The organism is Embleya sp. NPDC020630 (genome assembly GCF_044334985.1).
GTDB lineage: Bacteria > Actinomycetota > Actinomycetes > Streptomycetales > Streptomycetaceae > Embleya.
Window position 1 is genome coordinate 683,708 of the sequence record NZ_JBIRUB010000002.1, and the last position, 41,982, is coordinate 725,689.

Sequence of the window (41,982 nt, forward strand, 5' to 3'; positions counted from 1 at the left end):
TCGGCCCGCTCCACCGCCACGTAGGCCATCGCGATCGGCATGCCGAGCGTCGGCGACGGCGCGCCGGAGGTGACCTCGCCGACCCGCTCGCCGCTGTCCGCGTCCACCACCGGGTAGCCCGCGCGCGGGACCCGCTTGCCCGGCGAGGTCAGCCCGACCAGCGTGCGGCGCACGTCCGCCTCCGCCGCGGCCAGCGCCTCGCGGCCGACGAAGTCCTCGGGCTTGTCCAGCCGGACCACCCGGCCCAGGTTGGCCTCGTACGGCGTGGTGTCCCGGGTCAGCTCGTGGCCGTACAGCGGCATGCCCGCCTCCAGGCGCAGCGTGTCCCGGCAGGACAGGCCCGCCGGGACCAGGCCGTGCGGCTTGCCCGCGGCCAGCAGCGCGTCCCACAGCGCGACCGCGTCGCCGGGCGCGGCGAACAGCTCGAAGCCGTCCTCGCCGGTGTAGCCGGTGCGGGCGAGCAGCACGGGCACGCCCGCGACCTCGGTGCGCAGGATCGCGTAGTACTTGAGCGCGGGCAGATCGGCGTCGGTCAGCGAACCGACGATCTCCGTCGACGCGGGCCCCTGCACGGCCAGCAGCGTGTACTCCTCGGAGGCGTCGCGCACCGTCGCGTCGAAGTCGCTCGCGCGGTACTTCAGGCTCCCCGCCACCACGTCGGCGTTGGACGCGTTGGCCACCACCACGAAGTGCTCTTCGCCGAGGCGGTACACGATCAGGTCGTCGACGATGCCGCCCTCCTCGGTGCAGATCATCGTGTACCGGGCGCGGTCGATCCCGATCTTCGAGACGAAACCGACCAGGGCGTGGTCGAGCGCGCGGGCGGCCTCCGGGCCGGTGACCTCGATCTCGCCCATGTGGGTGAGGTCGAACAGGCCGGCCGTGGTGCGCACCGCGGTGTGCTCGTCCCGCTCGCTCCCGTACCGCAGCGGCATCCGCCACCCGGCGAAGTCGGTCATCGTGGCCCCGAGCGCGTCGTGCACGGCGTCGAGCGGGGTCCGGCGGTCGGTGGTCATGCGAAGACTCCTTCGAAGGGACGCCGGCGGAAGCCCCCGGCGGGCGCGGACCGGTCCGGGGCATGCCGGACGGCGCGGACCCGGGCGCGGGCCCGAGGTGCGACGAAAGGTGACGGGTGCTGCGGCCCGTACGAGAACGAATTCGAGGACAAAGGGGGCTCCCTGCCATGGCGTTCAGCCCTTTTCGGCCAAAATCGGTCGAAAAGTGGGGTGCCCTCCCCTTCTGTCATCGGAACCTGAGAGCTTCATCCCGTCCGCCGCTGCCGCGTCGGGCCGGGATTTGCACCGTGGGTGAGCCGCACCGACGGTGCGCCTGCTTTCCAGAAGTGCCTGACCCATGCGGTATCGGTGCCTGAGAGATTCCGGGGAGGAGTTGCTCCTTCGGCGCCCCGCTCGATGGCGAGGACTCTTCCGCGTGGGGTCGACGGCCGTTATGAGGTTGTGCCCGGCATGCTAGCGCGTGTCGTCAATCCCCCGCCGGTGCCGGGGGAGCGCCGGCGCCCGCTCGCGCCCTCGGTGCGACACCATGCGCAGGGCACGAGGGTTCGGGACATCAGGGGAGGATTCGTGGAGACGGATTCGGCGGGGGCGCATACCGGCGCCGCGGTGGGCGGCATGTTGATCCCCCGGTCCGTGCACGACCTGCGGGAGGAGCGGCATCGGGAGGGGGAGCGGGACGGGGTCCGGCGGGTGGACGTGCTGTCCTATCCGGCCTCGTGCGTGCTCGTGGTGACCGGCCTGCCGGGCGCGGGCAAGAGCACGCTCCTGGCCCGGGTGGTCGCCGCCGGGCCCTCGGTCGCGGTCCTGGACGCCGATCTGGTCCGGGCCCGCTGGGCGCTGCGGGTGGGGCGGCTGCCGTACCGGGCCTATCGGCCGCTGGTGCGGCTGTCGCACTACGGCGAGGTGGCCCGGGCGCTGCGCGGCCCAGGGGCGGTGGTGGTGCACGACAGCGGCCGCAATCCGATCCTGCGCCGGGTACTGGTGCGCGCGGCCCGGCGGCGCGGCATCCCGGCACACGCGCTGCTCCTGGACGTCACGGCCCATCAGGCGCTTTCCGGCCAACGTGCGCGCGGTCGCGGAGTGTCCACCGCGGTGTTCGCCCGACACCACCGGGAATGGCGCGCGCTGCTCGCCCGGCTCGCCCCGTGGCTGGACGCCGGACCCGCCCTCGCCTCCGCCCCGGGCGGCTTCACCTCGTGTGTACTGCTCGACCGCCCGGCCGCGCGGCGGCTGCGCCGGATCGTTTTCGCAGACCCCCTACCCGGACAGTCCCGACGGCGGGATGCGGACAAGTCGTAAACTGCGCCGGACACCAAGAGGAGCACCACCATGCCGTTCCCGGCCAATCCCGTGGAGAGCGCGCTCGTCGCGGCGATGCGCGACCCGTCCCGGGCCGAGGCCCTGTTCGAGGCCCTCGCCGAGGCGGACGTGTGGGTGCCGCTGCCCGAGGGGGGCAGCGCCGCCGACACCGAACTGACCCTGCCCACCGCCGAGATCGACGGTCGGCCGTATGTGCCGGTGTTCTCCTCGGAGGAGCAGTTCCACCGGCTCGCGGGGCCGATGGCGGGCACCGTGGCACCGATGCGCGAGTTCGCCCGAGGGCTGCCGCCGCACATCGGCATCGTGGTCAACCCGGGCGGCGAGGCGGGCATCCCGATCCCGCCGCCGGGTGTGCTGGAGCTGGCCCGGCTGCCCGGCGCGGGCCGCCGCGGCGCACGGGTGCGCTTGTACGAGCCCGACCAGGAGCCGATGGACTTCCTGATCGCCGCCGCCGCCGAGTTCATCCACGTCCCCGTGGTGCTCAGCGCCCGGCGCGGCCTGGGCGAGGTCGAGTCCGATCCGCCGGTCCTGTTCGTCGGCGTCGAACTGGACCGGTGGCAGGAGGAGGACCGGCTGGCCGCGATCGGCGCCCTGGAGCGTGCGCTCGGCCGCGCCGCGTGCCCGTGGCCGGTCAACGTGGTGCTTCTGGACGTGGCGCAGGATCCTGTGGGGGACTGGATGCTGGAGCGGACGCAGCCGTTCTATCTGCGGGCCGACCAGCGCTGAGCCCGTCCGGCCGCGGCCGGCATCGGTGTCGAAAAACATGGGGTTCGGGGAGGACGTCGTGAACCAGGTCGAGCAGGCGTTGAGCCAGGTGGCCCCCGGGCGCTACGACGCCTACGAGCGGCTGCTGCAAGCGCTCGTCGGCGCGCCCGTGTGGATGTTGCTGTGGCAGGGGCAACCCGGCAGCCCGGACGCGCAGTACGGGAACATGGACGTGGCCGGATGGCGCTACGCCCCGGCGTTCACGTCCGAGGAACAGCTGCGTCTCAGTGGCTGGGACCGCTCGTTCGAGATCTGTCCGGTGCCCGAGATCGCGTCCTCGCTGTACACCGACCGCTGGGGTCTGTGGCTGAATCCGCACGCCCAGGGCGGCGGCGTCGGCGTGCCCTACCTCGACCTGCGCCGCATCGTCGGCGGCCTGGACCGACTGATGGCCGGGCCCCTGGAGGTCGGCGAACCCACGCTGTGGGACCCGGCGTTCTACTCCCTGCTCGGCGGTCAGCTGTTCCAGACCCAGGTGGTGCGCGCCGCCCACCGGGCCTGGGTGCGCCCCACCGTCGGCCCCGAACGCCTCGTGATCGGGCTGCGCCTGACGGACAATCAGCCCGCCACGATGCAGCGCATGCGCGACGCGATGGCCCGCGCGTCGGCCGCCGCGCCGCCCGGTCTGACGCTCTCCTCGGTCGCGCTCGACGACCCCTTCGACCCGATCGCCGCGTGGATGCGCGAGCACACCCGGCCGTTCATCGGCATCGACATGCTCGACGAGGCCGCCCGCCACGGCCGGTGATCGACATGCTCGACGAAGGCGCCCGTCCCGCACGGTGATTCACATGGCCGCCGCGGGCACACACCACGCGCAGTGAGCGAAGATCGGCGGAACGTGGCGAGCCGGGGCAACAGGCAGTGATGCCCCCAAAAAACTGACGTCACGTCATCAACCGCTGCCTTGTTGTGATTTCGTGACCGATCTACGCGGATCAACCAGTGAATCGTGTCTGCGTAATCACGGTTCAGTAAAGGTATTCCTCCACCTCTGTTCGTGACCCGCGTCACGGAGGAGTCTCACCCGGACGACAGATCCCGAAGATCATCGGGATCGCAATGCCGGGTATGGCGACGGGACGCGGCGATCCCGAGCCGCCGTCGCATCCGTGAGCGGGGAGGGTCGATCCATGACGGCACCGATCGAGACCACCGGTGTGGCCCGAGAGGCGCACCCCGAGGCGATCGCCGAGGCAGCCGGCGCACGCATCGAGGGTCGGTCGCTCGGTCAGATCGCGTGGGCCCGATTCCGCCGCGACAGGGTCGCGATGGCCGGTGGCGTGGTGATCATCCTCATGGTGCTCATCGCGATCTTCGCGCCGCTGATCACCGACGCGATCGGCGGTGGACCCACCGAGTACCACGACGATCTGCTCGACCCGGTGCTGAACATCCCCAACGGCAGCTTCGGCGGCGCGAGTTGGGATCACCCGCTGGGTCTGGAGCCGGTCAACGGCCGGGACATCTTCTCCCGCATCTGCTACGGCGCCCGCGTCTCCATGCTGGTCGCCTTCCTCGCCACCCTGCTCTCCGTGGTGCTCGGCGTCGTCCTGGGCACCGTGGCGGGCTACTTCGGCGGCTGGATCGACGGGCTGATCAGCCGCGCCATGGACGTCTTCCTGGCCTTCCCGCTGCTGCTGTTCGCGATCGCCATCGGCAGCAGCCTCCAGGGCGAGGCCTTCGGCCTCCACGGCGACACGCTCCGCATCACCGTGCTGATCTTCGTGATCGGGTTCTTCAGCTGGCCGTACATCGCTCGCATCGTCCGCGGCCAGACGCTCTCGCTGCGCGAACGCGAGTTCGTCGAGGCGGCGCGCAGCCTCGGGGCCACCGACCGGCACATCATCTTCAAGGAGTTGCTGCCGAACCTGGTGGGTCCGATCCTGGTCTACTCCACGCTGCTGATCCCGACGAACATCCTGTTCGAGGCCGCCCTTTCCTACCTGGGGGTCGGCGTACAGGAACCCACCGCCTCGTGGGGTGGCATGCTCTCGGCGGCCACCCCCCGGTACCAGGACGCGCCGATGTTCATGGTCGTCCCCGGAGTCACCATCTTCATCACCGTGCTCGCGTTCAACCTGCTCGGCGACGGCCTTCGAGACGCCCTCGACCCGCGCAGCCGCTGAATATCCCGCAAGTCCCCACGAGGAGGCACGACCAGCGATGAAACACCCGGTAACTCGCAGGCGCAGGACCCAAGCGCTGATCGGCATGGTGGCTGTCACCGCGATGGCCGCCACCGCGTGTGGCGGTGGTGGCGGCGGCTCGAAGAAGTACAGCCCGAGCAACAAGGCGATCACCGAAGTGGTCAACCAGTCCACCAAGAAGGGTGGCACGCTCAAGCTGGTCAGCTCGGACAAGTTCGACTCGCTGGACCCGGGCGACATGTACTACGCCTCGGCGTGGAACTTCTCCCGCCTGATGGCGCGTCCGCTGCTCACCTTCAAGCCCGCCCCGGGCAACGCGAGCTACGAGTTCGCGCCGGACCTGGCCACCGACGTGGGCAAGACCGACGACGGCGGCAAGACCTGGACGTACCACCTGCGCAAGGGCGTCAAGTACGAGGACGGCGTCGAGGTCAAGGCGTCGGACGTCAAGTACGCCGTGGAGCGGACCTTCGACAAGGAGGTCCTGCCCAACGGCCCGGGCTACTTCGCCCAGTACCTGGACCCCGACGGTACCTACAAGGGCCCGTACAAGGACTCCGCGCCGGACAAGCTGGGTCTGAGCGCGATCGAGACGCCGGACGACTACACCATCATCTTCAAGATGAAGGAGCCGTTCGCGGACTTCAACTACCTCGCCGCGCTCCCGCAGACCGCGCCGGTCCCGCCCGCCAAGGACACCGGCAAGGAATACGTCAAGCACCCCCTCGCCTCCGGCGCGTACATGGTCGACGGCCAGTACGAGCCCGGCAAGGCGGTCAACCTGGTCCGCAACCCGAACTGGGACCCGGCGACCGACCCGCTGCGCAAGGCGCTGCCGGACCGGATCGAACTGCTGGAGAAGCAGGACGCGAACGACGTCGACAACCGACTCTTCGCCGGCACGGCGCAGTTGGACGTGGTCGGCACCGGCGTCCAGGCCGCCGCGCAGAACAAGATCCTCACGGACAAGAAGCTCGCGGACAACGCGGACGACGCGATCTCCGGCGCGCTGGCCTACCTGGCGATCAGCTCCAAGACCCCGCCGTTCGACAACGTGCACTGCCGGCGCGCCGTGCAGTACGCGGTCAACAAGTCGCAGCTGCAGCGCGCGCAGGGTGGCGAGGTCGGCTCCGACATCGCGACCAACCTGATGCCGCCGACGCTGGCCGGTTCCAAGGTCACCGACATGTACCCCAACGGTGCCAAGCACACCGGTGACGTGGCCAAGGCCAAGGACGAGCTCAAGCAGTGCGGCAAGGCCGACGGCTTCAGCACCGTGCTGACCGCGCGCGCCAACCGGCCCAAGGAGGTCGCGGGCGCCACGTCGGTGCAGAACGCGCTCGCCAAGATCGGCGTCAAGGTCGAGATCCGGCAGTACCCCTCGGGTGACTACTTCTCGCAGTTCGCCGGTGTCCCGAAGTGGGTCGCGGAGAACAAGGTCGGCATCATGTTCATGCAGTGGGGCCCCGACTTCCCCACCCAGTTCGGCTTCTTCCAGCAGATCGTGGACGGCCGGGCGATCAAGCCCGCCGGTGGCACGAACCTGTCCGAGCTGAACGACCCGGCGGTCAACGGTCTGATCGACCAGGCCACCCGGACCATCGACCCGGCGCAGAGCGCGGCCATCTGGCAGCAGCTGGACCAGAAGGTGATGGAGTCGGCGGTGATCGTCCCGTTCGGCTGGACCAAGTCGCTGCTGTACCGCCCGTCGAACGTGACCAACCTGGTCGTCACGCCCGCGTACTCCGGGATGTACGACTACCTCAACATCGGTATCCAGTAAGCCTGCGACGAGGTCAGTAGCCCGAAGGAGAGGTGAAGGCCCGTCAGTTCCGGTGCGGGGAGCGGTGATCCCGCTCCCCGCACCGGACCGGGTCGCCGGCTCATGATTTTCTATCTGCTCAGGCGGCTGGCGGGAGCGGTGGTGCTCCTGTTGATCGTCACCATGGCGGTCTTCGCCATCTTCTTCCTGATTCCGCGTCTGGGAGGCGCCACAAGCGACCAACTCGCCGCGCGCTACGTCGGCAAGTCGCCCACCCCGGCCGCGATCGAACAGGTCAAGCACAGCCTCGGCCTGGACAAGTCGGTACCCGTCCAGTACGGAAGGTTCGTCAAGGGCATCGTCGCCGGCAAGGACTACGACACCGGTGTACGCAAGGTGCACTGCGCGCCGCCGTGCCTGGGCTTCTCCTTCCGCAACAACCTGGAAGTGTGGCCACGACTACAGGACCGCATCCCGGTCACCCTCTCGCTGGCCGCGGGAGCCGCGGTGATCTGGCTGATCGCCGGCGTGTCGATCGGGGTGGTCTCGGCGCTCAAACGCGGCAGCCTGTGGGACCGGTTCTCGATGGGCTTCGCGCTGGCGGGCGTCTCGCTGCCACCGTTCTTCACCGGCCTGGTGGCCCTGGCGTTGTTCAGTTATCAATGGCCGATCTTCAAGGGCGTGCACTATGTGCCGTTCCTGGACAATCCGGCGAGTTGGGCCTGGAACCTGGTGTTGCCCTGGTTGACCCTGGCGTTCCTGTACGCGGCGTTGTACGCCCGACTCACCCGGGCGGGCATGCTCGAGACGATGAGCGAGGACTACATCCGCACCGCGCGGGCCAAGGGCCTGCGCGAACGCGACGTCATCGTCAAACACGGGCTGCGCGCCGCGCTCACCCCGATCCTGACCATCTTCGGCATGGACGTCGGACTGCTGCTCGGCGGCGCGATCCTGACCGAACAGGTCTATTCCCTCAACGGCGTCGGCAAGTTCGCCGTCGAGGCGATCGGGCAGCAGGATCTGCCCGAAGTGCTCGGCGTGACGATGATCGCCGCCATCTTCGTGATCCTGGCCAACCTCGTCGTGGACCTGCTCTACGCGGTCGTCGATCCCCGGGTGAGGACCTGATGCCCCGACTGCTACCGCGCCGCAAGCGGGACACCGCGGCCGAACTGCCCAAGCTCGCCCCGGCCGGGCCCCCGCCAGAGCCGGAGAACTTCCTCGAAGTACGCGAACTCACCGTGCACTTCCCCACCGACGACGGCCTGGTGCGCAGCGTCGACGGGGTGAACTTCGCGCTCCAGCGCGGCCGAACGCTCGGCATCGTCGGCGAGTCCGGCTCCGGGAAGAGCGTGACCTCGCTGGCCGTGATGGGCCTGCACGGCGGCACCAGTGCCCGGATCGGCGGCGAAATCTGGCTGGACGGGAAGGAGTTGGTGCGCTCCACCGCCGAAGAGGTCCGGTTGATGCGTGGTCGCCGGATGGCGATGATCTTCCAGGACCCGATGTCCTCGATGCACCCGTTCTACACGGTGGGCCACCAGATCATCGAGGCCTACCAGGTGCACAACGAGGTGAGCGCCAAGCAGGCCCGCGCGCACGCGATCGACCTGCTCGGACGGGTCGGCATCCCGCGCCCGGACCGGCGGGTGGACGACTACCCGCACCAGTTCTCCGGCGGCATGCGCCAGCGCGCGATGATCGCGATGGCGCTCAGCTGCGACCCGGAACTGTTGATCGCGGACGAGCCGACCACCGCCCTGGACGTCACCGTCCAGGCCCAGATCCTGGACCTGATCCGGGACCTGCAGGCGGAGTTCAACTCCGCCGTCGTGATGATCACGCACGACTTGGGCGTGGTCGCCGAACTCGCCGACGACGTCCTGGTGATGTACGCCGGTCGAGCGGTCGAGCACGGCCCCGCACGCACCCTGTTCGAGCAGCCCCGACACCCGTACACCTGGGGCCTGTTGGGCTCGCTGACCCGGCTCGACCGGGCGCGCCAGGAACGGCTGATGCCGATCAAGGGCAGCCCGCCGAGCCTGATCTCGCTGCCCTCGGGTTGTGCGTTCCGTACCCGCTGCCCGTACGCGGACCGCAACGACGGGCGGGAGAAGACCGAGGTCCCGCGACTGGTCGAGATCGAACCGGGCCACCGCACCGCGTGCCACCTCGATCCGGGGGAGCGCGAGCGGATCTGGACCGAGGACATCAGGCCGCGGCTGTGAGCGCGACGGCGAACGGGAAAGCGGATGGGCACGTGACTGGTCACCAGGATGGAAACGGGAACGGGAACGCGGAAGTGACCGAGGGCGCCCGAGCGGGAGACGACGTGAACGTTGCGCAGGCCGGCGAGCCGGAGGCCGCGTCCCGACGCGAGCCGGGAGATGTGCTGGTACGCGTGCGCGGGCTGCGCAAACACTTTCCGATCCGCTCCGGGATGACCCGGCGCCGGGCCGGCACGGTCAAGGCGGTGGACGGGCTCGACTTCGACATCCGCGAGGGCGAGACGCTGGGCCTGGTCGGCGAGTCGGGTTGTGGCAAGTCCACCACCGGACGCATGGTGATGCGCCTGTTGGAGCCCAGCGAGGGCACCATCGAGTTCGGCGGGCGTGACCTCACCAAGCTCTCCCGAGGGCAACTGCGGCCGCTGCGGCGCGACTTCCAGATGATCTTCCAGGACCCGCAGTCCTCGCTGAACCCGAGGCACACCGTCGGCACCATCGTCGGGTTGCCGTTCCGGTTGCAGAAGGTCACCCCCGAGGGCGGGATCAAGAAGGCCGTCCAGGAGTTGTTGGAACTGGTCGGGCTCAGCCCCGAGCACTACAACCGCTACCCGCACGAGTTCTCCGGCGGCCAGCGGCAGCGCATCGGCATAGCCCGCGCGCTGGCGCTGCGGCCCAAGCTGGTGGTCGCCGACGAGCCGGTCTCCGCGCTCGACGTGTCGATCCAGGCACAGGTGGTCAACCTGCTCGACGACCTGCAGAGCGAGTTCGGGCTGACCTACCTGATCATCGCGCACGACCTGTCGGTGGTGCGGCACACCAGCGACCGGGTGGCGGTGATGTACCTCGGCAAGATCGTCGAGATCGCCGACCGCGAGGATCTGTACACGTCGCCGAAGCACCCGTACACGGTGGCGCTGATGTCGGCGGTGCCCGTGCCGGACCCGGCCCGGCGCGAGAGCCGCGACCGGATCCTGCTCAAGGGCGACGTACCGAGCCCGATGGACCCGCCGCCGGCGTGCCGCTTCCATACCCGGTGCTGGAAGGCGCAGGACATCTGCAAGACCCAGGAGCCGCCGCTGGCCGAGCTGACCACGCGGCACCAGGTGGCCTGCCACTTCCCGGAGAACACGCCGACGCAGGACGGCGCGGGCGAGGCGGTGCTGCTGGTGAAGCCGGCACCGGCCGAGGCGGCCCCCGCGGATCCCGCGGCCGTTGCCGGGGAGGACGCAGAGGCCGCTGCGGAGAGCCCTGCCGAGACGGCCGCCGAGACCTCGCCGAAGGCTCCCGACGGGGCGACCGGGAAGGACACACCGCCCACACCCGCCCCCTGAGTATCGGGCCGGGGCCGGCGGTGTAGAACATCCGTTATGTCACCCGAGGTGCCGCCCGAGATCTACCATCACCAACTCCAGCAGGTCCTGGACCTGCTCGGCATCTTCGTCTTCGCGGCGGCCGGCGCGCTGATGGCCGTGCGCAAGAACTTCGACGTCATCGGTATCACCCTGCTCGCCGAGGTCACCGCCCTCGGCGGCGGGGTGATCCGGGACGTGATCATCGGCGCGGTCCCGCCGGCGGCGTTCACCGACCTCGGCTACTTCGGCACCCCGCTGCTCGCCGCCGGGCTGGTGTTCTTCCTGCACCCCCAGGTCGAGCGGATCATGTCGGCGATCGATGTGCTGGACGCGGCCGGTCTCGGCCTGTTCTGCGTGATCGGGACCGCGAAGGCGTACGCGTACGGCCTCAATCCGATCCCGGCCGCCGCCCTCGGGGTGACCACCGCCGTCGGCGGCGGTGCGCTGCGCGACGTACTGGCCCGGGAAGTGCCCATGGTGTTGCGCTGGGACAAGGAGATCTACACCTTCCCCGCGCTGCTCGGCGCCGGCATCACGGCCGCGCTGATCGAGTTCGACCTGTTCGGCCCGGTCACCGCGACCGCGGCGGTCACCTTCGCCTTCTCGTTGCGGGTGCTCGCGCTGCGGCGCGGGTGGCGTGCGCCACGCGCGTGGCGCCGCAACTCCGGCACCACCGCCGAGGAGCAATGACTCGGCGCCCGGCCGGCGCGGGCTGCGCCGCCGGGTCCAACCCGGCCACTCGTAAGAGTGGACCGTGCCCAACACGCCCCGGTACGCGTTGCACCAGGATGTGTGGGAGATCCAGCAGCCGTTGACCTACGACCACCGGTCGACCGAACCCGATCCGAAGGGCAGGGGCCCGCTTCGGCGACTCGTGGCGTACGCGACCGCGTCGGTGCTTTCCACGCGCCTGTGGCTCGACCGATTCCTGCCCGGAGGGCCGCGCTACGGACGGGTGTACGGCCGCCCCCGCCGGCGCCCGCGGGTACCCGACTAAGCTTCGCAGTGCGATGGCCTACTTCGATCACGCGGCGACCACCCCGATGCGCCTTTCGGCAATCCGGGCGATGACCGTACAGCTTGCCCAACTCGGGAACCCGTCCTCGTTGCACGCGTCCGGGCGACGCGCGCGCCGCACGGTGGAGGAGTCCCGCGAGTCGCTGGCCCATGCGCTGGGCGCGCGGCCGAGCGAGATCGTCTTCACGGCGGGCGGAACCGAGGCCGACAACCTCGCGATCAAGGGGATCTATTGGTCGCGGGTCGCGGACGACCCGGCCCGGCGGCGGATACTGGTCAGCCCGGTCGAGCACCACGCCGTGCTCGATCCCGTGCTGTGGCTGGAGTCGGCCGAGGGCGCGGTGGTCGAGTGGCTGGACGTGGACGCCGACGGGCGGGTGCAGCCCGACACGCTGCGCGCGGCGATCGAGCGCGACCCGGCGTCGGTGGCGCTGGTGTCGGTGATGTGGGCCAACAACGAGGTCGGCACGGTCGAGCCGATCGCCGAGCTGGTCGAGATCGCGCACGAATTCGGCATCCCCTTCCACTCCGACGCGGTCCAGGCGGTCGGTCAGATCCCGGTCGACTTCTCCGCGACCGGCCTGGACGCCATGACGGTGACCGGGCACAAGCTCGGCGGCCCGGGCAACTGCGGCGCGCTCGTGCTCGGGCGCGGCATCACCCCGATCCCGGTGCTGCACGGCGGCGGCCAGGAGCGCGACGTGCGCTCGGGCACGCTGGACACCGCCTCGATCGCGGCACTCGCCGTCGCGGCCGAGGAGTCGGTGCGCGAACAGGCCGAATACGCACGGCGGGTGGGCGCGCTACGGGACGAACTGGTGCGCCGGATCCTGGCCGCGGTGCCCGACGCGCAGCTCAACGGGGACCGCCGGCTCGACCCGGCCCACCGGCTGCCGGGCAACGCGCACTTCTCCTTCCCCGGGTGCGAGGGCGACTCGCTGCTGCTGCTCCTGGACGCGCGCGGGATCGAGTGCTCGACCGGCTCGGCCTGCTCGGCCGGCGTCGCGCAGCCCAGCCACGTGCTGCTGGCGATGGGCGCGGACAGCGCCCGTGCGCGCGGCTCGCTGCGGTTCAGCCTGGGGCACACCACGACGGAGGCGGAGGTCGCCGAACTGGGCGAGGCGATCCTGCCGGTGGTGACCCGGGCCCGGTCGGCGGGGTCGGTGTCGGCGCGCCGGTAGCGGCGCCGGGGCTGTGGGGTAATCCGCTCGGGGCTCGTCCGGGTGACCACGTACTCTTGAGGCGCTATGTCTGATCACATGCTTCCTCCCGCCAACGGCCGCCGCCTCCGGGTGCTCGCCGCCATGTCCGGCGGGGTCGACTCCGCCGTTGCCGCCGCGCGAGCGGTCGAGGCCGGACACGACGTGGTCGGTGTCCACCTCGCGCTGTCGGCGAAACCCGCGACGCTGCGCGAGGGTGCCCGGGGCTGCTGCACGATCGAGGACTCCCGGGACGCGCGGCGGGCCGCCGACGTGATCGGCATCCCCTTCTACGTGTGGGACATGGCCGAGCGCTTCCGCGAGGACGTCATGGACGACTTCGTGGCCGAGTACAAGGCCGGGCGCACCCCGAACCCGTGTCTGCGCTGCAACGAGAAGATCAAGTTCGCCGCGCTGTTGGACAAGGCGCTCGGGCTGGGCTTCGACGCGGTGTGCACCGGGCACTACGCGCGCATCGTGGAGCACCCCGACGGCTCGCGCGAGCTGCACCGCTCGGTCGACATGGGCAAGGACCAGTCGTACGTGCTCGGCGTGCTCGACTCCGACCAGCTCGCGCACGCGATGTTCCCGCTCGGCGGCGACACCAAGGGCGATGTGCGGCTGGAGGCGGAGCGGCGCGACCTGGCGGTGGCGAAGAAGCCGGACAGCCACGACATCTGCTTCATCGCCGACGGGGACACCCAGGGCTTCCTCGCGAAGCATCTGGGCACCGAGCGCGGCGACATCGTGGACGCGAGCGGCACCAAGCTCGGCGAGCACGACGGCGCCTACGCGTACACGATCGGCCAGCGCAAGGGCCTGCGCATCGGGCACCCGGCGGCCGACGGCAAGCCGCGCTATGTGCTGGACATCTCGCCGGTGAACAACACGGTCACGGTCGGCCCGGTCGAGGCGCTGGACGTGGACCGGCTGGTCGGCATCCGGCCGCGGTGGTGCGGTCCGGCCCCCGCGGGCGAGGTGGACTGCACCGCCCAGGTCCGGGCGCACGGCGAGGAGACGGCGGCGGTCGCCGAGGTGGTCGACGGGGAGGTCCGGGTGCGGCTGGCGGAGCCGATCCGCGGCATCGCCCGGGGGCAGGCCGTGGTGCTGTACGCCGGGACGCGCGTGATCGGCTCGGCGACGATCGACGCCACCGCGTAGCCGCAGCCTCGGCAGGACGGCAGGAATCCCCGGGCCGGGGGATGAGGCCCGGGGATCGTGCCGGCGCCCGCTCGGTGTTGCCGCCACCCCAGCGGTGAAGGCCGAGCCGACCGCTACCGGTGAACCCCCTCCGGGCACGGCACTGGGCACCGGGCGCGGACGTAATGCATCACGGGGTACATCCGCGCCGGAGCAACCACGATGCCGGCGTGCGCCGAGGCCGCACGACCGGCGAAAGTTGCTGATCTGCGCCAGAAAGTTGTCGCTCCTGCGCCGGAAGTGGACAATGACTGGCCCTGTAGCACCGCCGCAGCACCTCGGGAGACACCGCGTGGGTTCCACCGTCCGACACATCACCATCGACTGCGCGGCGCCGCACGAGCCGTACGACCTGGCCCTGTTCTGGAGCAGGGTGCTCGAACTCCCGCTCGGCCCCGACGACTTCCCCGGCGACCCGGAGGCGGCCGTGATCGCCGGCGACGGCCGGCCGATGTTGTTGTTCGTGCGGGTGCCGGACGCCAAGGCCGGCAAGAACCGGGTCCACCTCGACCTGGAGCCGGACACCACCCGCGAGGAGGAACTGGAGCGCGTACTCGCCCTGGGCGCGACGGTCGTCGCCGACATGCGCAAGCCCAACGGCCGAGGGTGGGTCGTCTGCGCCGACCCGGCCGGCAACGAATTCTGCGTCGAGGCGAGCGCGTCCGACCGCGCCGCCGTCGAACTCCGCGAGCGCGAGGCGGCGGAGAGCGACTGAGGGCGGGCGTCGTCAGCTCACGTCCGCGCGGCGGTGGTGGTGGATCTCCGTCGGGGCGGCCGGCGTTGCGTGGGCGCCCGCGCCGTGTCGGAGCAGCCAGGCGGTGGCCTCGTCGCGGGGCAGCGCCTTGGACATCAGCCAGCCCTGGGCCGCGTCGCAGCCCAGTTCGCGCAGGCGCTGGTAGGTCGCCTCGTCCTCGACGCCCTCGGCGACCACGCGCAGTCCCAACGAGTGGGCCAGCCGCACGATCGAGCAGACGATCGCCGCGTCCTCCTCGTTCATCGTCAGCCGGGCCACGAACGAGCGGTCGATCTTGATCTCGCTGACCGGGATGTGCCGGAGGTGCACGAGCGAGGAGTAGCCGGTCCCGAAGTCGTCGAGCGACAACCGCACACCCAACCGGCGCAGCGCGTCCAGCGACTCGGCCGCGCGCTGCGGCTCCTCCAGCAGTACCCGCTCGGTGATCTCCAGTTGCAACGCCCCCGCCGCGACGTCGTGTTCGCGTAATCCGGCGGCCACCGAGTCGGCGAACGAGGGCACGTGGATGTCGCGCGCGGAGATGTTCACCGCGACCGTGACGTCGATGCCCTCCACATGCCAGCGCGCGACCTGGTCGAGCGCGACGTCCACCACGTAGCGGGTGAGCCGGGGCATCAGGCCGGTCTGCTCGGCGAGCAGCACGAACTCCTCGGGGGAGACCTGCCCCCTGGTCGGATGCCGCCACCGCACCAGCGCCTCGCAGCCGTCCACCCGGCCGTCCGCGAGCCGAATCTTCGGCTGATAATGCAGCTCGACCTCGTGGTTGTCCAAGGCCCGCCGCAGGTCGCCGAGCAACAGCAGCTTGTCCCGCGTGTTCACGTCGCGCGTGTCGTCGTACAGTTCCACCCCGCTACGCGAGCGTTTGGCCAAGTACATGGCCACATCGGCGAATTGCAACAATCCGAGCACGTCGGAGGCGTGGTCGGGGAAGATCGCCACGCCGACGCTGGCCTCCACGTCCAGGGTCAACTCGTCCAGATCGAACGGCTCACCGAGCCGGTCGACGATGCGATGGGCCAGCCCCAGGACCACCTCCTGCGCGGTGAGCCGGTCGGCGCCCATGTCCAACCCCGGTAACAACAGCGCGAATTCGTCCCCGCCGAGCCGGGCCACGGTGTCCCCGGGGCGGACCAGGGTGGCCAGTCGCGCGCCGACCTGCTGGAGCAGCCGATCGCCCGCGACGTGCCCCAGCGTGTCGTTGACCTCGTGGAACCGGTGCAGGTCGAGCAACAGCAGCGCGACCCGGCCACCACGCCCGCCGACCCGGCCCAGCGCCTCCTCGCCGCGCTCCAGGAGCAGACGCCGATTCGGCAGCCCGGTGAGCGCGTCGTGCCGCGACTCCTGCTCGCGGTCGAAGCGGACCATCGTGCTGCGGTAGAGGGTGTGCAGCGGGACCACGAACAGCGGGAGCAGCCACGGCTGTTCGGCGCAGATGACGGCGATCAGCGGAGACAGTCCGATCAGCGCGCCGTGCGAGACGGCGCGGGCCCGGATCTCCGCGCGGGCCAGCGTGAGCACACTGACCCCGCGCCAATTCGCCCTGGTCAACCAGCCCGACGTCTGCGAGACGGTCGCCATCGCCAGGCCGGCCAGCGCGACCACGGGGAAGTCGGCCACGTGCAGCGCCCGGGCGGAGTCCGGCCCCGGATCCATCCCGAACACCCCGAGCACCGCGTCGGCGGCCAGGAAGCCCAGCACGTAATGGCCCATGGTGTAGCCGATCCGCCACCACGAATCACCCCGGAGCAGCCCGGACACCAGGACCGGAACGGCCTGCCACAACGCGGCGACCTGCCACCCGTGCACGAGCAGCAGACCGAACGTGATGGCGATCGACGGCATCGCGCCGGGGATGTACAACCCCCGGCGCGTCACCGCCGTGTAGACCCCGTCGATCGACACCAGGGCGAGCATGATCCACACGGCCGGGGTCGACGGGACCGGACTGCGACCGTCGATCAGCTGCGTCGTGGGCGGGACGACCAGCGCGAGCAGACCGACCAGCGCGACGATCCCGGTATGGATGAAGAACGCGCGCGGTCGTGCCAGTCGCGACAGGTCCGTCCTGCCGATCCGACCCATGCGCCTGCTCCCTGCGGCCTCGTCGGGCGGCATCCCGGGCGCCGGGACGGGTACGCCTGTGGGGCACCGAGCCCCCCGGGTGGGGCAAGCTCGTGCCCAGGGTAGGTCGTTCCGGCACGGCTGGGGAGGGTTATCAGCCGGCGCGCTCGGCCACCCACGCGCGGGCCGCTTCGGCGCCGTCGGCGAGCAGAACCGCGAAGCCCTCGTCGTCCAGGATCGGCAGCCCCAGTTGCACGGCCTTGTCGTATTTGGAGCCCGGATTGTCGCCCACGACGACGAAGTCGGTCTTCTTCGAGACCGATCCCGTCACCTTGGCACCGCGCTGCTCCAGGGCCTCCTTGGAGCTGTCCCGGGTGTAGCCGGCGAGCGTCCCGGTGACGACCGTCACAATCCCGTCAAGCGGGCCGGGGGGCTTCTCCTCGTCGGCGCCCTCTTCGGCGAGGCGGACACCGGCGGCGCGCCACTTGTCCACGATCTCCCGGTGCCAGTCCTCGGCGAACCATTCGACCACGGCACCGGCGATGATCGGGCCGACGCCGTCGACCGCCGCGATCTCCTCCTCGGACGCGGCGCCGAGCCGGTCGAGGTCGTGGAAGCCGCCGGTGATCGCGCGGGCGGTGGTGTCGCTGACGTGGCGGATGCACAGCGCGGTGAGGACACGCCACAGCGGTTGGGTCTTGGCCTTCTCCAGCTGTTCGATCAGCTTGAGCGTGTTGGCTTTCGGCTCGGAGGGCTTCTTGACGTTGCCCTCCTTGTCGTAGGTGGCCTTCGACCAGAAGTAGGGGACGAGTTCCTTTTCGTCCTCTGCCGCGCCCTTGCGGTTGACCTTGCGCCACATCTGGACGTCGCGTAGCTGCTCGGCGGTCAGGTCGAACAGGTCGGCCTCGGTGGCCAACACCGACGGCCCCGCAGCGGGCCGGGTCAGCGCCGCCGCCGTCTCGTAGCCGAGCGCCTCGATGTCGAACGCCTTGCGGCCGGCGAGGTAGAAGATTCGCTCACGCAACTGGGCCGGACACGACCGCGCGTTCGGGCAGCGCAGATCGATGTCGCCCTCCTTCATCGCGCGCAGCTCGGTCCCGCACTCGGGGCACGTGGCGGGCATCACGAACTCGCGCTCGCTGCCGTCGCGCAGATCGGCCACGGGGCCCAGGATCTCCGGGATCACGTCACCGGCCTTGCGCAGCACGATCGTGTCGCCGATCAGTACGCCCTTGGCCTTGACCACCTGCTGGTTGTGCAGTGTCGCCCGGGCCACCACGGAGCCCGCCACGGTGACCGGCTCCATCACCGCGTACGGCGTCACCCGTCCGGTGCGCCCGACGCCCACCTCGATGTCGAGCAGCTTGGTGTTGACCTCCTGCGGCGGGTACTTGAACGCGATCGCCCAGCGCGGCGCTTTCGACGTGGCGCCCAGCCGACCCTGGATCGGGATCTCGTCGACCTTGATCACGATGCCGTCGATCTCGTGCTCGACCGAGTTGCGGTGATCGCCGAAGTAGCGGACGAACTCCTTCACTTCCTCGATCGTGTCGACCACCTTGTTGTGCCGCGCGGTCGGCAGCCCCCACGCGTGCAGGCGCTCGTACGCGTGCGACTGGCAATCGATCTCGAAGCCCCGCCGGGCACCGATGCCGTGCACGATCATGTGCAGCGGACGCGACGCGGTCACGCGCGGATCCTTCTGCCGCAACGATCCGGCGGCGGCGTTGCGGGGGTTGGCGAACGGCTTTTCGCCGGCCGCCACCAGGCGCTCGTTGAGTTCGTCGAACTTCTCGATCGGGAAGAACACCTCGCCCCGGATCTCCACCAGCTCGGGTACGTCGTGTCCGCCGTCGTCACGCAGCCGGGACGGGATCTCGGCGATGGTGCGGATGTTCGGCGTGACGTCCTCGCCGGTGCGCCCGTCTCCGCGCGTCAACGCCCGAACCAGGTGACCATTCTCGTACAGGAGATTGATCGCGAGCCCGTCGATCTTCAGCTCGCACAGGTAGTGGAACGTCCCCGTGCCCAGCTCGCGGACCAGGCGGTCGTCCCACTCGTCCAGCTCTTCCTCGTTCATCGCGTTGTCGAGGCTGAGCAGGCGCTCCAAGTGGTCGACCGAGGCGAAGTCGGTCGAGTAGGTCCCGCCGACCTTCTGGGTCGGCGAGTCCGGCGTGCGCAGCGCCGGATACTCCTCCTCGATCGCCTCCAGCTCCCGCATCAGCGCGTCGAACTCGCCGTCGCTGACGACCGGCGCGTCCTTCACGTAGTAGCGGAAGCGGTGCTCCTCCAGCTCACGGGCGAGCGTCGCGGCACGCTCGCGCACCTCGGCCGGGATCTCGTCCACTCCGGTCGTCGCACCAGCCACGTCGTCGCCCTCCAGCGCCACCAGTTCGAATGAGGTTCGCGAAGTCGCGTTGCGCTATCTCCGCATGGCGCTCTCGGGGTCGTCCCGAAGCACCCGGCCGGCAGCCACGCTGTGTGACAGGGCCGCTCGGGCGTAGGCCGGAGAGGCACCGGCGAGGCCACACGTGGGGGTCACCACGACGGCTTCGACCAGGGACTCCGGCGGAAAACCGAGCCTGTTCCACAACGTTCCGACAGACCTGACGGTACCGGGCGGGTCGGACAGTGGGCGCGCTCCCACACCGGGCGTGGCCTCGGCGGACGCCGGCTCGGCGGGCAGGCTCGGCACCACGCCGGCGAACAGCCGCAGGCCCGCCTCGATCGCCTCGCCGATCGACTCGTCCTGGGCCTCGCCAAGGAGCGACATGTCCAGCGATACGCCCACCACGCCGGCCTGGCGCAGCAGGGTGATCGGGGTGCCCGGCGCGCAGGAGTGCACGATGGTCGGTGCGCCGGCCGCCGCGATCACGTCACGCAGCGTGTCCCGGACCACCGCCTTGTCCACCGCCCGCAACCGGCCGAACCCGCTCGCGGTCGGCACCTCGCCGGCGATCACCCCCGGCAGCGCCGGCTCGTCCAGCTGGAGCAGCAGGTTCGCGCCGGGAATCCGACGGGCCACGTCCGCCAGGTGCAGCCGGATGCCCTCGCCGAGCGAGACGGCCAGGTCGCGGCAGGCGCCCGGGTCGGCCAACGCCTTGTCGCCGTGCCCGAGTTCGATCGTGGCGGCCAGCGTCCACGGGCCCGCGACCTGGACCTTGAGCGGGCCGGTGTAGCCCTGGGTGAATTCCTCCAGCGCGTCCAAGTCCTCGCTCAGATACGAGCGGGCCCGACGGTGGTCGCGTCCCGGGCGGTCCACGAAACGCCATCCGGAGGGCTGTACGTCCGCGTACAGGTCGACCAGCAGCCCGGCCGAGCGCCCGGTCAGATCCGCGCCCGGTCCGCGCGCCGGCAGCTCCGGCAGGTGCGGCAGGTCGGGCAGCAGTTCGAGCGTCATCTCGACCGTCTCGCGGATGTTGCCCCCGGGCATCGAACCGATCCCGGTGGCGCCGGGTGACCAGGGAAAAGTGCGTTCTGGGGTGTCCACGCCCGGAAGCTTAGTTCGACGCGTCGCGGGCGCCGGCGGACGCCGCGACCGGCTCGGCCGATCCGGGCGCGGCCGGCTCGTCGGGCGCGCCGCGCAGCGGGACCTCGCGGACCAGCCAGGACACCGCGAACGCGAGCGCGGACAGGATCGCGAGCCCGATCGCCACGCCGTGCAGGCCGCCGGTGACCGCGGCGTGGAAGGTGTCCCGGGCGGCGGCGGGCAGCTCGTGTGGGGACGCGGGGGTGTGGGGGGTGTCGGGGGTGTTCCCGCCCAGGTGGCGGGCGTACACCGAGCCGAGCAGCGCCACGCCGAGCGAGCCGCCGATGGTCCGGGTCAGCGTGGCGGTACCGCTCGCCGCGCCCAGGTCGCGGCGGTCGGCGCTGTTCATGGTGATCAACATGGTGCTCTGCATGACGAAGCCGATGCCGATCCCGACCACCGCGGTGAGCGCCGAGGCGACGGCGGTGGGGGTGTCCACGCGCAACCCGAGCAGGGCGAGCGCGCCGACGACCATCACCGCGCCGCCCAGGATCGGGTACACCCGGTAGCGTCCGTTGCGGCCGATCAGGCGCCCGGTGGCGATCTGTACGCCGAGCATGCCGAACATCAGCGGCAGGAGCAGCAGGCCGCCGGCGGTCGGCGAGGTCTCCCGGACGAACTGCATGTATTGCGGGAGGTAGTTCATCGCGGCCATCATCACCGCGCCGACCAGGAAGCTCAGCACCTGCGCGAGGGTGAAGTTGCGGTCGGCGAACAGCCGGGGCGGGATGATCGGCTCCGCCGCGCGCCGCTCGACCGGGACGAAGCAGGCTAGGGCGACGACGGTGAGGGCGGCGAGGCCGAGGACCCGCGGCGAGGTCCAGGCGTGGGAGGTGCCGGCCCAGCCCGCGAGCAGGGTGAGCGCGACGATCCCGGTGGTGAGCAGGGCGGCGCCGGCGATGTCGATGCGGGCCTTGATCCGGACGTGCTCGATGCGGATGCCGAGCCCGACGACGGCGAGCGCCAGGAGGCCGACCGGGACGTTGACGTAGAACGCCCAGCGCCAATCCAGGTGATCGGTCAGGAAGCCGCCGAGCAGCGGCCCGCCGACCATGGCGATCGGCATGATCGCGCCGAAGAGCGACTGCACGCGGCCACTTTGGCGCGGCGGCACGAGCACGCCGATCAGGGCGAACGCGCCGACCATCAGGCCGCCGGCGCCCAGGCCCTGGACGGCCCGGAAGACGATCAGCTCGTTCATGTCCCGGGCCAGGCCGGACGCCATCGAGCCGACCAGGAAGACGCCGATGGCGGCCGTGAACGCGCCCTTGCGGCCGTACAGGTCACCGAGCTTGCCCCAGATGGGCGTGGTCGCGGCGGCGGCGAGCAGGTAGGCGGTGACCACCCAGGAGAGCCGATCCAGGCCGCCGAGGTCGCCGACGATGGTGGGCAGGGCGGTGCCGACGATGGTGCCGTCGAGCATGCCCAGGAACATGCCGAGGATCGGGCCGAGGACGGCGAGGGGGATCTTGTCGGGCGGCGCGGTGTCGGATTGCATGGGTACCCCCGGGGCGTGGTGCGGGTGCGGGCGCGGCGTGGGTCAGGCCGCGTACGGGTGGGCCGCTTTCGCGTCGCGCAGGGCGTGGGCCCACCAGGCGAGGCGGTCGAGCATGGTGTCGGCGGCGTCGTTCGCGGCCGGATCGATCGCGCCTCCGTCGGCGTCGAACTTGTCCCAGTGCCCGTGGAAGCTGACCGTGTCCCGGACGGTGACCGCGTGCAACTCGGCCAGCACAACCCGCAGTTGCTCGACCGCACGCAGGCCACCGGAGAGTCCGCCGTAGGACACGAAGCCGACCGGCTTGGCCTGCCACTCCGGGCCGTGCCAGTCGATGGCGTTCTTCAACGCGGCCGGAAAGCTGTGGTTGTACTCCGGCGTGACGATCACGAACGCGTCGGCTGCGGCAAGCCGAGGGGACACCTCGGCGAGCAACGCGACGGAGTCGGCCGCGGGCGGCTGCCCGAACGCCGGGAACACGGTGGGCAGCGGCGTCTCCACGAGGTCGACGACGTCGACGTCGAAGCGGAGGTCGTCGCGGGCGGCGGCCCGATCGCGGATCCACTGGGCGACGACGGGGGCGAAGCGGCCTTCGCGGGTACTGCCGACCAGGACGGCGAGGCGGAGGGGGGCGGGCATGGGGGCTCCCGGGTATTCGATCACTCGGATGTGTACGTCGTATCGATCGAGATACAACGTACACAGCCCGGTGTACATCGTCTACTCCTGATACGTTGTACACATCCACGCACGCGTACCCGTACGCGAACACACCAGAGCGCCGCACGTCCCGGGAGGAGCCGTCGCCATGGCCGGCCAGAAGAAGCAGTCGCCCCCGGTCCGGGCGGGGGCGGGCGCCTCCGACGTCGCAGCGCCGCGCATCTCGCTGTGGGAGCGATTGGCCACCCCGGCCCCCGCCACCCGCACCGTGCTGACGCCGGAGCGCATCGCGGAGGTCGCGGTCGGGATCGCCGACGCGGAGGGCATCGAGGCGGTGACGATGCGGCGGCTGGCGACCGAGTTGGGCGTCGCGCCGATGGCGGCCTATCGGTATGTGTCGGGCAAGGACGACCTGTTGGAGCTGATGGTCGACCGCGCGTATGGCGAACTGGTCGCGCCCGAACCGGGTGCGGGGTGGCGCGAGACGCTGCGGAGCCTGGCCGTGGCCACCCGCGAACTGGTGCTGCGCCACCCGTGGTTGGTACAGCTGCCCTCGGCGCGGGCGGCGGTCGCGCCGACCCCGAACCGGGTGGCGGTGGCCGAAAGGGGCCTGCGGGCGCTGTCCGAGGCCGGCCTGTCCGCCGACGAGACGATGGCCGCCGTCGACGCGGTGAGCTCATACGTCCAGGGCCGCACGGCCGCCGAGGTCGCGACGCGGTGCCTGATGGCAGCCCAGGGCGCCCCGGGCGACGCCGACGCTTTGCGCACGTCGATGGCCCCGGAGATGACCTGGCTCATCCGCACCGGCCGCTACCCGGCCTTCCATCACTACATCAGCACGGCGCAGCACAAGGACAACCCGCAGTGGCAATTCGAAACCGGCCTCGACTGCATCCTCGACGGCCTCGCCACCCGCCTGCACATCTGACGTGCCTCGCTCGCGATCGAGGCGTAGATGTACATCTGATACATTTGTTACATGAGTGAGCCTGTGATTGCATCCATGGCTGAGGTTCGTAACCATCTCGCGGATGTCCTCGACCGCGCTCGACGCGACGAGACTCCGACGATCATCACGCGGCGTGGCAAGCAAGAAGCTGTCGTGCTCGACATCGACGAGTTCCGACGCCTGCGTCTGTTGGCCGAGCGGGCCGAAGACTCCTGGCTCAACAAGCTGGCGGACGAGGCTGAAGCCGAAGGAACCGATGGGTCCGTCTCACTCGAAGAGATGGCTGCCCTGCTCCAAAACCACCACGCCTGACCTGATGGCTTACCTCACGCGCTTTACCCCGTCCGCCCAGCGGGACTTGCACAAGGTTCCCCGCATCGATGCAGTGCGGATCCTCCATCGCTTGACGGAACTACAGCGGGCGATGGACAGGGGAGACACCGCAGCTTTCGATATCAAGGTCCTCCAGGGGCACAGCGCCCGATGGCGTCTCCGAGTCGGCGACTATCGGATCGTTTACACGGTCGAACAGGGTCACCTGATCGTGTGGGTACTGGCCGTTGGTAACCGCCGTGACATCTATCGCAGTCTTTAGGGCGCGGGCAACGCAACGCGCTCCAATGGCGGGGCCTTTGCCCAAGTGGCGTGCCTACGCGGGCCAACCGCCGTACGGCACGGTGATCAACTCCATGTAGTGGCCCGCCGGATCGATGAAGTACACGCCCTGACCGCCATCGTTGCGGTTGATCGTGTCGGGGTGTTGCTGATGCGGATCGGCGTAGTGCTCGATCCCGCGCTCCTTGATTTTCGCGTACGCGGCGTCGAACTCCGGTTCGGAGACGAGGAAGGCGTAGTGCTGAGGGGTGATCTTGTCCGGCGGAATGGTGGCGAAGTCCAGCGTGACGCCGTTGCCGAGCGCGACCGCGACGAACGGCCCCCACTCGCCGGAGATTTCAAGTCCCAACAGATCCGCGAAGAACTCGGCGGACTCCCGGTTGTCCCGGGCGTGGACGATGGTGTGATTCAACTCGACAGACAAGGATTGCCTCCGAAGGCAACTCCCGGCACCTCCATGCCTCACCCAGCCGGCGACCGACACGCGATGCTCCCTCCAGCGTAGCCGTTGGCCTCGTTGCATGAGCGGGCCGGGGGTGGCGGGACCTCGGAGGCTTGGGCGGCCCAGGGCTTCCCGAGTGGGTTGGGTCTTTCCGGCGGGCGTTGCGCCTTGGGTTGCGGGTGGCTGGTGCGGGGCCGGTCAGAGTCGGTGATGGGCCGCCGCCGGCGTGCGGGGCTCCAAGACCCGGGCCTCCGGCGAGACGAGCGCGTTGGTCGGCGAAAACCGGCCGGCAGTGGGGGCGGAAGGTGGCTCGGGTCGGGTTCTCCGGCCGGCTTTTCCGAGTGGGTTGGGTGTTTCCGGCGGGCGTTGCGCCTTGGGTTGCGGGTGGCTGGTTCGGGGTCGGTCTGAGTCGGTGGTGGGCCGCCGCCGGCGTGCGGGGCTCCGAGAGTCGGGGGCCCCGACGAGACGGGCGCGTTGCTTGGCGAAAACCGGCCGGCAGTGAGGGAGCGGGAGGGCGGTTGGGTTGGGTTCGCCGGGGGCCTCTCGGGTGGGTCGGGGCTTTTCGGGGGTGTGTGGAGGGGAGTTGGGGTTCGAAACCGGATCGCGATGGGTGGTTGCGGGCTTCGAGGCTCGGTGACCTGCGGTTTTGCGGGGTCGAGGCGGAATGTCGGGTGACGAGTGCCGGTTTCGTGCGCTTCGCCCCCCCTCGCCGCCGGCGCGGAGACCGAAACTGCACACTCGGAGCCGGCTTCGAGCGCTGCGGCCTTGTGGAGGTCGTCGAGGGGACCGGAAGTGCGCAGTGAGGGTCGAAACCGGATCCCGAGGCACCTCAAGCGCTCCCCTCTTCGCGCTGACCTGCGATTTTCCCTCACGCCAAGGTCACCGCACCCCACGCCGTCCGGTTTTGTGAACCCCTCCTCACCCACACGCCGACCACACGCCGGAAACGCCCGGCCCACTCGGGAAGGCTCCTCGGCAGACTCGACCCGAGCCCCCTCCTGCCCGCCGCTGCCGGCCGGTTTTCGGTGAGCAACGCGCCCGCCTCGCCGGAGCCCGGATCTTGGAGCCCCGCACGCCGGCGGCGGCCCACCCCCGACTCTGACCGGCCCCGCACCAGCCACCCGCAACCAAAGGCGCAACACGCGCCGCAAGCACCCGACCCACTCGGGAACGCACGCCCGGCGAACCCGACCCGGCCGCCCTCCTGCCCGCCGCTGCCGGCCGGTTTTCGGTGAGCAACGCACCCGCCTCGCCGGAAGCCCATGACTCGGAGCCCCGCACGCCGGCGGCGGCCCACCCCCGACTCTGACCGGCCCCGCACCAGCCACCCGCAACCAAAGGCGCAACGCCCGCCGAAAACACCCGGCCCACTCGGAAACGCACGCCCGGCGAACCCGACCCGAGCGCCCCCCGCCCGCCGCCGGCGGCGGCGGGCCGAATGGCTCGCCGAGCCGGCCGGTGCCACCGCTCGGCCCGTCTGCGGCTGGACCATCGCGGCACGGGCAGAGGTGATCCCGCTAGCCGTCCACCAAGTGCAGCCGATGTGCCACCGCCGCTGCTTCGCCTCGGCCGGTGACCTGGAGTTTGGCCAGGATGTTCGAGACGTGGACGCTGGCGGTCTTGGCGCTGATGTACAGCTCCTCCGCGATCTGGCGGTTGCTGCGGCCGTCGGCGACCAGCCGCAGGACGTCGATCTCGCGTGGGGTCAGGGTCGGCAGGGTCGTGTCGGACTCGCCCTGGGTGGGCGGGCCGACCCTGGCTCGGCGGCTGAGCAGGTCTATGTGTTCGTGCAGCGTCTTGGCCCCGAGCCGGGCGGCCGTTTCGGCGGCTTCGGCCAGGCGGCGGGCGGCGGCGTCGCGGTTGCCGGTGGCGAGCAGGGTCTCGGCGTGGCGGAAGCGGACCCAGGCGGTGCGGTAGGGCTGTTCGGTCAGCTCCCAGGCGGCGGCGGCCAGGCCCCACAGTTCGGCATCGTCGGTGCCGGCCGCCCGGGCCGACTCGGCCCCGACCAGCGCGGCGTAGGCCGCGTCGAGTGGGCAGTCGATCGCCAGCGACGCGGCCATCGCCGCGATCCGGTCGGCGATGTCCTGGCGGGTCTTCAGCTCCGATTCGCGGGGGCGCACGGTCGAGGTGCGGGCGTCGGCCTCGTTCGCGGCGGCGTCGGCGAGCAGGGGCCACATGTAGCGCTGGTGGCCGGGTGGGCAGCCGGCGGCCAGTGCCGCGACCAGCGCCTCGCGGGCCTCGTCCAGCCTGCCCTGCGCCTCGGCCACCCGGATCTCCGCGCGGGCCAGCGGGATCGCGTATTGCGCCTCGACGTAGCGCGAGCCGGCGGCCAGCCGGGACCGCCGCAGGTGCGCCTTGGCGCCCCGCACGTCGCCCCGCGCCAGGCACAGGCCGACGAGTTGCAGTTCGAGGTGGCGGGTGGTCTGCGGGCCCGGATCCAGATCGAGGGTCTTCTCCACCAGCGTCGCCAGATCGGCCCAGTCGCCGACCGACAGCAGCGACTCGGCCAGGTTGCCCAGCGCGAACGAGCCCGACGTGCGGGTGAGTCCGCGTTCGGCGGCCAGCTCCATCGCGAGTCGCGCGGCCACCGTGCTCTCCCGGTGTCGGCCCAGGCCCTCCAGGAGCGATGCCTTGTTGCTCAGGATGTGTACGCGACTGTCCGGCTCGCTGCTGCGGATCGCGGTCTCCTCGGCGAGGGCCAGCTGCGCCATGCCCTCCTCGACCCGGCCGATCTGTACCAGGCCGCAGGCGAGCGTCTTGCGCGCCTCGGCCTCGATGTCGGGGCTGCCCACGAGCTGCGCGTGCTCCAGCGCGATCATCGCGTCGGCGACCACCTCCCCGCCCTCGCCGTCGAGCATCCGGTCCCGGGCGATGTGCGCCAGCACGCGGGCCTGTTCCTTCGACGGCGGCAGTCCGTCCAGGATCTCCTTGGCCCGGTTCAGCTCCGGCCGGCCCGACGAGCGGCACATCGTGCGCAGACCGCGGGCCTTCTCCCGCCACAGGAACGCGGCCAACTCGGGTTCGGCGACCGGGTCGACCAGTTCGATGGCGCGCTTGCAGAAGTGGATGGCCAACTCCCGCTCGCTGCCCAGCCGGGCCGCGGTGACCGCCTCGATGTAGATGTCGAGCAGCCGGCGACCGCTCAACCGCTCCGGATCGGGCACCTGCTCCCACAGCAGCAGGGCCCGCTCGAGCAGCCGGGTGCGCTCGTCGAAGGCATAGCGCTCACGGGCCGCCTCGGCCGCCGCGAGCACCGCCGGCAGCGCCTTGACCGCCTTGCCGGCGTGGAACCAGTACGTCGCGATGCGTCCGCGCAGCTCGTCGGCGCCGACCAGGTCGGGGCAGCGCTCCAGGGCCTCGGCGAAGGTCGCGTAGAGCCGGACCCGCTCGCCCGGCATCAGGTCCTCCCGGACGGCGGTGCGCACCAGCGCGTGCCGGAACTGGAACTCGTCGCCCGTCGGCACCAGGACGTGCGCGGACACCGCCGTGCGCAGCGCCTCCTCCAGCCGGTCGGGGTCGAGCCAGGAGACCTCGGTGAGCAGCCGGTGGCCGACCGTGACCCCGCCGATCGCGGCGAGCCGGATCACCTTCTGCGCGTCCTCGGACAACTCCTCGATCCGGATCAGCAGCAGGTCGCGCAACGTGTCGGAGATGCCCGTGAGCTGGCCGTCGCGGATGCTGCACGCCAGCTCTTCGACGAAGAAGGCGTTGCCCTCCGACTTCTGGAAGATCTGCCGGATCAGCCGGCGCGGCGGCTCCTCGCGCAGGATGCCGCGCAGCTGGTCGCCGACCTGGGCCCGGGTGAGCCGGCTGAGGTCGATCCGGGAGACGTTGTACACCCGGTCCAGCTCGGCCAGGAACGAGCGCAGCGGGTGGCGGCGGCCGACCGCGTCGGCGCGATATGTACCGACGATCAGGATGCGGCCGGTGCGCAGCAGGCGGAACAGGAAGCCGAGCAGTTCGCGCGTGGACGAGTCGGCCCAGTGCAGGTCCTCGATCGCGATGACCAGGGTGCGGTCGGTGCCGAGCCGCTCCAGCAGGCCGAGCATCAGTTCGAACAGGCGGACCCGGTCGAACTCGCCGTCGCGCGTGATGGTGCCCGGCGCCAGGTCGGGCAGCAGCCAGGCGAGGTCGCGCTCGCGGCCGGCGGCGGCCTCGGCCAGCTCGGGGCCCATCCGGCGCGAGAGGGTGCGCAGCGCGGCCGAGATCGGCGCGAACGGCAGGCTCTCCGCGCCCAGTTCCAGACAGCCGCCGACGGTGGTGACCGCACCCTGCTCCTCGGCGCGCTGCAGGAACTCCTGGAGCAGCCGAGTCTTGCCCACGCCGGCCTCGCCGCCGACGAGCACCACGCCCGGCGTGCCCTCGTCGGCTTCACGCAGGGCCGTGCCGAACCGCGCCATTTCCAGGGAACGGCCTACGAACACGGGAGAAACCGAAATACTCGCCACGATGCCGAGCATGTCACGTCCCTCCCCCTCGCAGCGGGGTATTTCACGCCCGGCGAAACCCGTTTGCGCAGGTCAGCCGCAGGGTTCTGCCGAGCGTGGCCGGCGTCACGTGCCTGCCTCGCGTCTTACGCGCTTCTACCGCGCGAACAGGCGCAGATGGGATATCCGCCACCCCGATACGCCGCGATCGGAACTGAGACCGCCGGCACCGTGACCGCTTCGCCGCTCCTCGCGCCGAGCCGCCCGCGCGGCCTTGGCCGCCAGCCGGCTCGTGCGCAGCGCCTCGCGGACCACGCGGTCGCGCTCGGCGGTGGCGCGCAGTTCGAGTTCGCGGGTGCGGAAGAGTTCGTATTCCAACATGGTGTTCGACCTCCGGGTCACCGAGCCGGTCCGTCCGGCTCGTGGTACGAGCTTCGCGTCCCAGGGGGGCCAAAAGCATCGGTCGGATGCCGCATCCGGGATCACTCGGCTCGCCCGATACCGATCTAAGGCGGCTCGGAAGAACCCGATAAGGGGGTCGAACAGACCTAGGGAGAACCCCGGTGGAACTTCAGGCACACCGAGGTACTCTCCAACCACGGACGGTGAAGAGCCGCTGAACGGAGGCCAACGGGCGCCGAACACCGGCCCTGACCGGGAATCGGGACGCCGAAGAACGGCGGACACCGACGCGAACAGCCTCGGGCCGATCGGCGAAGGCCGGCCACGAACGCCGAAGAGCCCCCGACCGCACGCGGCGGTCGGGGGCTCTTCGCACCATCCGGGAAGGCGGCCCGGTCAGGACACGCCCAGGCGCTCCAGGATCAGCTCCCGCACGCGCGCCGCGTCGGCCTGCCCGCGCGTGGTCTTCATCACCGCGCCGACCAGCGCGCCCACCGCCTGCACCTTGCCGCCGCGGATCTTGTCGGCGATGCCCGCGTTGGCCGCGATCGCCTCGTCCACGGCCGCGCCGAGCGCGGAGTCGTCCGAGACGACCTTGAGCCCGCGCGCCTCGACCACCGCGTCCGGCTCGCCCTCGCCGGCCAGGACGCCGTCGATCACCTGGCGGGCCAGCTTGTCGTTCAGCTCGCCGCCCTTGACCAGCGCCGCCACGCGGGCGACCTGGGTCGCGGTGATCGGCAGCGTGGCCACCTCGACGCCGCGCTCGTTGGCCCGCCGGGACAACTCGCCCAGCCACCACTTGCGCGCCGCGTCCGCGTCGGCCCCGGCGTCGATCGTCGCCAGGATCACGTCGAGCACACCCGCGTTGACCATCGACTGCATCTCGAAGTCGTTGACGCCCCACTCGGCCTGGAGCCGGGCCCGGCGCAGCGACGGCAGTTCCGGCAGCGTGCCGCGCAGTTCCTCGACCCACTCGCGCGAGGGCGCGACGGGCACGAGGTCGGGCTCGGGGAAGTAGCGGTAGTCCTCCGCCTCCTCCTTGATCCGACCGGCGGTGGTGCTGCCGTCGTCCTCGTGGAAGTGCCGGGTCTCCTGGACGATGGTGCCGCCGTCGGAGAGCACCGTGGCGTGCCGCTGGATCTCGAACCGGATGGCCCGCTCGACCGAGCGCAGCGAGTTGACGTTCTTGGTCTCGCTGCGGGTGCCGAACTTCTCCCGCCCCTTGGGCCGGAGCGACAGGTTCGCGTCGCAGCGCATCTGGCCGAGTTCCATCCGGGCCTCGGACACCCCGAGCGCGCGGATCAGCTCGCGCAGTTCGGCCACGTACGCCTTGGCGACCAGCGGGGCCAGCTCGCCCGCGCCCTCGATCGGCTTGGTGACGATCTCGATCAGCGGGATGCCGCACCGGTTGTAGTCGAGCAGCGAGTAGTCGGCGCCGTGGATGCGGCCGGTCGCGCCGCCCATGTGCAGCGACTTGCCGGTGTCCTCCTCCATGTGCGCGCGCTCGATCTCGACCCGCCAGGTCCTGCCCTCGACCTCGACGTCGAGGTAGCCGTCGAACGCGATCGGCTCGTCGTACTGCGAGGTCTGGAAGTTCTTCGGCATGTCCGGATAGAAGTAGTTCTTCCGGGCGAAGCGGCACCACTCGGCGATCGAGCAGTTGAGCGCGAGGCCGATCCGGATCGCCGACTCGACCGCGGTCGCGTTGACCACGGGCAGCGCGCCGGGCATGCCCAGACACGTCGGACAGACCTGGCTGTTGGGCGCGGCGCCGAACTCGGTCGAGCAGCCGCAGAACATCTTGGTCGCGGTGCCCAGTTCGACGTGGACCTCCAGGCCCATCACCGGGTCGTAGGTCTCCAGCGCGTCCTCGTAGGACATCAGGCTGGTGGTACTCACAGGGCGTCGGCCTCCGTCAGCTCGTCGTCGCTCTCGCGCATCGCCCGGATCAGCAGGGCGAAGCCGGTGACGACCGCGGCGGCGCTGATCACCGCGTCGGCCAGTTCGAGCTTGTCGTTCTTGCCGCGCGCCTCCTTGATCTGCTTGATCACGCCGAAGGCGCCGACGAGTTGCATGCCGACGCTGAAGACCTTGCCGATGTTGCTCTTGGGGGCTTTCTTCTTCTTGGCCATATCGACTCCTCGAAAAGTCGCCGGGAAAGTCGGGAAGGATCAGAGCGCGGGCGCGCGGTCGAGCAGCGGGGCACCCCAGCGGGTGAGGTAGCCGGCCTCGACGGCGGCGCCCACCTTGTACAGCCGATCGTCGGCCATCGCCGGCGCGATGATCTGCAGACCCACCGGCAGGCCGTCCTCGTCCGCCAGACCGCACGGCAGCGACATCGCGGCGTTGCCCGCGAGGTTGGACGGGATGGTGCACAGGTCCGCGAGGTACATCGCCATCGGGTCGTCCGCGCGCTCCCCGATCGGGAAGGCGGTGGTCGGCGTGGTCGGCGAGACCAGGACGTCGACCTGCGCGAACGCGGCCTCGAAGTCGCGCGTGATCAGCGTGCGGACCTTCTGCGCCTGCCCGTAGTACGCGTCGTAGTAGCCGGAGGACAGCGCGTACGTGCCGAGCATGATCCGGCGCTTGACCTCGGCGCCGAAGCCCGCCTCGCGGGTCAGCGACATGACCTCCTCGGCCGAGTGCTCGCCGTCGTCGCCGACCCGCAGGCCGTAGCGCATGGCGTCGAAGCGGGCCAGGTTGGAGGACGCCTCCGAGGGCGCGATCAGGTAGTAGGCCGGCATCGCGTAGGTGAAGTTGGGGCAGGAGATCTCGACGATCTCCGCGCCCAGCTCGCGCAGCAGTTCGACGGCCTCGGCGAAGCGCGCCAGCACGCCCGCCTGGTAGCCCTCGCCGGCGAACTCCTTGACCACGCCGACGCGCATCCCGCGCACGCTCCCGGAGCGGGCGGCCTCGACCACGTTCGGCACCGGGGCGTCGATCGAGGTCGAGTCGAGCGGGTCGTGCCCGGCGATCGCCTCGTGCAGCAGCGCCGCGTCGAGCACGGTGCGCGCGCACGGGCCGCCCTGGTCGAGCGAGGAGGAGAAGGCGACGAGGCCGTAGCGGGAGACCCCGCCGTAGGTCGGCTTGACGCCGACCGTGCCGGTGAGCGCGGCGGGCTGGCGGATCGAGCCGCCGGTGTCGGTGCCGATCGCCAGCGGCGCCTGGAAGGAGGCGATGGCGGCGGCCGAACCGCCGCCGGAGCCGCCGGGCACCTTCGTGGTGTCCCACGGGTTGCCGGTCGGGCCGTAGGCGGAGTTCTCGGTCGAGGACCCCATGGCGAACTCGTCCATGTTGGTCTTGCCGAGGACGACCACGCCCGCGTCCTTGAGCCGGCGGGTCACGGTCGCGTCGTACGGCGGCCGCCAGCCCTCCAGCATCCTCGACCCGCAGGTGGTCGGCACGCCCTTGGTGGTGAACACGTCCTTGAGCGCGAGCGGTACGCCGGCCAGCGGGCCGAGGCGATCGCCGCGCGCGCGGGCGTCGTCGACCGCCTTGGCCGCGGCGAGCGCGCCGTCGGCGTCCACGTGCAGGTAGGCGTGCACCTTGGCGTCGACGGCCTCGATGCGGTCCAGGTGCGCCTGGGCGACCTCGACGGCGGTGACCTTGCCGTCGGCGATGGCGGAGGCGGTCTCGGCCGCGGTCCAGCGGATGGTCTCGGTCATGGCCGTCACTCCTCTCCCAGGATCCGGGGCACCCGGAAACGCTGCTCTTCGGCGGCCGGCGCACCGGACAGCGCCTCCTCGGGGGTGAGCCCGGGGCGGACGACGTCCGGCCGCATGACGTTGGTCAGCGGCAGCGGATGCGAGGTCGGCGGGATGTCGTCGGCCGCGACCTCGGCGACGCGGGCCACCGCGCCGATGATGTCGTCGAGCTGGGCCGCGAGGTGGTCGAGCTCCTCGGCCCCGAGCTCGAGGCGCGACAGCCGGGCGAGGTGGGCGACCTCCTCGCGCGTGATGCCAGGCATGCAGGCGGGTTCCTTCGGTTTCGTCGGGTGTGGGGGCCAAGTCTATGGCGAAGCGGAAACGGATTCCGTGACGGCCGCACGGGCCGGCGGCGCGGTCCGCGGGCAGGGTGGTGCACCGGCCGACGGCGGGGTGGTTCACGTGGAGCGCGGCCGGCCCGGAGCGGCTCGGCGGGTGTGCGACGGCCCGTTCGAAGCGGCTCGACGGGTACGCGAACGCGCGCCGAGGGCACCGCGAGGGGCGTGGCGGGGGCGTGGCGGCCCCGGGCAGGTGCGAATATTTCCGGCCGGATGGCACATCTCGTCGAACAACCCGGAAGTAACTTCACTCAAATGCCAACTTCCGTTACCGACTGGGTAAGAGAACCTTGCGAAGCCACTCTCCGGTCTGCGTCCCCCCGCGTCGATCGGCCCTTCGCACAACTCTTGGGCCCGGCGTCCGAGAGCGCGCTCGTCAAGGACTCGGGGCTTGGGAGGGGACACGATGGCCGCCATCGTGCTGGTACACGGGATCGCGCAGGAATACAGGTCGGCCCACACGCTCGAGGAGGAGTGGGTCCCACGACTGGCCCGGGGAGTGAAGGCCGCAGGTTTTCCCGAGGTCGCGGACCGTCTGTGGAAGTACCGCCACACCCGTCGCGGGATCGACGCGCGGATGGCGTTCTATGGTGATCTGCTCCGCCGGCACCCGTCGCAGAGCGAAATGATCGACGAGGACATCCAGCACGAGGTGACCGCGCGGATAGGCCGCGAATGGCTGGATCGTGCCGCGGTTCGCGGCTCGGTGCCGCCGGAACGGCAGCGCGCGGCAAGGGAGATCGCCCGCCTGGAGGGCGGGCCCGGAGAGACGGGACGCACCGTCGTGCTCTCCCCTACGTGTGGACTCGCGGGGCTGCGCTGGTTCGCGGCCGACGGCCCGGGCTCGGCCGGCGGATTCGTGAACAAGGCGCTCACTCAGCTCACCCGCTACCTGACGGACGATCAGACCCGGAACCGGGTGCTGGATCGGGTCGGTGCCGAGATCGGTTTCGACACCAAGGTGGTGATCGGGCATTCGCTCGGGGCGGTGGTCGCGTACGAACTCGCGCACCGCTTGCGCAGACCGCTGCCGCTGCTGATCACGCTCGGGTCGCCGCTCGGCCCGGACACGGTGGTCGACTCGTGGGTGCGGCCGCAGCCGGCGCAGCCGCCGGCGTTCGTGGAGAACTGGGTGAACCTCGCCGACCGGGACGATCTCGTGGCGGCCGATCCCACGTTGGCGCGGATGTTCCCGGTGCCTATGGAGGGCGGACCGGTGCTTCGGGGTGGGTACACCGGGGAGCATGGGGCGGAGCCGCACAAGGCGTGTTTCTACCTGCAGCGGCGGGAGATAGGGCGGTCTGTGGGGTTGGCCTTTGGGGTTTAGGTCTCCTTGGGCGGAGGGCTTGGTTGTTCGCGGGTGGCCGGCCTGCGGCCCGCTTGTCCTCAAGCGCCGGACGGACTACTTGGCCTCGAACGCCGGCCGGGCTGGAATTGCTCGGCCGGCGTTCGAGGTCGGCGTTTTTGAGGTTGGCGTTTGGGGTCGGTGTTCGACGTCCGTGTTCGAGGTCGGCGTTCGAGGTCGGCGTTCGGTGGGCGGTTCGGTTGGTGATGGGGCCGGTCAGGTCGTTGTCGACAGGATGTCGTGGACTATCGGGCCGGCCGAGCCGCTGCCGGTGATGCCGCCTTCGACCAGGCAGGCGATGGCGACGTTGCCTCGGTAGGCGACCAGCCAGCCGTTGTTGGGGCCGGACTCGGTCACCTCGGCGGTGCCGGTCTTGGCGCCGACGTCGCCGGGGAGGTCGGCCAGGACCTTGGCGGAGCCGTCGGTGACCGTCGCGCGCATCAGGCCGCGCAGGTCGGCGACCACCGACGCGGGCAGGTCGCGGCCCTTCGCGGTGGGCCGTTGGCCCTTGATCACCACCGGCTGGCGGAACTTGCCGGACACCGCCGTCGCCGTCGCCGACGCCATGACCAGCGGGTTCGCCTGTACCGTGCCCTGGCCGAACATCGCCGCCGACTTGTCGGTCTCGTCCACCGGCAGCGGCACCTTGCCGTCGAACGAGGCGATCCCCGTCTTCCACTCCTGGCCGATCCCGAAATGGTCGTTCGCGAATCGGCTCAGCTCGTCGTTGCCGAGTTTGCCCCGCAGCGAGACGAACGCCGTGTTGCACGAGTGCTTGAAGTCCTCGCGGAACGTGGCACCGCGGATCTCCGACGTCTCCACGTTGTGGAACTGCTTGCCCACGGTCAGGTACTTCGGGCAGTCCACCACGTCGCTCGGCTTCACCGCGCCCTTGCTCAGCAGCGCCGCGGTGGTGATCACCTTCATCGTCGAGCCGGGTGCGTACCGGCCCATGAAGGCCCGATTCATGCCCGTGGTCGGCGCGTTCGCGAACGCCAGCACCTCGCCCTTGTCGATGCTCACCGCGACCAGGCCGACCAGCCGCCCGTTCGCGTGCTTCGCCACCGCCGCGTCCGCCGCGCGCTGGAGCCTCGGGTCGATCGTGGTGGCCACCGGACCGCCGCCGGGGGCCGGCTTGGCCGCGCCGAACTCGGCCTCGGTCGACACGACTTCGCCGGTGGCCCGGTTGATCAGCTGTACCGCTCCGCCACCGGCTCCGGCCCCGCTGCCGGCTGCGGCGAAGATCGGGGTCAGCGACGGGTGGTCGGCCGGGGACAGGACGCCGCCGTTGCGGTCCAGCACCTTCGCCGCCGGCGCGCCCGCCGCGCCCTTGGCCAGCCGGAACTTGGCCTCGGCGCCGAGCTTGGGGTGGACCAGGGCCGGCTGCCACTTCACGATCCAGCCCTTGTCGCCCTCGGCCAGGGTGAGCGTCGAGTCGTAGTTCCACGCGCCGAGTCCGGCCACCGGCATCGCCGCGCCGAACGGCACCGTGACCGCGCCGGCCGCCGCCGTGCGGGCCGGGCCGGGAGTGAACGTGGGCTCGGTGATCTCCAGGCCGACGGTGAAGCTGCGCAGCGTGGTCTCGGCGGTCGGCGGATCGTCGGTCAGCCGCGCCGCCTCCGCCCAGCGGCCGGCGGCCCAGTGGTCGAGGAAGGTACGCGCGGCCCGGTCCGCCTCGCCGCTCGCCGTGCCCCGCGCCCCGGCCGGGCCGAGCCGGTCGTCGTCCCCGCCCGCGAGCCAGCGATCGGCGGCGGCCCAGCCGGTGCCGCCGAGGACCAGCGCACCCGCGACCACGAGGGCCCAGGCGCGGCGGGGCCGCCCGGAGCGGCGCCCGGCTCGGGTCTGCGGTCCGGGCGACCCTGGCGATCCGGGTGGCCCCGGCGACCCGGATATCGCGTTCACTCCGTGCGTCATCTGCGTCCTCCCCGATCTGCGCGTGCCCCGACAGGAGAACAGGGATTCGACCGGGAGGTCCAAGAGTGTGATCGCACAGGGACCGATAGCCCTACGACTATCATTGCTGGTCATGGACCTCCTTCGGCATCTCCGGTACTTCCGGACCGTTGCCGAGGAAGGACACGTCGGCCGGGCCGCCGAACGACTGCGGGTGGCCCAGCCGTCCCTGTCGCAGCGCATCCAACGGCTTGAACGCGAGTTGGGCGTACGCCTGTTCGATCGCAACAGTCGGGGGGTCGCGCTGACCCCGGCGGGCCGGGTCGTCCTGGCCGAGACGGGCGCGTTGTTGGCCGCCGCCGATCGGCTCGGCGCGGCCGTGGCCGGGTTGCGCAGCGGGGCCACGGGCGCGATCCGGGCGGCCGTGCCGCCGGATCTGGGCGGCGCGGCCGTCGCGGCGATCCTGACCGGGTTCCGGGACCGCTCGCCGGGCGGCAGGTTGGAGCTGCGCGAGCTGACCACCGCCGGGCAACTGCGCGAGTTGGCGGCCGGCACCCTCGACGTGGGCGTACTGCGCCACCCGTGCGCGGTGGGCGATCTGGAACTGGGGCCGATGTCCTACCAGCCGCTCGGGGTGCTCCTGGCCGCCGGGAACCCGCTCGCGGGCTCGACCGAGATCGCGCTCGCCGAGCTGACGGGGTGTGAGCTGGTGCTGTTTCCCCGGGAGTTCGCCCCGGCGCTGTACGACGAGACGCTGACCGCATGCGCCCGGCACGGCTGTACGCCGGCGGCGGTGCACGACGTCCCGGCCGGCGACTTCGCCCGAGCGCTGGTGTTGTCCGGCGCGGCGGTGGCGCTGATGCCCGCGACCGCGTCCGAACCGGGCACGGTGTGGCGGCCGTTGGCCGGGACGCCGCTCACGTGGCGCACCTCGACGGCCTGGCCGCGCGGCGCCGACGGGCTGGCCGTACGGGCGTTCACCGAGACCGCGCAGGACGCGTTGCGGCACCACGCCGGGGTGCTCGCCGAACGTCCCGGCCGACCGCTCTTCCCGCGCCCCGCCTCGGAGTTCCCGCTGTGACCGATCCCCGCACCGCACCCGACGGCGACCCCGGCCCAGGCCGCCCGAGCCCGGGCGCCTCGTCGCCGCGCGTCCTGCGCACGGTCCGGGGGCGCATCACCGCCGCGTTCGCCGACGCCGGCGTCACCGGTGCGCTGCACGCGGTCGACATCGACACGGGTCGCGAGGTCGAGGTGGGCGCGGACACGCTGTACAGCACCGCGAGTCTGCACAAGCTGTGCCTGGTCACCACGCTGTTCCGGGAGGCGGCGGCGGGCCGGGTGGAGCTCACCCGGCGGCTCGAACTGCCCGTCGGCGCCGGGCGTTCGCCGGGCGGTACCGGCGTGGCCGCGATGCTGGATCCGGTCACGATGTCGCTGCGCGACCTGGCCTCGCTGACGGTGGCCGTGAGCGACAACGCGGCGGCCGACGCGCTGTGGGACGAGTTGGGCCTGGACACGGTGAACGCGACCATGGTCGAACTGGGCCTGACCCGGACGGTGGCGATCGAACCGCTGCGCGAGCTGTATGCGGGCATGCGGGAGGACGCCGGCCCGAACGGCCCGGCGGCGCTGGTCGATCCGGCCGTGGTGGCCCGGCTGCGGGCCCTCGATCCGAACCGCTCGAACCGGGGCACGCCTCGCGACCTGACCCGGCTGCTCGCGGCGATCTGGCGGGACGAGGCGTGCGGGGGCGAATTCGGGGCGGGGCTGCGCCGGGTGCTCGGCCTCCAGGCGTGGTCGCACCGGCTGGCGTCCGGATTCCCGTTCGACGACGTCCGGGTCTCCGGGAAGACCGGCACGCTGCCGACGATGCGACACGAGGCCGGCGTGGTCGAATACCCGGACGGCGGACGCTACGCGATCACGGTCTGCACCCGCTCGGCCGACACGGCGGCCTCGCTGCCGGCTGCGGACGCGGTGATCGGGACGGTGGGGAGGTTGGCGGTGGATGCGCTGAGGGTGCGGTGAGGGTGGGGTGCGGTGAGCGGGGGGCGGCGTCGCCGGTCACTCGTCGAGCAGCGTCGCCCAGCGCGCGACGCCGGGGGCGGCGGCCTTGTCCCCCATGAGGTCGATCTCCTGCCGCTGCCGGGCCGCGACGAAGGCGCACAGCGCGGCGCGGCCGGCGTGCCGCCACACGGGGAAGCGATTCAGCCAGGCCCGGGCCGACTCGGGAGTGTGGCCACGCACGAGCAGTCGGTCGTAGAGCCCGGCGTACTCGGCCCACGCGGGCCCGATCGCCGCGCGGCCCCAGTCGAGCAGGTACAGCCGACGGCCGTAACCGGCGTACCTGATCAGCAGGTTCTCCGGGACCAGGTCCGTGTGTAGGAGCGCGTCGCCGACCAGCAGGGAACGCTCGTCGCCGGTCAGGTACTTCTCCCATCGTTCGGCGAGGGTCGGCAGTTCGACGCCGAAAGGCGGGTCGATGGTCTGTACGTCCTCCAACGTCTCGGCCAGCACACCCAGTTCATCGGAGCCGGGCGAGAGGTCGAGATGCGCCCCGTCGACATACTCGAACACGAGCACGCGCCACCCGTCGACGGCGATCTCCCCGAGCAGCGTCGCCGCGAACCGCCCCACGATCGGCGACACCACCGCTTCCCGCCGCAACCCCTCGGCCGCGTCGGTGTCCCCGATCGGCGCACCCTTGGCGAACGCACGGCCGCCTTCCGCGGTGGCCGGCGCCGCCACGAACGGCGACGTGTGGCACGAGGTGTCGGGACTCTCGGCCCCGACGACCGTCCCCACGACCGACTCGACGCCCCGCCGAACGGCGCGGGGCAGGTCGTCCCATACGTAACGCGCAGTCATACACATGCCTCTCGATTCGTTCACGGGATCGTGGGGACCGCGAGGGTCGCGGGGCCCTCGACCGCGTAATCGGCGCCCGACTCCCAAGACTTGAGCCCCGACGCCGATTGGTGGGCGCCGCGCGAGGGACCCGGCTACGCCGGGAAGTTCACCGCATCGGGCAATCCGGCGAACACCGACACGGCGGATCCGGGGTGGGCCACGGATCCCGCGCCGAACGCTTGTGCCGCCCGCGCGGCACGACCACGCGCACTCCCTCCGGCCCGACCGTGTACACGGCGATCGTGATGCCGCTGCCCGGCAGCTCGGGGACGGATTCGGCTTCCGCGTCGATGAGATGCGATGGGGCGAGGGGCTTTCGCAGGGGGTGGGTCATGCCGGGCCGCCTTTCGTTGACATACAAGCTCAATGCAGTCGTTTGTAAGCCAAGCGTGACGAGAAGTGCCTATGATCGGCTGGGGCCGGGGTTGACTTCGTTCGCTTTCAACACGTTTCTGGGGGCACTGTGTCCGCCGCCACCGAACTGGACCCCTCGGCGTCCGTTCTGAAGTTCTACGCGACCGAACTGAGGCGCGAGCGCGAAAAGATCAAGATGACCCAACGCGAGATGGCCAAACGCGCCTGGATGGCCCCGTCGCTGCTCAACAAGATCGAGGCCGCGAAGCGCCTCCCCACCGAAGACCTGTCCAAGCTCGCCGACGAACTCTTCGAAACGGGCGACCGCTTCCAGCGGTTGTGGCCACTGGTGATCAGGTACGCGTACCCGACGTGGTTCAGGCCGTTCGTCGAACTCGAAGAGGCGGCGACGATCATCAGGTCGTTCCAGGTGCAGGTGGTTCCGGGATTGCTCCAGACGGAGCGCTACGCCCGCGCGATCCTGGCGGCACGGCGCCCGGAAGCGAACCAACTGGAGGAGCAGGTCACGGCTCGGATGCAACGGCAACGCATCTTTGAGCGCGCCGATCCTCCGGAGTTCCGTGCTGTCCTGGACGAGAACGCCCTGCGCCGCCGCTGGGGGAGTTCGGAGATCATGCGAGAGCAGTTCGAGCGAGTCATCGAACTCGCGCAACAGCCCCGATTCGTGATCCAGGTGATTCCGTACGAAGCCGGAGGCCACGCGGGGGTTGGCGGACCGTTCGCAGCGCTTACGCTGGACGAAGGGCCAGACGTGGTCTACGTGGACGGATTCTTGCAGGGGCAGATTCTGGCGTCGCCGGCCGAAGTGAAGGCCGCTCAGCGAGCCTACGATCTGCTGACTGCCGAGGCTCTTTCGACCACGCGGTCAATGGACCTGATCGCCTCCGTGCTGAAGGAATTGTGAGCCCATGATCACAAGCGCAACCACGCCCCAGCAGTGGCGCAAGAGCAGCTACAGCAGCGACAACGGCGGGGACTGCGTCGAGGTCGCAACCACCCTCGACACCATCCCGGTCCGCGACAGCAAGGCCCCGGACGTCGGGCACCTCACCATCACCACCACCTCCTGGTCGGCCCTGCTGACCACCCTCCACGCGACCTGACCAGCCGCCCGGCCTCCGCCGCCCACTCCCGGACGGCGGAGCCCGGCCCGCCGACACAAGGACTCGTGATCCCATGCCACAGACCACGCCCTCCGGTTGGCGCAAGAGCAGCTACAGCGGCAACAACGGCGGCAACTGCATCGAGGTAGCAACCGCCCACACCGCCGTCCCGGTTCGCGACAGCAAGACCCCCGACCTCGGCCACCTCACCATCACCCAGGCATCGTGGTCGGCTCTGCTGGCAAACCTCCAGACAACCTGATCCACCTGCCAGGCACTTCAAGAACCCGAGTTTCTCGACGAGACATGGGCCTTGCCTTGCCGACGGACGCCACCAGCGGGCGGCCGGTCAAGTCGAGTTCGCCGGAGAGCCTTCCCAAGTGGGCCGGGCGTTCCCGGCGCGCGTTGCGCCTTGGGTTGCGGGTGGCTGGTGCGGGGCCGGTCTGAGTCGGTGGTGGGCCGCCGCCGGCGTGCGGGGCTCCGAGAGTCGGGGGCTCCCGACGAGGCGGGCGCGTTGCTCACCGAAAACCGGCCGGCGGCAGCGGGCAGGAGGGCGTTCGGGTCGAGTCCTCCGAGGAGCCCTCCCGAGTGGGCCGGGTGCTTCCGGCGGGCATTGCGCCTTGGGTTGCGGGTGGCTGGTGCGGGGCCGGTCTGAGTCGGTGATGGGCCGCCGCCGGCGTGCGGGGCTCCAAGACCCGGGGCTCCCGACGAGACGGGCACGTTGCTCACCGAAAACCGGCCGGCAGCAGCGGGCAGGAGGGCGTTCGGGTCGAGTCCGGCGAGGAGCCCTCCCGAGTGGGCCGGGTGCTTCCGGCGGGCATTGCGCCTTGGGTTGCGGGTGGCTGGTGCGGGGCCGGTCAGAGTCGGGGGTGGGCCGCCGCCGGCGTGCGGGGCTCCAAGACCCGGGGCTCCCGACGAGACGGGCACGTTGCTCACCGAAAACCGGCCGGCAGCAGCGGGCAGGA

37 protein-coding genes and 1 riboswitch (1 of these 38 running past the window's edge) are annotated in these 41,982 nt (G+C 71.0%); of the genes, 22 read left to right on the plus strand and 15 right to left on the minus strand.

Annotated elements, in window-relative coordinates; all coding sequences use genetic code 11:
• Positions 1 to 1,016 carry the 5' portion of a glycine cleavage system aminomethyltransferase GcvT gene (gcvT, locus tag ACH4XV_RS09180; protein WP_395787923.1) on the minus strand. The gene continues 85 nt to the left of window position 1, outside the view, so 1,016 of the gene's 1,101 nt are visible here — the first part of the coding sequence; its start codon is at positions 1,014 to 1,016; its stop codon lies beyond the left edge, outside the window.
• 330 nt (positions 1,017 to 1,346) lie between these two features.
• Positions 1,347 to 1,440: riboswitch (glycine riboswitch) on the minus strand.
• Between the two features lie 143 nt (positions 1,441 to 1,583).
• Here gcvT and ACH4XV_RS09185 point away from each other — a divergent pair.
• The 13 genes from ACH4XV_RS09185 to ACH4XV_RS09245 all read left to right on the plus strand — a co-directional run bounded on the left by ACH4XV_RS09185 (position 1,584) and on the right by ACH4XV_RS09245 (position 14,727).
• Positions 1,584 to 2,315 carry an AAA family ATPase gene (locus ACH4XV_RS09185; protein WP_395787925.1) on the plus strand — a complete coding sequence of 244 codons (732 nt, stop codon included), beginning with the start codon at positions 1,584 to 1,586 and terminating at the stop codon, positions 2,313 to 2,315.
• 30 nt (positions 2,316 to 2,345) lie between these two features.
• Positions 2,346 to 3,062, plus strand: coding sequence for an enhanced serine sensitivity protein SseB (locus tag ACH4XV_RS09190; protein WP_395787927.1), 717 nt, complete (start codon positions 2,346 to 2,348; stop codon positions 3,060 to 3,062).
• Between the two features lie 58 nt (positions 3,063 to 3,120).
• Entirely contained in the window at positions 3,121 to 3,849 is a 729-nt protein-coding gene (locus tag ACH4XV_RS09195) for an enhanced serine sensitivity protein SseB C-terminal domain-containing protein (RefSeq protein WP_379995111.1), read from the plus strand.
• A gap of 385 nt (positions 3,850 to 4,234) precedes the next feature.
• Positions 4,235 to 5,230 carry an ABC transporter permease gene (locus tag ACH4XV_RS09200; RefSeq protein WP_395787929.1) on the plus strand — a complete coding sequence of 332 codons (996 nt, stop codon included), beginning with the start codon at positions 4,235 to 4,237 and terminating at the stop codon, positions 5,228 to 5,230.
• Positions 5,231 to 5,267: 37 nt separating this feature from the next.
• A complete protein-coding gene (locus ACH4XV_RS09205; RefSeq protein WP_395787931.1) occupies positions 5,268 to 7,034 on the plus strand; it encodes an ABC transporter substrate-binding protein in 1,767 nt (588 codons plus the stop codon).
• Positions 7,035 to 7,136: 102 nt separating this feature from the next.
• Positions 7,137 to 8,144, plus strand: a complete 1,008-nt coding sequence (locus tag ACH4XV_RS09210) for an ABC transporter permease (RefSeq protein WP_379995117.1) — start codon at positions 7,137 to 7,139, stop codon at positions 8,142 to 8,144.
• Entirely contained in the window at positions 8,144 to 9,244 is a 1,101-nt protein-coding gene (locus tag ACH4XV_RS09215) for an ABC transporter ATP-binding protein (RefSeq protein WP_395787933.1), read from the plus strand. Before ACH4XV_RS09210 ends, ACH4XV_RS09215 begins: the two co-directional genes overlap by 1 nt.
• A 104-nt stretch (positions 9,245 to 9,348) precedes the next feature.
• Positions 9,349 to 10,575 carry an ABC transporter ATP-binding protein gene (locus ACH4XV_RS09220; protein WP_395787935.1) on the plus strand — a complete coding sequence of 409 codons (1,227 nt, stop codon included), beginning with the start codon at positions 9,349 to 9,351 and terminating at the stop codon, positions 10,573 to 10,575.
• 36 nt (positions 10,576 to 10,611) lie between these two features.
• Positions 10,612 to 11,286, plus strand: coding sequence for a trimeric intracellular cation channel family protein (locus ACH4XV_RS09225; RefSeq protein ID WP_395787937.1), 675 nt, complete (start codon positions 10,612 to 10,614; stop codon positions 11,284 to 11,286).
• A 64-nt stretch (positions 11,287 to 11,350) separates the two neighbouring features.
• The gene (locus tag ACH4XV_RS09230; RefSeq protein ID WP_395787939.1) at positions 11,351 to 11,593 is read left to right on the plus strand and encodes a hypothetical protein; all 243 of its coding nucleotides are present in this window, start codon (positions 11,351 to 11,353) and stop codon (positions 11,591 to 11,593) included.
• Positions 11,594 to 11,606: 13 nt separating this feature from the next.
• Positions 11,607 to 12,794 (plus strand): cysteine desulfurase family protein, encoded by a 1,188-nt coding sequence (locus ACH4XV_RS09235; RefSeq protein WP_395787941.1) that lies wholly within the window; start codon positions 11,607 to 11,609, stop codon positions 12,792 to 12,794.
• A gap of 78 nt (positions 12,795 to 12,872) precedes the next feature.
• The gene (gene mnmA, locus ACH4XV_RS09240) at positions 12,873 to 13,973 is read left to right on the plus strand and encodes a tRNA 2-thiouridine(34) synthase MnmA (protein WP_395787943.1); all 1,101 of its coding nucleotides are present in this window, start codon (positions 12,873 to 12,875) and stop codon (positions 13,971 to 13,973) included.
• A 331-nt stretch (positions 13,974 to 14,304) separates the two neighbouring features.
• Positions 14,305 to 14,727 (plus strand): VOC family protein, encoded by a 423-nt coding sequence (locus ACH4XV_RS09245; protein WP_395787945.1) that lies wholly within the window; start codon positions 14,305 to 14,307, stop codon positions 14,725 to 14,727.
• 12 nt (positions 14,728 to 14,739) lie between these two features.
• Here ACH4XV_RS09245 and ACH4XV_RS09250 read toward each other — a convergent pair whose 3' ends face one another.
• The 5 genes from ACH4XV_RS09250 to ACH4XV_RS09270 form a co-directional block, all read right to left on the minus strand.
• On the minus strand, positions 14,740 to 16,848 hold the full coding sequence (locus tag ACH4XV_RS09250; protein WP_395787947.1) for a putative bifunctional diguanylate cyclase/phosphodiesterase: 2,109 nt from the start codon (positions 16,846 to 16,848) through the stop codon (positions 14,740 to 14,742).
• A gap of 133 nt (positions 16,849 to 16,981) precedes the next feature.
• Positions 16,982 to 19,195, minus strand: coding sequence for an NAD-dependent DNA ligase LigA (ligA, locus tag ACH4XV_RS09255; protein ID WP_395787949.1), 2,214 nt, complete (start codon positions 19,193 to 19,195; stop codon positions 16,982 to 16,984).
• Between the two features lie 54 nt (positions 19,196 to 19,249).
• Positions 19,250 to 20,260 (minus strand): methionine synthase, encoded by a 1,011-nt coding sequence (locus ACH4XV_RS09260; protein WP_395788664.1) that lies wholly within the window; start codon positions 20,258 to 20,260, stop codon positions 19,250 to 19,252.
• Positions 20,261 to 20,327: 67 nt separating this feature from the next.
• On the minus strand, positions 20,328 to 21,854 hold the full coding sequence (locus ACH4XV_RS09265) for an MDR family MFS transporter (protein WP_395787951.1): 1,527 nt from the start codon (positions 21,852 to 21,854) through the stop codon (positions 20,328 to 20,330).
• Between the two features lie 42 nt (positions 21,855 to 21,896).
• Positions 21,897 to 22,490 (minus strand): NADPH-dependent FMN reductase, encoded by a 594-nt coding sequence (locus ACH4XV_RS09270; protein WP_395787953.1) that lies wholly within the window; start codon positions 22,488 to 22,490, stop codon positions 21,897 to 21,899.
• A gap of 169 nt (positions 22,491 to 22,659) precedes the next feature.
• On the opposite strand from ACH4XV_RS09270, the gene ACH4XV_RS09275 reads away from it, so the two are divergent.
• The 3 genes from ACH4XV_RS09275 to ACH4XV_RS09285 are packed head-to-tail and all read left to right on the plus strand — an operon-like array spanning position 22,660 to position 24,055.
• Positions 22,660 to 23,439, plus strand: coding sequence for a TetR/AcrR family transcriptional regulator (locus ACH4XV_RS09275; RefSeq protein WP_395787955.1), 780 nt, complete (start codon positions 22,660 to 22,662; stop codon positions 23,437 to 23,439).
• 51 nt (positions 23,440 to 23,490) lie between these two features.
• Positions 23,491 to 23,772 (plus strand): type II toxin-antitoxin system Phd/YefM family antitoxin, encoded by a 282-nt coding sequence (locus tag ACH4XV_RS09280; RefSeq protein WP_379995143.1) that lies wholly within the window; start codon positions 23,491 to 23,493, stop codon positions 23,770 to 23,772.
• 4 nt (positions 23,773 to 23,776) lie between these two features.
• On the plus strand, positions 23,777 to 24,055 hold the full coding sequence (locus ACH4XV_RS09285; RefSeq protein ID WP_395787957.1) for a type II toxin-antitoxin system RelE/ParE family toxin: 279 nt from the start codon (positions 23,777 to 23,779) through the stop codon (positions 24,053 to 24,055).
• 54 nt (positions 24,056 to 24,109) lie between these two features.
• Here the strand turns inward: ACH4XV_RS09285 and ACH4XV_RS09290 are convergent, their stop codons facing one another.
• The 7 genes from ACH4XV_RS09290 to gatC all read right to left on the minus strand — a co-directional run bounded on the left by ACH4XV_RS09290 (position 24,110) and on the right by gatC (position 33,313).
• On the minus strand, positions 24,110 to 24,499 hold the full coding sequence (locus tag ACH4XV_RS09290; protein ID WP_379995147.1) for a VOC family protein: 390 nt from the start codon (positions 24,497 to 24,499) through the stop codon (positions 24,110 to 24,112).
• Between the two features lie 1,535 nt (positions 24,500 to 26,034).
• Positions 26,035 to 28,941 carry a helix-turn-helix transcriptional regulator gene (locus ACH4XV_RS09295; RefSeq protein ID WP_395787959.1) on the minus strand — a complete coding sequence of 969 codons (2,907 nt, stop codon included), beginning with the start codon at positions 28,939 to 28,941 and terminating at the stop codon, positions 26,035 to 26,037.
• A gap of 159 nt (positions 28,942 to 29,100) precedes the next feature.
• A complete protein-coding gene (locus ACH4XV_RS09300) occupies positions 29,101 to 29,325 on the minus strand; it encodes a hypothetical protein (protein WP_126644110.1) in 225 nt (74 codons plus the stop codon).
• 417 nt (positions 29,326 to 29,742) lie between these two features.
• Entirely contained in the window at positions 29,743 to 31,227 is a 1,485-nt protein-coding gene (gene gatB, locus ACH4XV_RS09305) for an Asp-tRNA(Asn)/Glu-tRNA(Gln) amidotransferase subunit GatB (protein ID WP_395788666.1), read from the minus strand.
• 14 nt (positions 31,228 to 31,241) lie between these two features.
• Entirely contained in the window at positions 31,242 to 31,478 is a 237-nt protein-coding gene (locus tag ACH4XV_RS09310) for a hypothetical protein (RefSeq protein ID WP_395787961.1), read from the minus strand.
• A gap of 39 nt (positions 31,479 to 31,517) precedes the next feature.
• Positions 31,518 to 33,011 (minus strand): Asp-tRNA(Asn)/Glu-tRNA(Gln) amidotransferase subunit GatA, encoded by a 1,494-nt coding sequence (gene gatA, locus ACH4XV_RS09315; protein WP_395787963.1) that lies wholly within the window; start codon positions 33,009 to 33,011, stop codon positions 31,518 to 31,520.
• Between the two features lie 5 nt (positions 33,012 to 33,016).
• Positions 33,017 to 33,313: an Asp-tRNA(Asn)/Glu-tRNA(Gln) amidotransferase subunit GatC gene (gene gatC, locus ACH4XV_RS09320; RefSeq protein WP_078975313.1), complete on the minus strand. Its 297-nt coding sequence runs from the start codon at positions 33,311 to 33,313 to the stop codon at positions 33,017 to 33,019.
• A 481-nt stretch (positions 33,314 to 33,794) separates the two neighbouring features.
• On the opposite strand from gatC, the gene ACH4XV_RS09325 reads away from it, so the two are divergent.
• On the plus strand, positions 33,795 to 34,715 hold the full coding sequence (locus ACH4XV_RS09325; RefSeq protein WP_379995161.1) for an alpha/beta fold hydrolase: 921 nt from the start codon (positions 33,795 to 33,797) through the stop codon (positions 34,713 to 34,715).
• Positions 34,716 to 34,949: 234 nt separating this feature from the next.
• On the opposite strand, the gene ACH4XV_RS09330 is transcribed toward ACH4XV_RS09325, so the two are convergent.
• Positions 34,950 to 36,647: a penicillin-binding transpeptidase domain-containing protein gene (locus ACH4XV_RS09330; protein ID WP_395787966.1), complete on the minus strand. Its 1,698-nt coding sequence runs from the start codon at positions 36,645 to 36,647 to the stop codon at positions 34,950 to 34,952.
• Positions 36,648 to 36,759: 112 nt separating this feature from the next.
• Here ACH4XV_RS09330 and ACH4XV_RS09335 point away from each other — a divergent pair, with 112 nt between their 5' ends.
• Both ACH4XV_RS09335 and ACH4XV_RS09340 read left to right on the plus strand, forming a co-directional pair.
• On the plus strand, positions 36,760 to 37,707 hold the full coding sequence (locus ACH4XV_RS09335) for a LysR family transcriptional regulator (protein ID WP_395787968.1): 948 nt from the start codon (positions 36,760 to 36,762) through the stop codon (positions 37,705 to 37,707).
• 74 nt (positions 37,708 to 37,781) lie between these two features.
• The gene (locus ACH4XV_RS09340) at positions 37,782 to 38,657 is read left to right on the plus strand and encodes a serine hydrolase (protein ID WP_395788668.1); all 876 of its coding nucleotides are present in this window, start codon (positions 37,782 to 37,784) and stop codon (positions 38,655 to 38,657) included.
• Positions 38,658 to 38,693: 36 nt separating this feature from the next.
• On the opposite strand, the gene ACH4XV_RS09345 is transcribed toward ACH4XV_RS09340, so the two are convergent.
• Entirely contained in the window at positions 38,694 to 39,497 is an 804-nt protein-coding gene (locus ACH4XV_RS09345; protein WP_395787970.1) for a phosphotransferase family protein, read from the minus strand.
• A gap of 505 nt (positions 39,498 to 40,002) precedes the next feature.
• Here ACH4XV_RS09345 and ACH4XV_RS09350 point away from each other — a divergent pair.
• The 3 genes from ACH4XV_RS09350 to ACH4XV_RS09360 all read left to right on the plus strand — a co-directional run bounded on the left by ACH4XV_RS09350 (position 40,003) and on the right by ACH4XV_RS09360 (position 41,279).
• Complete coding sequence (locus ACH4XV_RS09350) at positions 40,003 to 40,818, plus strand: Scr1 family TA system antitoxin-like transcriptional regulator (protein ID WP_395787972.1); 816 nt, start codon at positions 40,003 to 40,005, stop codon at positions 40,816 to 40,818.
• Positions 40,819 to 40,822: 4 nt separating this feature from the next.
• A complete protein-coding gene (locus ACH4XV_RS09355) occupies positions 40,823 to 41,017 on the plus strand; it encodes a DUF397 domain-containing protein (protein WP_395787974.1) in 195 nt (64 codons plus the stop codon).
• 73 nt (positions 41,018 to 41,090) lie between these two features.
• Positions 41,091 to 41,279, plus strand: coding sequence for a DUF397 domain-containing protein (locus tag ACH4XV_RS09360; protein ID WP_395787976.1), 189 nt, complete (start codon positions 41,091 to 41,093; stop codon positions 41,277 to 41,279).
• Positions 41,280 to 41,982 lie beyond the last annotated feature (703 nt).

Coding starts and splice junctions, on each gene's coding strand:
- ACH4XV_RS09335 (WP_395787968.1), top strand. CDS start 36,760: ATGGACCTCCTTCGGCATCTCCGGTACTTCCGGACCGTTGCCGAGGAA.
- ACH4XV_RS09285 (WP_395787957.1), top strand. CDS start 23,777: ATGGCTTACCTCACGCGCTTTACCCCGTCCGCCCAGCGGGACTTGCAC.
- ACH4XV_RS09205 (WP_395787931.1), top strand. CDS start 5,268: ATGAAACACCCGGTAACTCGCAGGCGCAGGACCCAAGCGCTGATCGGC.
- ACH4XV_RS09265 (WP_395787951.1), bottom strand. CDS start 21,854: ATGCAATCCGACACCGCGCCGCCCGACAAGATCCCCCTCGCCGTCCTC.
- ACH4XV_RS09280 (WP_379995143.1), top strand. CDS start 23,491: ATGAGTGAGCCTGTGATTGCATCCATGGCTGAGGTTCGTAACCATCTC.
- ACH4XV_RS09250 (WP_395787947.1), bottom strand. CDS start 16,848: ATGGGTCGGATCGGCAGGACGGACCTGTCGCGACTGGCACGACCGCGC.
- ACH4XV_RS09355 (WP_395787974.1), top strand. CDS start 40,823: ATGATCACAAGCGCAACCACGCCCCAGCAGTGGCGCAAGAGCAGCTAC.
- ACH4XV_RS09270 (WP_395787953.1), bottom strand. CDS start 22,490: ATGCCCGCCCCCCTCCGCCTCGCCGTCCTGGTCGGCAGTACCCGCGAA.
- gatB (WP_395788666.1), bottom strand. CDS start 31,227: ATGTCCTACGAGGACGCGCTGGAGACCTACGACCCGGTGATGGGCCTG.
- gatC (WP_078975313.1), bottom strand. CDS start 33,313: ATGCCTGGCATCACGCGCGAGGAGGTCGCCCACCTCGCCCGGCTGTCG.
- ACH4XV_RS09200 (WP_395787929.1), top strand. CDS start 4,235: ATGACGGCACCGATCGAGACCACCGGTGTGGCCCGAGAGGCGCACCCC.
- ACH4XV_RS09235 (WP_395787941.1), top strand. CDS start 11,607: ATGGCCTACTTCGATCACGCGGCGACCACCCCGATGCGCCTTTCGGCA.
- ACH4XV_RS09330 (WP_395787966.1), bottom strand. CDS start 36,647: ATGACGCACGGAGTGAACGCGATATCCGGGTCGCCGGGGCCACCCGGA.
- ACH4XV_RS09190 (WP_395787927.1), top strand. CDS start 2,346: ATGCCGTTCCCGGCCAATCCCGTGGAGAGCGCGCTCGTCGCGGCGATG.
- ACH4XV_RS09310 (WP_395787961.1), bottom strand. CDS start 31,478: ATGGCCAAGAAGAAGAAAGCCCCCAAGAGCAACATCGGCAAGGTCTTC.
- ACH4XV_RS09210 (WP_379995117.1), top strand. CDS start 7,137: ATGATTTTCTATCTGCTCAGGCGGCTGGCGGGAGCGGTGGTGCTCCTG.
- gatA (WP_395787963.1), bottom strand. CDS start 33,011: ATGACCGAGACCATCCGCTGGACCGCGGCCGAGACCGCCTCCGCCATC.
- ACH4XV_RS09345 (WP_395787970.1), bottom strand. CDS start 39,497: ATGACTGCGCGTTACGTATGGGACGACCTGCCCCGCGCCGTTCGGCGG.
- ACH4XV_RS09260 (WP_395788664.1), bottom strand. CDS start 20,260: ATGCCCGGGGGCAACATCCGCGAGACGGTCGAGATGACGCTCGAACTG.
- ACH4XV_RS09360 (WP_395787976.1), top strand. CDS start 41,091: ATGCCACAGACCACGCCCTCCGGTTGGCGCAAGAGCAGCTACAGCGGC.
- ACH4XV_RS09215 (WP_395787933.1), top strand. CDS start 8,144: ATGCCCCGACTGCTACCGCGCCGCAAGCGGGACACCGCGGCCGAACTG.
- ACH4XV_RS09325 (WP_379995161.1), top strand. CDS start 33,795: ATGGCCGCCATCGTGCTGGTACACGGGATCGCGCAGGAATACAGGTCG.
- ACH4XV_RS09275 (WP_395787955.1), top strand. CDS start 22,660: ATGGCCGGCCAGAAGAAGCAGTCGCCCCCGGTCCGGGCGGGGGCGGGC.
- ACH4XV_RS09300 (WP_126644110.1), bottom strand. CDS start 29,325: ATGTTGGAATACGAACTCTTCCGCACCCGCGAACTCGAACTGCGCGCC.
- mnmA (WP_395787943.1), top strand. CDS start 12,873: ATGCTTCCTCCCGCCAACGGCCGCCGCCTCCGGGTGCTCGCCGCCATG.
- ACH4XV_RS09225 (WP_395787937.1), top strand. CDS start 10,612: ATGTCACCCGAGGTGCCGCCCGAGATCTACCATCACCAACTCCAGCAG.